The sequence below is a fragment of the Natrinema hispanicum genome (assembly GCF_004217335.1).
Lineage (GTDB): Archaea > Halobacteriota > Halobacteria > Halobacteriales > Natrialbaceae > Natrinema > Natrinema hispanicum.
This window is the reverse complement of the sequence record NZ_SHMP01000003.1, coordinates 891,269-947,383: the sequence shown is the minus strand read 5'-3', so window position 1 is coordinate 947,383 and position 56,115 is coordinate 891,269. Positions and strand designations below refer to the sequence as shown.

Below are 56,115 nucleotides of genomic sequence, written 5' to 3'. Positions count from 1 at the left end.
TCCTCGGCGAGTTCCTCGCTGTCGAACAGCACGCTGCTGTAAGCCAGGTCGACCGCCAGCTCCGAGAAGTCTTTCATGTGAATGATCGTATCGACGGCCCGCTCGAGATCGTCGATATCGGGAGCCTCGACGGTCGGTGCCTCGTAGCCCTCGCCGGTCAACGTCTCGTAAACGTCGCCGATTGACGAGTCAGGGCCGCGTAACAACGCCACGTCGTCGGCCTCGACGCGCGTGTTCGGCCCTGGATTGAGTAGCCAGTCCGTGCCACGCCGAAGCGCGATCGCGCGGACGCCCGTCTCGGACTCGAGGTCGATGTCCTTGAGCGTCCGACCTGTATACGGCGAGTTCGGGTCGACGACGCCACGGACCAGCGTCCCCGCCGCCTCCGGCAGCGCCGCCCGCATTGCCTCGGGCAGCCCCATGTCCTCGAGGACGATTTTGGCAATATCGCCAGCGGCGTCGCTGATCCCGTCGGCCGCGCCTACGATCCCCAACACGGGAGCGAGCTGTTCGGCATCGGCCGGCTTCCGTGCAGCCATCAGGAGGCTCATCCGCGCGCGTAGCTCGAGGACGTCCATGCGCTCTTCGAGTCGGAGGACCTCGGTGGCGAGTTCCTCGCTCCGGTGGAGGACCGCCGAGTACGAGAGGTCGATCAACAGCTCGGCAGTGTCTTTCATCTCCACGAGTACGTCTTTGACGCTGACGGGCTCGTACTCGACCGACGCTGACGTCGTCTCGCCCTCGAGCGGGTCCATGTCTCGAGAGTCGGCCCGCCGACGAAAAAAACGTTTCCCGCCACCGTCGCAGGCGCTCGGAAGACACAGCCTTCCGACACGGTTTTGCCCGGGCACAAAGAACGCACTGGCAAGACCAATGCTCGACCGGACCTATATACGCGAGAACACGGAGGAGGTGCGCGACGCCCTCGAGAACCGCGGGGCCGACGTCGATCTCGACGAGTTCCTCGAACTCGACGAACGCTGGCGCGAGCTGAAAGCACGCGGCGACGACCTGCGCCACGAGCGCAACCAGATCACGAAAAAGATCGGCAAACTCGTCGCTGACGGTAAAGACGAGGAGCGCGAGGAAGCCATCAAGCGCTCGCGGGAACTCAAAGCCGAGATCGAAGAAGTCGAGGAAGAAGGCGTCGAACTCGAGGACGAACTCCGAGAACGCATCCTCGAGATTCCACAGGTCCCCGACGAGAGCGTCCCGCTGGGACTTGACGAGCGTCACAACGTCGAGGACCGTCGCTGGGGCTTCGACGACTTGCGTGACCTGCCCGACGAGGTCACCCCACACTACGACCTCGGCGAGGATCTGGACATCATCGACGAGGAACGCGCCGCCAAGACGACCGGCTCGGGCTTTTACTTCCTCAAAGGCGAGGGCGCGCAACTGGAACACGCCCTGATCCAGTTCATGATGGACATCCACCGCGAGCAGGGCTACGTCGACGTCTTCCCGCCAGTTCCGGTCAAGAGCACCTCGATGCGCGGCACCGGCCAACTGCCGAAGTTCGCCGACGACGCCTATCGGCTGGGCGGCAGCAACGAGGAAGAATACGACGACGAGGACCTCTGGCTCTGTCCCACCGCGGAGGTGCCGGTCACCAATATGTACGCCAACGAGATCCTCCTGGACGACGATCTCCCGCTGAAACACCAGGCGTACACGCCTAACTTCCGGCGCGAGGCCGGCGAACACGGCACCGAAACCCGTGGCATCGTCCGCGTCCACCAGTTCAACAAGGTCGAACTCGTCAACTTCGTCGAACCCGAGGACAGCTACGACCGCCTCGAGGAACTGCTCGGCGAGGCTGAAGAGGTCCTCAAACGCCTCGGGCTTCCCTACCGCATTCTCGAGCTCTGTACCGGCGATCTGACATTCGCCTCCGCGAAAACCTACGACATCGAGGTCTGGGCCCCCGGCGACGACATGGACGACGGCCCCGAACAGGGCGGGCGCTGGCTCGAGGTCTCCTCGGCGTCGAACTTCGAGGACTTCCAGGCACGACGGGCCGGCCTGCGCTACCGACCCGAGCGCCACGAATCGGCCGAGTATCTGCACACCCTGAACGCCTCGGGGCTGGCGATTCCGCGGGTGATGGTGGCGATCCTCGAGTACTACCAGAACGAGGACGGCACGGTGACCATCCCCGAGCCCCTGCAGCCGTATATGGGTGGCAAAGAAGTCATCGAGGGCCACGAGAAGGTCGGCGAGTCGGCACTCGGTGCGGGCGAGCGCGAGTAACCGCTCGATCCCCCTCGTCAGCGAGCGGTAGCCTCTTGTGGAAGCGATATTTTCTCGCCGCTGCCAAAACGCACAGGGATTGACAGGGCTAGCACTCGCAGCGGGTCTGAAGACGAGTTTAACAGAGACATTCTCGCCTGCAGAATGCTGTCGCTCGAGGCCCAGCGTCGAAAGAAAACGGCAATAACAGCAGAGTGACGGGCTGGTGCCCGTCGGAGTAGCCGGATTAGATGTAGTCGATGCTTGGCGGCAGTTCGAGCTTCATACCCTTGCGCTCGCGGATCTCCATGATCTTCTCGCGCTGGAGGGAGTCGGACATGAACTCGAAGCCGGCGTTTTCGGTGTTCCAGGAGGCACGACCCTCGGTCGCAGAGCGGATGTCGCTCGCGAAGCCGATCATCTCGTCGACAGGTGCGATACCCTCGACGACCATGAGGTCACCTTCCTGGTACATGTCGTCGACGCGGCCACGGCGGCCCTGAATCTCGCCGGAAGCAGCGCCCATGTGGTCGTTCGGCACGTCGATACGAACGTCCTGCATCGGCTCCATCATCTTGATCTGGCCGTCGATCAGCGACTTGTGGACAGCCTCGCGGGTTGCGGGGATGACCTGTGCGGGACCACGGTGGATGGTGTCCTCGTGGAGCTTGGCGTCGTGCAGACGGATGAGCGTTCCCTGAACCGGCTCGTTGGCGAGCGGGCCGTTGTCGAGGGCTTCCTCGAGTCCCTCGATGAACAGCTCCATCGTCTCGTTCAGGTGCTGGATACCTTTCGTCTGGTCGAGCAGGATGTTCGTGCCGTGGATGTGCTCGACGACTTGGGAGTCCTCTTTGTCCATGCCGGCTTCCTGGAGCGATTCACGGCGCTCGAGTTCGGGCATGTTCATCGACGCCTCTCCCATCCGGATCGTCTCGACGATCTCCTCGCTGAGCGGCTCGGCGGAGATGTAGAAGCGGTTGTGACGGTTTGGCGAGATGCCTTCGACCTCATCGCTTGCACGGTCGATGGCCTCGCGGTAGACGACGATCGGCTCACCGGTGTTGACCGGGATGCCCTGGTTCTTCTCGATACGCTGGGTGATGACCTCGAGGTGGAGTTCACCCTGCCCGGAGATCAGGTGCTCGCCAGTGTCCTCGTTGATCGTAATCTGGATCGTTGGGTCCTCTTTCGAGACCTGTCGGAGCGTCTCGATGAGTTTGGGGAGGTCGTCCATCGTCTGGGCCTCCACGCTCTTCGTGATGACCGGCTCCGAGATGTGTTCGATCGACTCGAAGGGCGTCATCTCGACGCTCGAGACGGTCGAACCGGCGATCGCGTCACGCAGGCCGGTGACGGCCGCGATGTTCCCTGCAGGAACGTGATCGACTTCCTCGCGTTCGCCACCCATGTAGATGCCAACGCTCTGGACGCGGTTCTTGCCCGCGGTGCCCGAGACGTACAGCTCCTGACCCTTCTCGAGGGAGCCCGAGAAGACACGACCGGAAGCGACTTCGCCAGCGTGTGGGTCCATCGCGATGTCGGTGACCATGAAGACGACGTCGCCGTTCTCGTCGACGAGACGCATCTCCTCGGCAAGGTCGGATTCGTCGTCACCACGCCAGATGCGTGGGATACGGCGGGGCTGAGCGTCGACAGGGTTCGGGAAGTGCTCACAGACCATGTCGAGGACGACGTCCGACAGGGGCGTCCGCTCGTGGAGTTCCTGGCGCTTGTCGGCGCGCTCGAGTTCCATGATCTCGCCGAAGTCCATGCCGGTACGCTGCATCGAGGGCATCGAGACACCCCACTTGTACAGCGCGGACCCGAAGCCGACGGTACCGTCTTCGACGGAGACGGTCCAGTCGTCGATGTCGTCCATGTCCTCGGTCATCCCACGGATGAGTTCGTTGACGTCCTGGATGACGGCGAGGAGTCGTTTCTGCATCTCTTCGGGACCTTCCTGCAGCTCGGAGATGAGGCGGTCGACCTTGTTGATGAACAGGGTCGGCTTGACACCCTCACGAAGCGCCTGACGGAGCACCGTCTCGGTCTGGGGCATCGCCCCTTCGACGGCGTCGACAACGACGAGCGCACCGTCGACGGCACGCATCGCACGCGTCACGTCGCCACCGAAGTCAACGTGGCCCGGCGTGTCGATAAGGTTGATGAGGTGGTTCGTGCCCTCATACTCGTGGGTCATCGACACGTTTGCTGCGTCGATGGTGATCCCACGTTCCTGTTCGTCTTCTTCCGTGTCCATCGCGAGTTGTTCGCCGGCAGTCTCGTCGGAGATCATGCCGGCACCAGCGAGGAGGTTGTCAGAAAGCGTCGTTTTGCCGTGGTCGACGTGAGCGGCGATGGCGATGTTCCGGATGTTCTCCGGTTCGTCCATCAGCCGTTCACACTCTTGGACGATCTTTTTGCGTCGGCCCATATACACCCTGTTACCGCCAGCGGGGTCAAAAGGGTAGTGTTTCGTCGCCGCCGAAATCCGTCGTATTTCACGGTTCGAGCGCCGGAATGTCCAATTTGCGTGAGTGAATGCCACGCAGTTTGAGGGTGAACGGCGGTCGGGCGTACTGGAGTGGACACTGCATCCGTCGCGGCCCAGGTCATTCCCGTTCGAAACGTGACGGGAGCCGTCACTGTAATAGCGCTGGATCCCTTGGTACGTACAAGCATGGATATACGTGTCCAGGGGGCTGGCCCGACCGCGCCGTTTCTCAGTGCCCAAGATCTCTTCGAGACCGAACACGATCTCTCGCTGCCGGTTTACGTTCACCTCCGGGACGATCCCGACGAACGGACCTGGGCTGCCCACTACGACGACCGCCACGTGCTCAACATCTCACAACAGGCTGCCTCGTCGGCGATGGCCCGCGAACTCGCCCTCCACGAGTTCGCCCACATGGTCCGCCACGAACAACAACATCCGTCTCACACCCAGTCAACCGAGGAAGTCCTCTATCTTGCACTGGCCGGCAAACGCGTCGAGCGGCGCAAGCTCTCACACTGTTACCAGATCGCAAACCACATGAAAGATATCTACGCCGACGACATCACGCTCTCGGTCGGCCCCGGCGAGAAACTGCTCTCCTTTCTCGAGTCGAGTCTCGCCGCAGCAGTCGTCGACCGACCCGAGACGCCACCACGGCCCGGTCTCGAGCGACTCTCACCGAGCGCCGATCCCGAGATTACAGCGGTCAACGCAGCCTTCGCACTCGCACTTGCGGAACGACACGACCTCGTCGATGACGAACACCGACTCTACGATCTCGCGCACGTGGCCGCAATGGACGCACCAGAAGTCGATTTCCAGGAGTTCAAACGGCGCTTTCGGGAACTCGCACAAGAGCCAGACACGAGTACCTACCGACAGGTGCTCGTCGACGCGACGCGATCGTACACCAGCAGCGAGCGTCTTGCCGCGGACTGATACGGGCTGCTGTCAGTCAGTGCCGGTGGGACCGCAGGATGGCCACATATACATGGTAACTAGTGACAGGAAACGGATGGGGTCGTGTATCGACTGGATGGGGCAGCACCGATGGCGCTGATAGCTCGGGGTGGCACTGAAAATTCCCGGAGTAACCGCGATGAGAACACTTCGAGAGACAGCACAATGAGAACACCGTCGAAAACGAACTCGACGGATCGCGTTAGCGTGCGGCTGCCGCGACGCGCTCTTTTTCTTCTTTCTGGCTCACCGCGTAGGTCTGGACGTCGTAGTTGGCCGCGCCGATAAGCTGGCTGGCGATGGCCTCTTCGACGGGCGTCGCCGTCTTGAACGAGTCGTTGTAGACACCCTCGGAGAGGAACTTCAGGGCCTGGTCGACACGACGCTGGGGAGCGACGTCAACGGCCTTCGGGACCGAGATCCCACCGTATTTCAGGCGGACGGTCTCCTCTCGCGGGGCCGCGTTCTCGACGGCCGTCACGAGCACCTGAATCGGGTTGTCCTCGGTGCGCTCGTGAATGAGCTCGAACGCATCACGGACGTAGTTGAGCGTCTGCTGTTTCTTGCCCGTGTTCTCTTCAGTCTGCATCAAGCGGTTGATGAAGCGCTCGACGATCGAGATTTCGGATTTCTTGAACTGCTTGCTGGCGTGGCGACCCGCGGTGTGAGCGACGGGCGAAACCGTGATGTAGCGCTCGGTCGAGGGGTCGGCGTACTCGATTTCGCCGATTTCCCACTCGCCGAAGAGCTTCGCCGAGACGTCTGCGCCGCCGGCCGGCGCGTCTGGGTCCGGTTGATCTTCTGCCGCCATGATTATCGCACCGGTTTCTCCGCGTTTCCGCGAACGAGTTCCTTCAGCGCGACGCCGTTGACCTTGTCAACCTTGTAGTTGACGCCCGAGAGGTCACCCATCGCACGACCCTTTGCCCCACCGATACCGGCGATGGTGACTTCGTCGTGTTCGTCGATGAACGAAATTGCGCCGTCACCGGGACAGAACGCGGTGACCTGCTTGCCGTTTTTGATCAGCTGGACTCGGACGCACTTTCGGATCGCCGAGTTCGGCTGTTTTGCCTCGATGCCGACCTTTTCGAGTACGATACCGCGAGCCTGGGGCGCTCCCTCGAGGGGATCGGACTTCTCGCGAAGTCCACGGGCGCGGCGCGCGTAGTCAGAGTCGGACCACCGCTGGTTCTGGCGGTCCTTCTTGAGCTTGCGCGCGGCATATTTGCCGTTTGCCATAGTACCCGTCGCTATCCGTTGAAGCCACTTAAGCGACCCGTTTCGAATCAGCGAGACGGCTCGAGATCGCTTTAGATACATCGCTCGCCGAATCTGCGGCCGTTTCGACGACTCGAGTTACGGGCGGAGCACGGGTTAGCGACGCTCGGCAGGCGAGAGGTTTCCGAACGCCGAGTGCTCGATCGACGGTTCGCTCCGTGTCATGAGCATCTCCGGGAGCCAACCGACCGAGAAGTGAAAGAGCGGCTCGACCAGAAGTACCGCGCTGGATACGAACGGGAACGGCCGATCGCCGAGTTGCTTTGTTTTGCGTATCGACATAAAAATCAGGTTTGTGGTTAATAGATATAAGTGCTGACTCAATACCCACTATCTAATGACATATAGCGCCATTGCCGACGTCAGCAACGTGTTACTCGAGCTCCTGAAGGCAAACGCTGGCGAGCGGAGCCCCATCGGTTCGAATCGGATCGAGGTGGCGTCCCCCGACGACATCGACTCGCTCTCGAGTGTCGATATCACGCTCTATCCGTATCGGATCGAAACGGACACCGCGATGGGATCGGGCAGCCGAACCATCTCTGGGACAGCACGACAGGACCGGCCGCTGGCGCTTTCAGTACGCTATCTCGTGACCGCATACGCCGTCGACGACGGTGGTGAAAACGACGATACGGGACAGACGAATCCCTTCAAACGGCAACAGCGTCTCGGCGCAGCCCTCCAGCTGTTTCACGACAACAGTCGGATCGAGCCTGCCGACGCTCCCGCCCCGCTCGGCCAGGAGCAACCGCTTTCGATTTCGATCGTCGACGAACCAGTCGAGGAGGTACTGTCGCTGTGGTCACAGCTTTCCGACGTGAGCCACCAGCCGTCGGCGACGATCGAGGTCAGTCCAGTGGTGATCCAGTCACTGAACGAATCGGAATTTACCCGCGTTGAAGAACACGAGACGACGGTTGGCCGACGGTCGGAGACGTCCGATCGACACGCAGAATGAGTGGAATCCGTGGACCGACGGACCCGGGCGCGTGCCTACAGCAACTGCACGTCGTCGATCTCGAAGTGGCGCTCTGCGAGGGTGCGGGCGGCCTCGATCGTCCGCCCGTTGGTTCCGATCGCGACCCCGCGGTCGGCTTCGGCGACTTCAACGTAGGCGACGGTGTCGTTGTTCTCGCTGATCGTGACGTTGTAGACGGCTGCCGGCGCAAGCGCGTTCGCGACGAACGTCTCGGGATCGGCCGCGTCTTCGACGAGTCGCACCTGCGCGTCGACACGATCCTCGAACCGCTGGATCGTCCGGCCGTCAGGGCCGATCGCTTCGCCCATGCCGCCGCGTTCGACGACGATCAGGAGACTGTCGCCGCCGTCGGTGACGAGACAGTCGCGGCCGGCGACACCGGTGACGTCCTCGAAGGCGGCGAGATACTGCCGGGCGTCGTCGGCGAGCGTAACCCCCATCGATCAGTCGGCCTGACTGCTCCCGGAGGTAGTCGACCCCATCCGGAGGTCGACGTCGCCAGTTCCGAGTTTGATCGGCTTCCCGACGATGACGTTCTCCGTCACGCCGTCTAACTCGTCGATCTCGCCGTGGATCGCAGCGTTGAGCAGGTGGTTGACCGTCACCTCGAACGCCGCACGAGCGAGCACCGAGTCCTTCGAGCCCGAGATGCCGTGGCGACCGATCGACTCGATCTCACCGCGGTTGGTCATCATGTCCGCGACGAGCATCAGGTGGCGGACGTTGACGTCGTCAAGCCCCTGCTCTGCCAGCGTGTTGTTCGTCTCCTCGATGATCGCTTCGCGGGCCGCCTCGATACCGAGGTTGCGCCTGATCTCGTGGATGTTGTTACACGTCGTCCGCGAGGCGTCGACGCCTTCGATCTCCAGGACGTCGCCAAAGGCCGACCCCTCAGTGTAGAGGACGAACTCTTCGCTGCCGTCGTCCATTTCCTCACGGCGGATAACGACCCGAGAGATGTCCTCGATGCCCTTGAACGTGATATCGCGCAGCTCCTCGACGAGCTGGAGGAGATCCCGATACGAGGGTTCCTCCGGGCCAAACTCGATCTGGGTTCCTTGCTGGATCGTCTTGACACCCAGCGAATCCTCGATGATTTCGGCGACTTCCTCGGGCGTAATCAGCCGCTCTTTCAGCGTGTCCTCGTTGAGCGAGATCTGGACGCGCATGTCCGCGACGTTCGTCGAGACGTCACCCAGCGCGAGGATCTTGGTGGCTTCGATCTTCCAGACGACCTCGTGGGCGCGCTCGCGCTCGGTAGCGTAGTCGCCCTCGAGGTAGACGGTCATCATCGGCGTGTCCGGCGTTTTCCGGGCGTCGACAAGCTCGATGAGGCGGGGCAGCCCCTGGGTCACGTCGATCTCTGCGACCCCCGCGTAGTGGAACGTGTTCATCGTCAGCTGGGTCCCCGGTTCGCCGATCGACTGGGCGCTGACGGTGCCGACGGGATCGAGCGGATCGACACGGGTATCGAGGTAGCGGGTCTCGACGGCCTTTGCGAGTTCGTCGGCGTCCTCGACCGTCGCGTCCTCGCGGGCCTCGAGCGTCTCGTAGACCTCGTTTTTGAGTCGCCGTGGCAGATCGGTGTCCTCGACGACCGCGATGGTGTCGTCGTCGACGTCGTAGTCGACTTCAGTCATCGGAGGTCACCTCCGTGCCCTCGGCAAGGCGATCGTCTGCGTGTTCCGAGAGGTTGGTCGGCCGCGGCCGCGAGCCGAGGAACTCCTGTTTGTCGGCTTCGGACTCGAACTCGGAGTCGAGCACGCGGCTGGCGATCTGGTCGACGTCGATGTTGTTCTCCTCGCCGGAGGAGACCTTGACGGGCGAAGTGCCGTCCTCACCGAACTCGAACTGGACGATCGTATCCGAAGTGTCCCGGACGGTGCCGTCGTATTGGGTCTCGAGTTCGGAGAGGGCGTTGATAAGGCGGCGCTGCAGGTAGCCGGACTTGGAGGTTCGGACTGCAGTGTCGACCAGCCCCTCGCGGCCACCCATCGCGTGGAAGAAGAACTCCCGCGGGGTCAGGCCGCTCGTATAGGAGTTCTCGACGAAGCCGTGGGCTTCCGCCGAGAGGTCGTTGGGCTCGTAGTGGCTGAGGGTCCGGTCCTCGTAGCCACGGTTGATTCGCTCGCCACGAACTGCCTGCTGGCCGACCGCACCGGCCATCTGGGTCAGGTTGAGCATCGACCCACGTGCACCGGAGTTGGCCATGACAACCGCTGGGTTGTCGTCTTCGAAGTGGTCGTCGGCGATGTTCCCGGCATTGTCACGCGCACGGGAGAGCGTCTGCATGATCTTCATCTCGAGGGTCTCGTCGATCGTCCGACCGGGGAGACTCTCGAGTTCGTTGCGCTCGTAAGCCTCGATCAGCTCTTCGACGCGGTCGTTGGCGTCCTCGAGGGTCTCGTCGATGCGTTCCTGGGCTTCCTCGGGGATGGTCTCGTCGTCGATCCCGATCGAGAACCCGAAGTGCATGATCGCCCGCATCGCCAGCGTCGAGACTTCGTTGACGAAGATCCGGGCACGCGTGTTGCCGTAGATCTTCGTGATCGTGTCGACGATCTCGCCGCCGAACTCGCCGACCTCGTCCTCGGCGATGGTCCCCTGGAGCAACTGGCCGTCTTCGATGACGACCTCGTCGCCGACAGTGCCGGTAAACTCGAGGTTCAGGTCGTCGGGCAGCAGTTCGGAGAAGACGTCGTAGCCGGTCCAGAACGGCTTGCCGTCGTCGTCGACGCCGCTGGGTTCCGGCAGTTCGTCGATCCGGGTCGCTCGCAGCAAGTCAAGCGCCTGCGTCTCGTTGAACCGCGGGTTGTCGTGGGTCAGCAGGTACATCCCACTGATGTGGTCCTGAATCGCCCCGATGATGTTCTCACCGAAGCGCGGCGAGAGCATCTGTTCTTGCACCCGCATGAGCACGCGTGCCTCGGCGCGAGCCTCCTCGTTTTGCAGCGCGTGCATGTTCATCTCGTCGCCGTCGAAGTCTGCGTTGTACGGTGGACAGACGACGGTGTTGAGCCGGAACGTCTTGTACGGCATGACCACGACCTCGTGGGCCATGATCGACATCCGGTGGAGCGACGGCTGGCGGTTGAAGATGACGATGTCGCCGTCGATCATGTGCCGGTTGACTTCCCACCCAGCCTTGACCTTCTCAGCGAGTTGCTCGCAGTTCTTCTCGGTCACCTTCAGCCGACGGCCGTCCGGCCGACGGACGTAGTTCGCGCCGGGGTGGGCCTCGGGGCCGTTCGAGACGAACCGACGGGCGTCCTCGAGATTGCGTTCGGTGACGTTCATCGTCTGGGTCATCTCTTTGGCGACCCGATCCGGCACACCGACCTCGTTGAGCGAGAGGGTCGGGTCCGGCGAGATCACAGTACGTGCAGAGAAGTTCACACGCTTCCCGGACAGCGAGCCACGGAAGCGACCCTCCTTGCCTTTCAGGCGCTGGGAGAGGGTCTTGAGCGGCCGGCCAGAGCGGTGCCGTGCCGGCGGCGTGCCCGAAATCTCGTTGTCCATGAACGTCGTGACGTGGTACTGCAGGAGTTCCCAGAGGTCCTCGATGATCAGCTGGGGCGCACCGGCTTCGCGGTTCTCCATGAACCGCTGGTTGATCCGGATAATGTCGACCAGCTTGTGGGTCAGGTCGTCCTCGGAGCGCTGCCCGTTGTCGAGCGTGATCGACGGCCGTGCAGTGACCGGCGGGACGGGGAGGACGGTGAGGATCATCCACTCCGGACGGGAGCGCTCGGGGTTGATCCCGAGTACCTCGATGTCCTCGTCCGGAATCGCCTCGAACCAGTCCCGGATGTCGCTGGGCATCAGCTTGTTCGTGTCCTCCTCGGTGAGGTCGATGTCCAGGGCCTTCTCGATGGCCTTGCGCTGACTCTCTCGCGGACGGAACGAGCCCGAGAGGATCTCGTTGACCCGGGTGAGGTCGATCTCGGTTTTCTCGGCGAGTTCGTCCGGCGTCGTTCGCTCGACGTCTGCCTCCTCGTCGCCCTGCATCGCGCCGGCGATGCGCTGGGAGTACTCGCTTGTAAGAACCTGCTGGACCTCGTAGTAGGTGGTCGGCTTCTCGTGGTCGATATCGTACTGGATCTCGCCACAGAACGGACAGCGATCCTTCTTGCGTGCCTGCCGGATCGCGGCCTTCGTCACGTCGTTGAGGTCGCGACTCAGTTTCCGAGATTCCTCGAGTTGGTCGCGGAACTCGTCGCGCTCGTCTTCGGTCAACAGCAGCCGGGAACACTCCCGACAGGTTCCCCGCAGGAGTCGCCGAATGAGCTTCGTAAAGCCGACGTGGATGACCGGCGCGGCCAGTTCGATATGGCCGAAGTGGCCGTTACAGGAACCCGAGTGCTTGCCGCAGGTCTTACACTCGAGGCCGGGGTCGATAACGCCCAGCCGCGGGTCCATCAGCCCCATGTCGATGGGGAACCCGTCGTCGTCGTAGGTGTCGGCCGTGATGATCTTCGTCGCGCTCATCTCCCGATACTCCTCGGGCTCCATGAGCCCGAAGGAGAGTTGCCCGATGTCTTTGGGTGTCGTATCTTGCATGGTTTAGACGGCGTCCTCCAGTTCGAGTCGCGGTGCGATACCCAGCGCTTTCATCTCGTCTAAGAGGAGCTTGAACGCGTAGCTCATCTCGATCTCGTGGATATCGGTCTCCTCGTCGCAGTTCGGACAGTAGACACGCCGTTGTTCGACGTTTTCGACCGCGCTCATGCCACAGTTTGCACAAATGTGGATGAACTCACGGTCGGACTCGTCTAAGAGTCGTTCCTTCAGCGTCATGGCCGCCCCGTGGCCGATGAACACGTCGCGTTCCATCTCCCCGATTCGGAGGCCACCCTCGCGGGCACGACCCTCCGTCGGCTGGCGGGTCAGCACCTGCACCGGCCCGCGCGAGCGGGCGTGCAGCTTGTTCGAGACCATGTGGTAGAGCTTCTGGTAGAAAATGACGCCGACGAAGATCTCGGCCTCGATCTTCTCGCCAGTGACCCCGGAGTACATGGTCTCCTTGCCGGCCGAATCGAAGCCGGCGTCCTCGAGTCCCTCACGAAGCTCGTCTTTGTCTTCGCCGAGGAACGGCGTCCCGTCGACGCGACGGCCCTCCATCGCGCCGAGTTTGCCGCCGATCATCTCGAGGATGTGGCCGACGGTCATCCGCGACGGCAGCGCGTGGGGGTTGACGACGAGGTCAGGGACGACGCCTTCCTCGGTAAACGGCATGTCCTCCTGGGGTGCAAGGTGGCCGACGACCCCCTTCTGGCCGTGTCGCGACGCGAACTTGTCCCCGAGTTCGGGGATCCGCTCGTCACGAACCGAGACCTTCGAGAGTTTCGAGCCGTCCTCGCCTTCCATGAGGGTGACGGTGTCGACGATGCCCGATTCACCCGAACGCATGGTGACGGAGGTCTCACGGCGTTTCTGGGGCGAGAGCCCGCCCATGTCGTCGGGTTCCTCGAGGAATCGCGGCGGCGAGGTCTTCCCGAGAAGGACAGAGTTCTCGTCGACTTTCGTCTCGGGGTTGACGAGGCCGTCCTCGTCGAGATGGGCGTAGGCTTCCTCGCCACGGGCACCGCGGACGTCCTGGCTCGGAATTTCGAAGCGGTCTTCCTGGCCACCAGGGTAGCGGCGTTCCTCGCCCTCATACGTGCGGAAGAAGTGCGAGCGTGCGAGCGCACGCTCGACGCTGGCTTTGTTCATGACCAGCGCGTCCTCGATGTTGAACCCTTCGTAGCTCATCACGGCGACGACGAAGTTCTGTGCGGCCGGCCGCTCGTCGTAGCCGATCTGTTCGGTCGTCTGGGTCTTGACCATCGAGAGCTGCGGGTAGTGCAGCAAGTGCTGGCGCGTGTCCGGCCGGATCCGGTAGTTCGCGCTCGGCAGGCCAAGCGACTGCTTGATCATCCCTGCTCCCATCGTAATACGCGGCGAGGCGTTGTGTTCGGGGTAGGGGATCATCCCCGCACCGATCGAGAAGATCAGCGACGGGTCGATCTCGAGGTGGGTGTGTTTCTCGGTGAGATCGTCCTCGTCCACGGCCACGAGGATGTCCTCTTCTTCCTCGGCGTCGATGAACTCGATGTAGCCGTGATCGACGAGGTCCTCGAACTCGAGGTCACCGTCTTTGAGCGCCTCGATCTCCTGTTCGGAGATGCGGGGTTCACCGTCCTCGACGACCAGAAGCGGCCGGCGTGCGCGGCCGGCGTCGGCGTTGACGATCACTTCGCGAGTGCGCTCTTTGACCGAGACGTTGACCATCTCGGAGACGTCGCCGATGCGTCGCGCTTCGCGGATCTGTTCGGCTAATTCGTGTGGATCTGGGTGGGTCCCCACCAGCGACCCGTTGACGTAGACTTTCGCCTCTCGTTGTTGGCTGCTCATGATTTAATCGTCCCCTGCTGCAGTCGTCCGTTCGATACCCTCGAGGCCGGGAATACCCTCGACCCCCATCGATGCCAGTTCGCGTTTGAGCTCCTGTTCGTCCTCGACGTTCTGAGAGAGTTCCATCGACTGGGCGAAGTTCTTCACCAGCCCACAGTTGGGACCCTCCGGCGTTTCGGAGGGGCCGATGCGACCCCACTGGGTCGCGTGTAAGTCCCGCGCCTCGAAGTGGGGCTGCGAGCGCGACAGCGGGCTGCGCAGCCGTCGAAGGTGCGAGAGCACGCCCATGAAGTCAGTCCGATCGACGAGCTGGGAGACACCGGAGCGGCCGCCGACCCAGTTCCCCGTCGCGATCGGGTGCTCGAGTCGCTCGGTCAGCACGTCCGAGCGAACGACCGTGTTGACCGAGAGCTGGCGGTTCCGCATGTTGGCGCGCTCGAGCTGGTATTTCACGTCCCGTGCCAGCTTGTTCAGTGCGGTCCGGAACAGGTCTTTCATCAGGTCGCCGGAGACCTTCAGGCGCTTGTTCGCGTAGTGGTCTTTGTCGTCGGATTCGCGCCGTCCGAGTGCGAGTTCGAAACAGGCCTCGGCCATCCGACAGAGGTAGTGGGCCTTGTTGATGCGGACGTCTTCTTCCTCGACGCCATCCTCGTGGAGATGGGGGAGGAGATATCGGTCGATGACGTAGTTCGCACGCTTGAGCTGGTAGTTTTTGCCCTGCCCGGAGGCAACGCGCTTGCCCAGTGCCTCGATGGCTTCCTCCTCGGTCTGGACCTCCGCTTCCTCCAGATTCTCGAGCATGTACTTGACGACCTCGGGGTCGTTCGAGACCTTGTGGACGATCTCCTCGTCCGATTCCAGTCCAAGCGCACGCACGAGCGTCACGAAGTTGATCGAACCCGACACCGACGGGAACGAGACCTCGAGCAGGCCATCGCGCGTCCGCTCACACAGCACCAGGGCGCGGTAGCCACGGCGCTGGGAGAACGTCTTGGCGACCTGAATCTCGTCACCGTATTTGGTGTCGTACTCGGCAAGGATCTTGTTCGGAGCGAGGTCCTCGCTGGTCATGAGCACTCGCTCGGAGCCGTTGACGATGAAGTAGCCGCCGGGGTCGGCGGGGTCTTCACCGATCTCGATGAGTTCTTCGTCGGAGAAGCCGGCGATGTTACACTTCTCGGAGCCGACCATGATCGGCATCCGACCGATCTTCGTTTCCGTCGAGTCGACGACCCGCTGGTCGCCCTCCTCGCCTTTGACGATGGACATTTCCATGAACACCGGCGCGGAGTAGGTGATGTTGCGGAGCCGAGCCTCCTGGGGATAGAGCAGTTCTTCGGACCCGTCGGCTTCGCGAACCCGCGGCGTGACGACGCGGACGTCGCCCAGTTCGACGTGGACCGGCTCCTCGCCTTCCTTGTCGCCGATGTCCGTGTCGATCGTCGCCTTCTCGTCGACGACTTCCTGCATGCCTCGGTTGAGGAAGGCGTTAAACGAGCGATAGTGGTGTTCGGCGATCCGTTCCTTCGAGAAGTATTCGCGCGAGATCTCTCGACGTTCGTCGCGATCTAGTTCCATTGCCATTTATTCTACCACAAGTCGGTATACCACTGCCTGATCGGTTGTTCGTGAGTCTCGGACGATTTTGATCACGTCGCCGACCTCGGCCTCGTCCGGAAGGGCAGGGTCGTTGCGCTTGATCTTCGGTAAGTCTGTACGATCGATGTTGTATTCGGAGAGCACCTCCTCGAGTGTGTCCTCCTCGAGGACGGTGTGCTCCGGAACCAGTTCGTGTTGGCTTACGTCTACCATGTGTGGGTGTGCGTGTGCGTGTCGGCTATCTGGAGAGAAGCGGCTGTCACGAGATACTACAGGCAGGTAGCGGTGGGAGGCATTTAACCGTTACTAACTCGAGGCACAAGCAGGGCTACCCGGCCAGACGAACCAGACCGGAATCGTCGATCACACTCGAATGTATCCGGTTCTCAGTTATATTCCTTATGGGTCGTGTGAGTTTATGACATGAATGTGTGTCGGAGTGGCCGAAATCATGGCGCGGCGGGCCGTACCATACGGCATCCGATTGAAAAGCCTTAATACTATCACCGGGAAAGAAAGCATTGCAAGCCCGGGTGGTGTAGTGGCCCATCATACGACCCTGTCACGGTCGTGACGCGGGTTCAAATCCCGCCTCGGGCGCTTCTTCGATTTCTATTCCGTGAGCGACCAGCTTTGCTGTGTCGCAACCATCCGAAATCGAAGAACGGCGAATCTGGATTCGAATCCTGCCAGTCGCGCACAGCGAACGGAGTGAGCGAGCACGTCTGGCTCTGGTTCAAATCCCGCCTCGGGCGCTTTCTCAAAATTCAAACTCCTGAGCAACTGGGTTTGTTGTCTGCCAAACAGTCATACTCGAGCAGTATCCGGAGTGACAATCGTTCGAGGAGGGTGCGAAGCGAGTTCGCTTCTGACCAGACTGCATTGCCCATCGCAGTTGTGTTCAGTTACCAGTAATTTCTGGTGGACATTGTGGCGTGTATACTCTCAGCATAATTGAACAATGGTCAGCGGTCGAACTCGAGGCGAGGCCTGACGTTATGTTAGCAAAGCAGAAGAACGAGTCGAGAACACAACCCTTAATACTATCACCGGGAAAGAAAGCATTGCAAGCCCGGGTGGTGTAGTGGCCTATCATACAACCCTGTCACGGTTGTGACGCGGGTTCAAATCCCGCCTCGGGCGCTTTCTCGAAATTCAACATCGCGAGTAGTCAGCTTGCTGTGTTGCGAGTATCCTGACGTCGAGAAATCCTGCCTCGAGCGTTTCTTCAATTCAGTTAGTGGATAGTCTAACCCGTACCAGTTCATTTTGACTCGCTTCTGAGGTTCAGTTGTCACTCTCGCACTCGAACGAACGATACGTGACAGAGGAGAGCTGCCGGCCTGAGCGAACAGCCGTGCTATCGAGTTCGAGGTCGCCGTGACTGCGCCCCAAGTGTCTCGTCCCACTCGATCCAGTCTTGTTCCCAGCCGCGACGTGATTCGGCGCGTCGCTGCGCTCGTTCGCGGTCCTCTCGGGCCATCCGGTTTCGTTCGACTGCCCCCGACTGCTCACCCTCGACGAGCAGCGGCTCGAGAGTGATCGGATCGAGTTGCTCGAGCTCACCAGCGGCCGAGATGACCGCAAGTCGCTGTCGCTGCGTGCCACGCGGGAAGACCAGCCGCCCGCCCTCGGCGAGTTGCTCGCGGAGCGCACGTGGCGGGTCGACGACGGCCGCCTCGAGGAGAATCCGGTCGAACGGCGCGTACTCGGGGAGACCGTTCGCGCCGTCGCGGCAGTCGACGAGAACGCCATCGTAGCCGGCCGCCGCAAGGTTTCGGCGCGCTTCGACGACCAGCGGACGGGAGATGTCGACGGCGTGGACGTTTGTCTCGCCGACGATTTCGGCTGCGACGGCGGCCGTGTAGCCGACGCCGACGCCGACGATCAGCACCGTCTCGTCATCCTCGAGTGCCAGTGCCTGCAGCAAGCGAGCGGCCGTGCTGGGCGAGAGAACACGGGTCCCAAGCGCTTCGTGCTCGCGGTCCGCGTAGGCCGTCCGTTCATCGTCGAGAAACGCGTGGCGAGAAACGTCACGCATCGCGACGGAGACGGTTTCGTCCGTGAGAACGTTCTTTGGCGCGGCCTCGAGGCCGTCGACCATGTCCTCTCGCAGTACCGCGAGGTCCATAGACTAGCTATCGGATCGGCAGTAATCAATGGCGCGCTTGTGCGGCCTCGGGGATCGCATACATCTCAACGAACCGAACATACTATGATCGATTCGCTCGCGTGAGCTACCCAGCCAGTTCATCGCATCGACGTGTGGTATAACAGGCTTGGTACCCGCTCGTGGAGGATCTCGTCACTGTCGAAGACGAAACGGGACAAAAAGCTGCTCGAGAACCGCCTTGTCCAAACGTGAATAGAGCGTTCAGGGGCTCGTGAGCCCTCACGGCTCACGTCGGTCTGGTCTTACCAGGCCGACCAGGCGCTGCTCTGCTCGTCGTAGGCGTAGACACGCTTGATGTCCTTCGCGAAGGCGGTATCGCCCTCCACCTCGAAGCGGTCGCGCTGGTAGCCCGACGCGTCATCGCGAACGACGAAGGCGTCGATCTCGAACTCGTCGTCGCCGAAGCTCTCGACGTCGCCGACCTCGAACGCGTAGTCGCCGGGGACGTGGACCGTGATACTTCGGCTGTCGTCTCGCGAGCCGTCCTGTGGGTGGACGGTGACGTTGACCGCCACGTTGTCGACCTCGCGGGTCCAGACGGTCTCGATCTCGTCGACGGGTGCCTCCTCGACACGCTTCTGGCCGTCGAGTTCGACGCTCGTCACGCGAACGGTCGAGAGCACTTCCTCGGTCTCGAGGATGAACTCGTCGCCGACTTCGACGGTCTCGTCTTCGGGAGCGGTGACGTTCGCCGTGAACGACTCGCCGCCCTGGGAGACGACCACGTCGAGGGTGACCTCGCGTTCGGTGTCTGGCTGGATCTTGTGGACGTGACCACACTCGCTGCAACGAACGGTCAGGGTACCGCCGCCCGTCGTAAGTACCTCGTGGACCGTCTCGAGGTCCGGCGAGCAGGAAGGACAGGGGGTCGGAACCCGATCCGGTATATCGCTCATAGGCCATTCTAGATGCTACGCACCTAAAAGGCGATTGAACCCGTCGTCGCCGCCGTGTCACTAGTTGCCCCGATACGAACTCGCGAACGGATCGCGGTTCGCCAGGAACTCTGACAGCAAACCGTCTCAAGCGTCGTCCGCAACCGGCAGATCGACAGGCTCGCCGTCGGCGAGGACAGTCGGCTCGCGGATGATGCCGTCGAGGTGGATCGGCGCGTCCGTCTCACCGCCGATGCCCGCATCGTCGCCGATCGCGATATGAACCGTACCGCCGGCTTTCTCGTCTAACAGGACCGAGCCGACGAGTTCTGTGACAGCAACGTTGGTCCCGATGCCCAGTTCCGCGAGGTTGTAGGCGGCGTCGCCGACCTCGTCTGCCGCGTTCGCGACCGTCTCGCGGATCTCGTCGTCCGAAATGTGGGTGACGAGGCCGTCCTCGACCTCGAAGGTGAGCTGGTGGCCGTCCTCGAGCAACCCGTGGGGACGCATCGTCCCGTCGACGACGAACGTGCCATCCGCGGTCGTGGGACTGATGAACACCTCGCCAGCCGGCAGGTTCGACATGTCGCCGGGCTCGTGGACGATCCCGGTGTCGGCGAGCCACTCGCGGTCACCGACACCGAAGGTGATGTCGGTGCCGGCGTCGGTCGTGACACGGATCTCGTCGGCCCCGGCGACCTGCTCGCGGACCGCCTCGCAGTGGGCCGCGATCGAGTCGTAATCGGCGTCCAGCCCGGCCGTGAAGACATCCTCCGTGATGCCGGGAAGCGTCGCAACCCGCGCCCCGGCCTCGTTAGCGTTGGTTCGAGCGCGGGTGTGGCTCAGGCTCTTTGTCGTCGGCGCGAGCACGACATCGGCACCGGCCATCGCCGCCGCCACCGGTTCAGGTGGCTCGCTGCCGTGGGTCTCGCCAGGCGGATAGCGGACGATCGCGGCATCGTCGGTGACCTCGCTTGCGACGTCGTAGAGCGCTTCCCCGATCGGAACCCGTTCGTCGTCAGTGATGATCACACACGACTCTCCCGCCTCGAGTCCCAGACACTGGTGGACGGCCGTCTCCGCCGCGGCGTGAAGTGCTGTCATAGAGGAGTGTGTGGCGAGCGGGCCGATATGTCTTGCCCTCAGACGGTCTGCTCTACCACGTCCCGGTGGGACCACAGAGCGGTCGCGGTCCCACCAGAACTGACTGACGGGAGGCCGTCTCGATCGCGCTCGCGGCGTCTCGAGCAGTGTGAACGGCTCCCGAGATCGCCCTCGAGAGGGATTGAGAACTTCGATTCGAGTAAGAATCGACCGCGAGTCCTCGAAACGATTATCCCGCTCGGTGGTCCACTCCCGGGTATATGCTACAGGTCGCCATCAACGGCTACGGTACGATCGGCAAACGCGTCGCGGACGCCGTCCGCCAGCAACCCGACATGGAGGTACTCGGCGTCGCGAAGACGCGTCCGAACTTCGAGGCCGAAACAGCGATCGACAAGGGATTCTCGCTCTACGCGGCCGTCGAGGAGCGCGAACACCTGTTCGATGAGGCTGGGCTCGAGATCGCAGGGCCAGTCGAGGATCTCGTCGACGAGGCCGACGTCGTCGTCGACGCCACGCCGTCGGGGATCGGGGCCCAGAACAAGGAACTGTACGAAGAATACGACACCCCGGCGCTCTATCAGGGTGGCGAGGACGCCGACCTCGTCGACGTGAGTTTCAACGCACGCTCGAACTTCGCCGACGCCGCCGACGCCGATCACGTCCGCGTCGTCTCCTGTAACACGACCGGGCTCTCGCGGGTCATCTCGCCGCTGCGAGAGGCTTACGGCGTCGAAAAGGTCCGCGCGACGCTGGTCCGGCGTGGCGGCGACCCCGGCCAGACCGACCGCGGCCCGATCAACGATATCCTGCCGAACCCGGTTACGATCCCCTCCCACCACGGTCCCGACGTCGAGACCATCTTCCCCGACCTCGATATCGACACGCTCGGGATGAAGGTACCCGCGACGCAGATGCACATGCACAGCCTGAACGTCACGCTCGAGGAGGAAGTCGACGCCGACGACGTCCGCGAGCTGTTCGCCGACGAGTCGCGGCTGTTCCTGATCCCCGAACGGATGAACATCGACGGCAGCGGCAAACTCAAGGAATACGCACTCGACGCCGGTCGGCCCCGCGGCGACCTCTGGGAGAACTGCATCTGGGAAGAGTCGATTTCGACGGTCGGGAACGACCTGTATCTCTTCCAGGGAATCCACCAGGAAAGCGACGTCGTCCCCGAGAACGTCGACGCGATCCGTGCCGTCACCGGCAGCGCCGACGCCGAAGAGAGCATCGAGCGGACCAACGAGACGCTCGGCGTCGGACTATAGACGCCGTTTGCTCTCGAATCAACGGACAGAGTTATAGTAACGACAGAAAGTTTTTGCCATCCGATACCCTAGGCTCCCCCATGCGCCGAGACGACCGCGACGAACCCTTCGACGACCTGTTTCGCGAGATCGAACGAATGATGAACGAAATGATGAACAGCACGAACGCCAACATGGATTTCGACTCCGCACGAGACCCTGACAGCGGCTTCGGCATGGACACCCACGTCGACATCCACGAGACCGACGAGGAAATCCGCGTCGTCGCCGACCTGCCAGGCGTCGAAAAGGACAACATCGACCTCGAGTGTGACGGCAAGACCCTGACCATCTCCGCCGAAAGCGAACACCGCCAGTACGACGAACGCGTCTCCCTGCCGACCCGCGTCAACGAACACACCGCCGCCGCAACCTACAACAACGGCGTCCTCGAGGTCGTCTTCGATCGCGCGGAGAGTTCCTCGGATATCAGCCTCGAGTAACTGAGCCGTCGCGGTCGCAGTCTTGATTTCGATTTCACGCTCGATCAGCAACGCTGCGAATCGCAGCCGCCAACCGGTCGTAAAACCCCGCGTCGTACTTCGTTTCCTCGTCGATCGTCGGCCGGGCGTTCGTCTCGTTGACGACCAGCCGATCGCCTGTCTCGAGCAGATCGACGCCCAGAAACGGAATCGCGAGTTCGGCGGCGACCGATTCGACGAGTTCGCGCCAGGACTCGGGGAGATCGACCCCCGTTGCCTCCGCGCCGCGGTGGACGTTGTGTTTCCACTGGCCCTCACGCACTGCCTCGTCGGGTAGCCGGCGCTCGACCGCGCCGACGCACTCGCCCTCGAGGACCATCACGCGGTAGTCGGTCGCGTCGGGCAGATATTCCTGCACCAGAAACGACTGGTCGCCGGTTGCCCGATAGTCGTGGACCAGCGAGAGGTAGTCACAGATTCCCAGAAACGAATCGAGATCGTGTGCCTTCGCGACGCCGACGCCCCGTGTCGTCGAGTTCGGCTTGACCACGACCGGCGGCTCGAAGCGCTCGAAGACCTCGATCAGTTCGGTCTCCGAGACGTCGTTCGAGACGTAGACGGAGTCAGGAACCGGGAGCCCGCCTCGCTCGAGTCGGGCCAACACCTCGGCTTTGTTCCGCGAGGTCAACACGGTCTCGTGGTCGTTGAGCCACGGGATCTCGAGCAACGCGTCAGCAACTCCCCCTTCCATGAGTCGGCCGGGATAGACGAAGCCGACGTCGTAGTCGTCGGGCTCCCACGGCGGATCGCCGAGCGCGACCGTACGCTCGCGCACGGGCACGTGGTGAACTTGTATGCCTCGTTCGGCCAGCGGCTCACGCATCCGCCGGAACGTCTCCTGGTCGTTGGCGACTGCGAGGTCGATCATAGGCATATTCGGGAGTAGATCGGCAAAAAGGTGCTCGAGACGAGACTCTCGAACTCGAGCTGCCGGTGGCCGGGAGTGCGGCTCGAGTACCACGAGAGACGCACGACTCGGGGGAGGGCAGGCAGTTCACCGATACTGACCGCGAGCGAACGAAAGCGTGGCGCTACGCGCCGCGGAAAGACGAACGGCCGACGGCCGTGAGTCAGTGAGCGAGCGGGCCGACGACCGATGCGAACGAGCGACGCTCAGGAGCGAGAGAACGGAGGGAGGAGTGCTTTTGGTCCAGCTTTTACCGAGTGACAGCGCGTCGTGCAGCAGCAACGCTGCTGTCGACGCGAAACGAACGCAGTGTAAAAGGTGGTTTCTAGGCGATCAGCTTCTCTTCGCCCTTCTCGACGACGACACGGCACGGCGGCGAGATCTTGTTGTAGGCACGTCGGAGCGCGTCCTTGGCGAAGTCAGCGTCGTCGACGTCACACCAGATCGTGAAGATGCGCTCGCCGGCGTCGATGCGGGCTGCGGTGCCGACGATCTTCCCGAATGCCTGGCGCATCCCGTCGGAAACACGGTCTGCACCCGCACCCGTCGCCTGCTTGTTCTCCCGAATGACGTGGTGGGGGAACTTGCGCAGGATCATCGTGTAGTTGCCCTCGCCAGCGTTCTTGAGCATATGACGGTTCGCGGAGAGGCGCGACGCCTCGAGGCTTCCGTGGCGGATCTGGACCTCTTCTTCGGTGATGAGGCTGATCTGGACGGGGTAGTCTTCGGCGTCCGCCGAGGTGTCGCCCATCTTGTGCTGTGCGATCTTCGAGCCCGGGATGCCAGTGATGTATTCGCGGCGCGTATAGGCCGGCTTACTGATCTCCCGGTACATGGAGGCAGGCTTGTCTGACATGGTTGTGGTTACTTGTGAAAACGGAAGCCCACCGCGCGGATAAAGGCTTCGAAGCGCCGCGTCGGCCGTTCCGGGACTGTCCGCACAGTAGGTCCGCTGTCGCGTCCCTTCTGATACTGCTGGACAGAACTACGTGAAGCCGGTCGCACGTATGCGGCCGTCACCTGGGGACGGCCGCAAATTCGCGACCGGCTTCGTATTGACTTCTGTCCAGTAGTATGAATGCCGGCGACCCCGCGAACCATGTCGCTGGGCAGGTCAGCAGCCAGCGAGAGAACGAAGCGATGAAACTACCGACCACCGGATGCATCTCACCCTGCAAGCGGTGTATGAACCGGTTTGGCCGGTCGTCTCAGTTGTTCCGACGGGTCGAGTCGGTCGCGACGTAGGTGGCGTCGGTCTGCTCGACGAGTCCCTGACTCGCAAGCGAGTTGAGGACGCTCAGGATCGCCAGTTTCGGCAGCCCCAGCGACTGGTGGAGGTCGGTCGCGGTCGCGCCCTCGGATGCCTCGAGATAGAAGTAGACGAGTTTCGCCTGCGCGGAATCGAGTTCGGACGGGATGCCGGTCGGGTGAGCGGTGTCGTGGGTCAGTTCCATCATCGTACCAACACAAACCACGAACTGGTGTATAAATCTATGGGGTAGAAAGTATATAGTGGCTAGTCCATATTATGGTGGTTATATTTGTCAAAGGACAATGGTCACAAGTGTCATGCTCAGTACCACAACGGGAGGCGGCTCGATCCGACTCGAGCGAATCCAGATCGTGCGAGCACCACGCTGCAGACAGCGGCTGTGCTGTCGGTTCGACGGCGTGTTTAAGGGTTCGCCGCCGCAAGGGGACTGTATGAGAAGCTTCCGGATCGGGTCCTTGTTCGGCATTCCGATCAAGCTAGATCTGACGTTCCTGCTGGTGCTCCCGCTGTTCGCGTACCTCATCGGGTCACAGATCGAAGAGGTCGCGGGATTGCTCAACGACGGGCTCACCGCAGGAATCAATATCGGAGCGATTAGCGTTGGCTTGATGCCATGGATCCTCGGGCTGACTGCGGCGGTCGGCCTATTCATCGGCGTCATCCTCCACGAACTCGGACACTCGTTGACCGCCCAGCGGTTCGGATTTCCGATCGACTCGATCACGCTCTGGCTATTCGGCGGCATCGCTGCTTTCTCGGAGATGCCCGAGAACTGGCGTCAGGAACTGACCATCGCGATCGCTGGCCCGATCGTCAGCGTCCTGCTCGGCGTCGGCTCCTACGCACTCTTCTCCGTGATCCCTGCCAGTCTCAGCGGTGCGCGATTCGTCTTCGGGTATCTGGCTATCCTCAACGTCGCACTCGCGATCTTCAACATGTTGCCCGCGTTCCCGATGGATGGCGGCCGAGTACTACGAGCACTACTGGCCCGCAACCAGCCATACGCACGGGCGACCCAGCAAGCCGCCAGTATCGGCAAACTGTTTGCCATCGTGATGGGACTGTTCGGCCTCCTCTCGTTCAACATCATCCTCATCGGCGTCGCCTTCTTCGTGTTCATCGCCGCCTCGAGTGAGGCCCAGCAGGTGACGATGAAAGCCGCCTTCCAGGACATCACCGTCAGCGACATCATGACGCCAGTGAGTGACCTCCACACAGTCGATCCCGAGACGACTGTCGCAGAATTACTCCAGCGGATGTTCACCGAGCGCCATACGGGGTACCCGGTCGTCGAGAACGAATCGCTCGAGGGCGAACGGCTCGTCGGCCTCGTGACGCTGGGTGACGCCCGCGAGGTTGCGCCAGTCGAGCGCGATGCATACTCTGTCAGGGACGTGATGACGACGGATTTAGAGACGATCACGCCCGATTCGGACGCGATGACGGCCATCGAGCGGATGCAAAAACACGATATCGGCCGCCTGCTCGTCGTCGAAGACGACGATCTCGTTGGGCTGATCTCGCGAACCGACGTGATGACCGCGCTCGATATTGCCCAGCAAAGCGGTGCGTCCGCCTTCTCTGGTCGGCCACGAACGGCAAACTGAGACCGTCGGGCGAACCGATTCGCCACCGATCGTGAGGGGCGGAAACATACCTGTTGCAGTGGGGAATGCTGCGAACAAACGGTTTAACCGTAACCGGAGCCGACCCTGTATCGATGCCACCGGCCATCGAGACTGTCGATCTCGTTAAAGAGTACGGAGAGCTACGCGCCCTCCAGGAACTGTCGCTGACTGTCGAGGAAGGCGAGTTCTTCGGCCTGCTCGGTCCGAACGGTGCAGGGAAAACGACCTTTATCAATACGCTGGTCGGACTGGTTCGCAAGACCGGCGGCGAGGCACGCGTTTTCGGCTACGACGTCGAAGACGATTACCAGCAAGCCCGCGACGCGATCGGGGTTGCCCCACAGGAGTTCAACGTCGACCGGTTTTTCCCGATCCGCGAAGTCTTGGAGCACAAAGCCGGCTATCACGGCGTTCCCGCGGACGAGGCCGCCGAACGAGCCGACGAAGTGCTCAAACGCGTCGGGATCTACGACAAGCGAAACGAGCGTTTCGACTGGCTCTCCGGCGGGATGAAACGACGCCTGTTGCTCGCACGAGCCCTCGTTACCGACCCCGATCTGCTGATCCTAGACGAGCCGACCGCCGGCGTCGACGTCCAGCTTCGCCACGACCTCTGGGAGCTCGTGACCGAACTCAACGAAGAGGGGACGACGATCCTGCTGACCACCCACTACATCGAGGAGGCCGAACGCCTCTGTGACCGCGTCGCGATCATGAACGAAGGGCGGAAAGTGACCGTCGCGACCCCGGACGAACTGAAAGGACGTGGAACCGACACGATCGCCGTCGGCCTCGAGTCGACGCCAGCCAGCGCACCCGAACTCGGCCCCTACGCACACGAGACGACGCTCTCCGGGGATCGACTCGAGGTCCGTGTCGACGACGGCGGCTCGATCGCCCCGCGCTTGCTCAACGACCTCGAAGCGCGAGGCTACGAGATCGCCGACCTCGAGATCACCCGGACCTCGCTCGAGGAGATCTTCGTCGACCTGACCGAGCGCGAGGACCGCTCCGTGACCCGCTCGACGGCCGAGAGCGCAAGCGACAGTGACGAGTCCGAAACGAGCGAAACGGACACCCCGCCGAAGCGAGAACAGGAGGGAGTTGCCTGATGTCCGCAGTCGGCTTCCGCGTGCCCTTCCGACGCGAGGTGTTCGAACGACCTCGAGAACGCAGCGTTCTCGAGCTGTCACGGTCGCTGGAACGAGTATATAAGAAACACAGAACATTCAACATTTCTTCAAAGGTGATCAAGCATGAGCGTTGCCAGTAGACAGCTACAGTCGCTAATCAGACGCGAAGTACTCCGATTCGTTAGACGTCCGTACAACACGTTCCTCCCCCCATTGATAACAAACGTGCTCTATTTCTCCGTCTTTGGGGTGATCCTCGGAAGTAGAATCGGGACGATCAGTGATGTGACCTATATCCAGTTCGTGTTGCCCGGTCTGGTCGTACTGGGTGCCATATCGAATGCCTTCGAGAACGCGTCGTTCAGCATTTTCCACGGGAGGTGGAACGAGTACATCCACGAAGTCATAACATCTCCCCTGTCACACAGTTATACGGTTGCCGGATACGTGCTAGCAAGCGCACTTCGCGGCTTCATCATTGGTGGTCTGATAATCGGAGTTGGCTTTCTCTTTACGTCAATTCCGTTCGCTCACCCACTCTACCTGGTTAGTTTCGGCGTCGTAACGACGACCCTCTTTGCCGGGCTTGGAGTTATCGGTGGGCTGTTCGCAGAAGACTTTGACCACCTGACGGTCATGAATCAATTCCTGCTCCGACCGCTGGTGTTCTTTGGAGGAGTGTTCTATTCATTAGACCAACTCGACGGGCTGGCCTACACCGCCTCACTGCTCAACCCAATGGTCTACATGGTCAACGGAGTCCGATACGGAATGCTGGGAATGAGTGAGATCAACCCGAATACATCTCTCGTCGTGCTTACAGCTGCGACTGTAGTCGTTCTCTTTATCAACTTATTATTATTCAAGCGAGGGTTTGGAATTACTGATTAGCAAAATCGTCTACGCTGCGAGCATGATACGTAGACAACACCCGCTCTGAATTTCCCACTATTCGCAGCAATCTCCGTCGAGCACCCACCTCTACCTGCTCGCCACGCTGGTCTGCTTCGGCGCGGTGTTTTACTGCCTCGAGACGCTGCCAGGGAGCTGGCAGCAGGGTTCATTGAACCCCCTGGTGTTGATCGTCGACAGCGTCCGAGATGGCGTCCTCGACGACTCGGATTTGGTTTGGATCGCACCAGCGAGCTATGAGGGGTCGCCCCGTTGTTGTCGCTCGCCGCGCTCACCGTCGTCGTGGGGATCGAGATCTATCTGTTCAAGACTGGTCACAAATTGAAAGGTTGACAGTTGAGACGGAATGGAACGTAACCGTTTTGACGACCATTGCGCCTGTGTCTCATATGGGCACGGATCAAGACGTCCTCGAAGACTTGCTCGCCGGCAACCAGCGCCACGTCGCCGGCCTCGCCGACGACCACTTCGCCGACGTACAGGACGGGCAACAGCCTGCCGTCGTCTCGATTTGCTGTTCGGACTCACGTGTCCCACAGGTCGATATGTGGGACGCCGACGAGCCCGGGACAGTCTTTACACCCAGCAACATCGGCAATCAGGTCTGGGACGAAGTCGACGGCGACCAGATCGTCAACGGCGGGCTGCTGTACCCGATCGCACACGCCGGCACCGAGGTCGCAGCCGTTGTCGGCCACACCGGCTGTGGGGCCGTCACCGCCGCCTACAACGTTGCGACCGGTGGCGACATGCCCGGCCCGCAGGGGGTCGACAAATGGGTCGACCTGCTCGTGCCGGTCGTCGAGGAGGCCATCGAGAGCGGGCAGGTCGACACCGACGCTGACGACGAGACGGTCATCAACCAACTCGTCGAGTACAACGTCGACACACAGGTCCAGTTCCTTCGCGAGGCCGCGGACGTCCCCGACGACGTCGCCGTCTACGGTTTCGTCTACGACTTCCAGGGAATCTACGGCGACGACGGCGGCCGCACGTATCTCGTCAACTACGACGGCGAGACCGAGACGGACGTGATCGCCGAGCAGATCCCCGACGAGTACGCCGACGCGGTTCGTCGGCTGCTCGCGTAAGCAGGCATCACAGCGGGCGGCGACACCACCCTTCGGCGTTCTCCTGAACCGAGCGTCGGTACCGTTTTGCTGATCGCGTCGAAACGACATCACATGCGACAGTATCTCGAGTCCGATCTCGGCTTCTACTACGCCGTCGGTATCTTCGTCATCGCAGTATTCGTGTTGGGGATGGCGGCGGTTGCCATTATCGACCCCGACGGCGTGGGCACTGTCGAACTCGTTGGGCTCGCGGGCGGGTTTTTCGTGTTTATGCTGGTGTATTTTATCTCGGTCTCAGTCCAGCGACTCGAAGACGGCGAGAACGTCTGAGACGGGTTCCCTGGCATACCAGAACGGTCGATCGCGGGCCTATCGGCACTGACCGACAGCAGTCCGTATCAACGGTCGAAAATCGTCGAAACCCGGCCGAGAGGGCCTGCAGAAACTAATTTCGAAATATGATCCGATTCGGAGGGTTTATCAGTCCCCGGACGTTCTCTTTAGAAGCAATGGCGAAAGGAACCGTTGATTTCTTCAACGACACTGGCGGCTACGGATTCATCGAGACTGAGGACGCGGACGACGACGTTTTCTTCCACATGGAAGACATCGGCGGCCCGGACCTGGAAGAAGGACAGGAGCTCGAGTTCGACATCGAGCAGGCCCCCAAGGGCCCGCGCGCGACGAACGTCGAGCGCCTGTAAGGCGGAATTCGTACGGTATCGACTCTTGACTGCAGTATTTTACACCCCTGAGCGATAGCGCCGTCGTCGGTGACGGCACACCACGAGAGCTTCTAGTGGTTAGTGTATCGACACGATAATAGGTACGTCCAGCGACAGGTCATCTATGACGATCCTGACGACGATGGGCCCCACTGAGTACGCCGTTTTGCTGTTCAACCTCGTCTTCTTGTGTGGCATCATTGGCGGCCTGTGGTATCTCTTTGCAAGGCTGCGACGTCTGCTGTAGCGAGAGCGCAGCCAGCGGCCGACCCGGACGATTTTGTGGCTCCGGCACCGACTCGAGGTATGACCGAGCCAGTCCTGCGACGGAGCGACGAGATCGAATACGACCCGGTCGACGCAGCCGACGGCCTCGAAAAAGGCGTCCTGCTCAACGACGACCACGGCGCGCCGAACTTCGCGATCCGGCGGTTCGTCCTCGAGGCCGGCGGCGAGGTCCCGAAACACACCAACGAAGTCGAACACGAACAGTACGTCCTTGCGGGCGCGTACACGGTAGGTATCGGCGACGAAACCTACGAGGTCGAAGCCGGCGACTCGTTGCTGATCCCCGCTGGGACGGTCCACTGGTACCGCAACGACGGCGACGAGCCGGGCGCGTTCATCTGTGCGGTTCCGAACGGCGATGACGAGATCCAGTTGCTCGAGTAACGCTGCTCGTCCGCAGTCGCCAGTCCTGCTGCCGACGACGGGAATCACTGCCGCCTGATTCGTATAGGCACATCCCGGACGTGTCCCGCTAGCCGGCGATCAGTACGACGAGAGTCGAGAAAGACAGCAGTCTCCGCAGCCGATGGCTGCGATCGAAATCGGAGCCGAGAGACGAACGACGCTTCGACGCGGCTATTATGGACTCGTCCAGTCGAATTCTCGAGACGGAGATGCCGGTTCGTCCTCGTCGACAGCAGCGGTGTCTCCATCGACGTCGGTCGACGCGTCGTCCGGGACGGTCGAGTCGACTACGTAGTCGTCAGCGGCCGGGAGTTCGGCGTTCGGAGCCATCGTTTCCGACTCGATCGCGTCGGGACCAGCTAGTTCGGCGTCGACCTCGAACGCCGACAGCGCGTCGGATAGTTCCCGTGCCTGCTCGGACAACGACGTGGCGGTGTGTGAGACCTCGACGAGCGAGGAGGTCTGTTCTTCGGCAGCCGCGGCGACTGTCTCCGCTTCGGCGCTGGTTTCCTCGCTGATCGCCGTGACGTCGTCGGTCATCGTCACGATCCCCTGGGTCGCGCCAGCCTGCTGTTGGGTCGCCGCCGAAATCTCCTGGACGCCCTCGTTTGTCTCCTCGGCGAACGCCGAAATCTCCTCGAGCGAGGTGACCGTCGTCTCGACTGCGCTGCGATGGTCGGCGATCCGCTCGTCGGTCTGTCGGACGACGGCTGCGACCTGGGCGGTCTGCTCGCTGACCTGCTCGAGGCGCGCTTCGATGTCGGTTGCGGCCTCCTGGGTGTCCGCGGCGAGGGATTTGACCTGTTCGGCGACCGCGGTAAACTGGGCGTCGTCCGAACTCGAGCGGGCGGCCTCGATGCTGGCGTTGAGCGCGAGCATGTTCGTCTCCTGGGTAACGTCGGCAATGAACTCGAGGAGGTCGTCGATCGCCGCGATCTCCTCCTCGAGGCGGGCGACTTCCGCGACCGCATCGCTCGCCTCGTCCTCGATGGCGTTCATACCGGCGATCGCCCGCCGAGCCGACTCGCGGGCGTCGGCACTCGTCGTCGCGGTCTGCTCGGCCAGCGTCGCGACCTGCGAGGAGGTCGCCGCGATCTGCTGGGTGGTCGTCGAGAGCTCGTCGACCTCGTCGCTGATCGTCGCGAGGTGGTCGCTCTGGCGCTCGGCACCGTCGGCGATCTGCTGGACCGAGGTCGTCACCTGTTCGGAGGCCGACCGGACCTCCACGACGCCGTCGGCCGTCGAGTTGGCGGCCTCGTCGACCGCGTCGGCAAAGGCCCGCGTCGCGGCCACCGTCGCCTCGAGATCGTCCATCATGTCGTTGAACGCCGCCGCGACCGTCGCCATCGCCTCGCTGTCGGCGTCGAGATCGAGGCGTCGCGTCAGGTCGCCGTCGGCACAGGCACGCATCGTCGTCCCGTACTCGTCAGCCGTTTGCTCGAGTTTCCGGGAGAAGCGCTCGGATTCCGAGCGTTCCCGTTCGGCCTCGGCCCGGGCGGCCTCGGTCTCCTCGAGTCGATCGCGCAGCGACTGGCGCATCTGATCGATCGATCGATGCAACTCGCCGAGTTCGTCCGAGCGGGTCGACTCGAGCGGGTCGTCGAGGTTCCCATCCTCGATGGCCGCGGCCCGTTCCGAGAGATCGCGCAGCGAGCGAGCCGTGTTCCGGCCGACCGTCGCACCGAGTACGAGCATGCCCCCGAAGGTAACCGCGAGCATCGCGAGGAGCCAGTTGGAAATCGTCGACTGGAGCGCGTAGGCATCGGCCGCTGGAACGCGGGTCGTCAACGTCCACCCGTCGTGCTCGAGTGGGGCGTAGCCGACGACGGTCTCGCTGTCCGCTGACCCGGCGTCGATCGACGTCGTTCCCGTGCCGTTCGAAACAGTTTCACGTTCGAGTACGTCGTCTTGCAACAGCAGCGATCGTTCCTCGGCGAGGACGATCGTCCCCGTGCGGTCGACGACAACCACGTCGTCGTGGTCGTCGGCCCCGATCATGTACCGGGACAGTGACTCGAGGTCGACGAGCCCGACGACGACGTGGTCTGACTCGCCGGGGACGTCGCTGACGGCGAGCATCGCCGGCCGGCCAGCCTCGGTTTCGAACGCCTCGGAGAAGACGACCTGCGAGTCGTCTTTCAGCACGGTCGAAAGCTGGGCGTCGACCGCCTCAGTAACGCGGCCGTCGTCAGTGATGACCGCGTTCGTGCCTGCGTTCGCGTGGATGGCACCCGTCTCGGCATCGACGTAGTACGCGCCTTCGAACGCAGTGCGATCGTTCATCCGGTGTAACGAGTCGCTGATCGCCACTCGGTCATCGCTGCGAAACGCCGACGAGCGGGGCAGCGAGCTTAGATAGCGCTCGGTCGATCGAAACCAGATGTCGATTCGGTCGGCATCCGTTTCGGCGCTGGTGACGAGTTGTGACTCGACATCCGACTCGAGTTCGTCACCAGTCTGTGCATAGATAGTGCCACCGAACGCACCCACGATGAGGAGGATAACTGCGAGTGCAGCGAGAAAGCGAAGCGCATAACGGCGGCGAACGACCGGGATGTGCTCCCACGGATTCAAACCCATATGATGATGGGACTCGACGCACCCGGTATGTAACTCGCTAAGAGTTATATGTAGTGCTATAGATCACTCGTGGGTCATATACAGTAGCCGTAGTCGGCGTTCGAGAGTGGAAAGCGATTTCCGCCGGCCGACAACCGAGACGGAACCGGGCTCGCCATTCGGCGGGGCCGACAGCATAGCTCCGGACCGGTCGAGTCAGTCCGAACCGCTGAAATACCGCCACGCCCTACTCGTGGCCGTGTCGAAGCAGGTCCAGCAGGTCGATACGATCTTCTGTCACGAAACCGGCGACGACTACCTGATCGTCGTCGAACGTGACGGCAAACGGCTGTTCAGAGCGAAACTCGGACTTTCGGAAACCTCTGCCGGTCCCCGCCCCGCGAAGTTCCGGCTCAAAGACGGCTCGAGCGAAGAGCCCCGTCAGCCCGACGAGTTCATCGAACTCGCCCGTCGAGCCAAACGCATCCGCATCTCCGAGCAAACCTCACCCGAGGGACGGCGTGAACTCACCGAGATGCTCGCGGGCTACCAGCTCGAGGACAAAGCCAAGACCGTCCGGACCTGTCGCTACTGTGCCTCCGCGGGCCAGTACTCGCCGATCACGACCGAGACAGCCATCAAAGACGACAACGACTGGATCTGTCGGGACTGTGCCCGCCAGGAACTCGAGCGCCAGCTCTCCTTTTCGGGCAGCGGCGCGGTCACCGGCGCGGCCAAAGAGCGTCTCGAGGACCTCATGCTCGAGGTGCAGGACTTAGAACGGATCGTCAACCTGCTCAAGGGACGGCTCGATCCCGATCTGACGAAATTCGATACCATCTCGGCGACGACCGACGAGGTCGACCCCGTCCGGGTCGATTCGCTGAACCTGCATCCCGGCTTGCAGGGCTTGCTCGAGGACCGGTTCGAGACCCTGCTGCCGGTCCAGAGCCTCGCGGTCGAAAACGGGCTGTTCGACGGCGACGACCAGATGGTCGTCTCGGCGACGGCGACCGGGAAGACGCTGGTTGGGGAGATGGCCGGCATCAACCGCGTCTTAAACGGCAAGGGAACGATGCTCTTTCTCGTGCCGCTGGTGGCCCTGGCCAATCAGAAGTACGAGGACTTCCAGGACGAATACGGCCACCTTGTCGATGTCTCTATCCGCGTGGGCGCGAGCCGGATCGCCGACAACGGCAACCAGTTCGACCCCAATGCCGACGTCATCGTCGGCACCTACGAGGGGATCGACCACGCACTGCGAACGGGCAAAGACATGGGTGACATCGGGACCGTCGTCATCGACGAGGTCCACACCCTCAAAGAGGAGGAGCGAGGCCACCGGCTGGACGGCCTCATCTCGCGGCTCAAGTACACCTGCGAACAGCGAGCCGAACGCCGCGACGAGTATCAGGGTGCACAATGGATCTACCTCTCGGCGACCGTCGGCAACCCAGAACAGCTCGCGGGCGCACTCGAGTCGACACTCATCGAATTCGAGGAGCGGCCGGTGCCGATCGAACGTCACGTCACGTTCGCCGACGGTCAAGAGAAAGTCCGGGTCGAAAACAAACTTGTCAAACGCGCGTTCGACACCGAGTCCTCGAAGGGGTATCGCGGGCAGACGATCATCTTTACCAACTCGAGGCGACGCTGTCACGAGATTTCGCGGAAACTCGAGTACTCAGCCGCGCCCTATCACGCCGGCTTAGATTACAAGCGCCGCAAGGAGGTCGAACGCAAGTTCGGCGAGCAGGAACTCGCCGCAGTCGTGACGACTGCCGCACTCGCTGCAGGTGTCGACTTCCCGGCCTCGCAGGTGATCTTCGACTCGCTGGCGATGGGTATCGAGTGGCTCTCGGTGCAAGAATTCCACCAGATGCTCGGCCGCGCGGGCCGACCTGACTATCACGATGAAGGGACCGTATACGTCCTCGTCGAACCCGACTGCGCATACCACAATTCGATGGAGATGTCCGAGGACGAAGTCGCCTTCAAACTCCTCAAAGGCGAGATGGAGTCGGTGATGACCCACTACGACGAGGCCGCCGCGGTCGAGGAAACGCTGGCGAACGTCACCGTCGGCGGCAAGGCCGCGAAGGCGCTCAACGACCGCATGATCGGCGACGTACCGACGAAACACGCTATCGGCAAACTCCTGGAGTACGAGTTCATCGACGGCTTCGAACCCACGCCGCTCGGGCGTGTCGTCACGGAACACTTCTTAGAGCCCGGCGAGGCGTTTACGCTCATCGATGGCATTCGGAAGGACGCCCACCCCTACGAACTCGTCGCGGACATCGAACTGCGCGACGAGGATCGCTGATCGCGCCAGTCGCAGGCGGTACGCGCCGAGTCCAGCCACGATCGTTTTTATGCCCGCTTTGGCGGCCAGAACATACGGGAGACGAGCGCACGATCGACAGCCAGCACGGGGCTACCCCGACGCTGTCACCATGGACCCAACGGATTACTATCAGTCAGTACCGGCCGGCCGCGACCCGTCTACGGGGACACCGGTTACTCGGGACAGCAGGCCAGCTGACTCGTCGGTCACGGAACGAACGCGATTCCGAACAGCGATAGCGCAAGTACGAGCACCGAGCCCGGCACACCGCCGATTGCGACGATCAGGATCGTCAGCGGCGACACCGCCACCGTGACGCCGAAGCCGACCTGGGCGAGGTACAACACGACGAGCCCGCCCACCGCGTTGATAATGAAAGGCCTGGCAACCGCAATGAGCTGTGCCGCCCCGAGAACGAGCACCAGGACGAGAATTAAAACCAGCAACTCGAGTCCGGTCATAGGAGCGCTATCACGGCATCGGGCAAAACCGTTCTGTCGGTTCCCGATGACTGTCTCGAGGGAGAAGAGTGGCCGTCTCGAGCGTGGCGGTCCATACGACGACGGGCAGCAGGATAACGAAACGCTTTATGCAATGGGGGCGATATCGAGATGTACGGGATCGTGGGTTAGCTTGGTATACTTCGGGCCTTGGGTGCCCGTGACCCCGGTTCAAATCCGGGCGATCCCATATTTCTGCTGTGAACAAGACCGCCAGCGGTGACTCTGGGATGTTCAGACAGCGTTTTCACAGCACAACTCAGTAAGTGGCGGCTACTGTGATCGGTATGATGAGCAGTAGTACTGACTAGCGGGTGACATCGAAACCGAAGGCAGAGAACGAAACTATGAGTTCGGGGGGTGAGGTGTTCTGTGGAAACAGTCAACAGGATCCACACGGAGTACGATTAGACTGACCACAGTGAGGATCGAGTGGTGTACGGATCATCTTGCTATTCGTTGGGATCACCTCGATTCTATGTAGTCGGGATCAACCAATGAAGCCTTCCGTGGAAGCAATAGTACAGCCCTGTCGGACGACGGCGGCTATTGACGGCAATATACTCGTTTTGTCAGCAGTGCTTCCAGTCGCGGGTGCCAAGCTCCGAACACATCGTCGTGTGCTCCGTCGTGCCCGTCTGCGTACGATAGCGGCTCGCCGACCGCTCGCAGCGATCGACGTCTCGAGCCGTTCAGTTTCATCCTCGTTTACGACCATTTATACCCGATGGCAGCCCTAGGACGGTGCAATGGCGCAAGCGGGCAACTCAGAACTCGTCGACTCCTTCGAGCAGTTCTTCCGCAACTACTACGACAACGAGATCAAGCAGCTTGCCCAACGCTATCCCAACGAGCAGCGGTCGCTGCACGTCGACTGGCAGGATCTCTACCGGTTCGAGCCCGACCTCGCGGACGACTTCATCGCCCAGCCCGAACAGCTCCAGCGTTACGCCGAGGAAGCGCTGCGACTGTACGATCTCCCGATCGACGTCAGTCTCGGACAGGCACACGTCCGGATTCGCAATCTCCCCGAGACGGAGTCCCCCGAGATCCGGGAGATTCGCGCGCCGGATATGAACTCCCTCGTGCAGGTCCACGGAATCGTCCGCAAAGCCACCGACGTCCGTCCCAAAATCGAGGAAGCAGCCTTCGAGTGCCAGCTCTGTGGCACCCTCACACGTGTCCCGCAATCCAGCGGCGACTTCCAGGAACCCCACGAATGTCAGGGCTGTGAACGACAGGGCCCCTTCCGCATCAACTTCGACCAGTCCGAGTTCGTCGACTCCCAAAAACTGCGCATCCAAGAAAGCCCCGAGGGACTGCGCGGCGGCGAAACCCCCCAGTCGCTCGACGTCCACATCGAAGACGACATCACCGGCGAGGTCACCCCCGGCGACCACGTCTCCGCGACCGGCGTCCTCCGCCTCGAGCAACAGGGCGACAACCAGGACAAATCGCCCGTCTTCGACTTCTACATGGAGGGGATGTCCGTCGACATCGACGAAGAGCAGTTCGAGGACATGGACATCACCGACGAGGACAAGAAGGCAATCTACGAGATCTCCAACGACGACGATGTCTACGAGCAGATGATCGCCTCCATTGCGCCCTCCATCTATGGCTACGAACAGGAGAAACTCGCGATGATTCTCCAGTTGTTCTCGGGCGTGACCAAGCAGTTGCCCGAGGGGTCGCGGATTCGAGGCGACCTGCACATGCTGCTGATCGGTGATCCGGGGACTGGGAAATCGCAGATGCTGGGCTACATCCAGAACATCGCACCCCGCTCGGTCTACACCTCCGGCAAGGGGTCGTCTTCGGCTGGTCTCACAGCCGCCGCCGTCCGCGACGACTTCGGGGACGGCCAGCAGTGGACGCTCGAGGCCGGCGCGCTCGTCCTCGCCGATCAGGGAATCGCAGCGGTCGACGAGCTCGATAAGATGCGCTCGGAAGATCGGAGTGCCATGCACGAGGCCTTAGAACAGCAGAAGATATCCGTCTCGAAAGCCGGTATCAACGCGACGCTCAAATCCCGCTGTTCGCTGCTCGGTGCGGCAAACCCCAAGTACGGCCGCTTCGATCAGTACGAACCGATCGGCGAGCAGATCGATCTCGAGCCGGCGCTCATCTCGCGGTTCGATCTGATTTTCACGGTCACCGACCAGCCCGACGAAGAGAAAGACCGGAATCTCGCGGAACACATCTTGACGACCAATTACGCAGGGGAGTTGACCACACAACAAGAAGAGATGACTTCCCTCGAGGTCAGCGACGACGAGATCGACGAAGTGACCGAACAGGTCGATCCCGAGATCGACGCCGAACTCCTGCGCAAATATATCGCCTACGCCAAGCAGAACTGTCATCCGCGGATGACCGACGAGGCCCAAGCAACGATTCGGGACTTCTACGTCGATCTGCGGTCGAAGGGGACCGACGAGGACGCTGCCGTCCCCGTCACGGCACGGAAACTCGAGGCGCTGGTTCGACTGGCGGAGGCAAGCGCTCGTGTTCGCCTCTCGGACACGGTCGAGCAAAGTGATGCCGAACAGTCCGTCGAGATCGTTCGCTCCTGTCTCCAGGACATCGGCGTCGATCCCGAAACCGGCGAGTTCGACGCGGACATCGTCGAGGCTGGCACCTCGAAATCCCAACGCGACCGAATCAAGAACCTCAAAGGACTCATCAGCGACATCGAAGAGGAGTACGACGACGGCGCGCCGGTCGATATCGTCCTCGAACGCGCCGAAGAGGTCGGCATGGACCAGTCGAAAGCCGAACACGAGATCGACAAGCTCAAACAGAAAGGCGAGGTCTACGAGCCGAGTACGGATACGCTTCGGACGACGTAACCGGCGTCGTCCCGCGACGTTTTGAGCGAACCGCCGTCAGAGCTCGTCGATATTTGTAACGGTCGCCCGGATCGTCACTGCTGCGACGTCGGCGACCTCGGCAGCGGCGGCCTGTGTGATCGACGGCCACGACTCGCGTTCTCCGGCCGCCTTGTAGAGACAGGCCGCAGCGACGCCGCCGGGATTGCGACCGCCGATCAGGCCCGCCTCGAGTAGGGCCTCGACGTGTTCTCGCGCGCGACGCTCGACGGCGGTTCCGAGCTCGAGTTCAGAAGCGAAGCGTGGGAGATACTGTGCAGGGTCGATCGGCCCCGTCCGCAGCCCCAGCTCGCGGTTCATCGCATCGTAGGCAGCCGAGAGTTCGGCATCGTCGGCGCGTGCGACGGCAGTGATTTCGTCGGTCGTGCGAGCGATCGAACGCGTCCGACAGGTGGCATAGATCGCAGCGGCGGCAAATCCTTCGAGCGAACGCCCTTGAAAGAGCCCCTCGGACTGGGCGGATTCGAACAGCGCACAGGACTGCTCTCTGACGGACTCTGGCAGCGAGAGCAAGGCAGTGAGCCGCCTGATTTCCGCAAAGCCGTACACCTGATTTCGCTCGGCTTTCGACGAGATCCGTGCGCGGTTGTGTTCGCGGCGAAGACGAGCGATCTGTCGCCGTTTCCGGCCGGTCAGACGAGAGCTGGTGCCTGCATGCGAGCCATATCCGATCTCCGTCGAAAGTCCACGGTCGTGGCGCGACCGAGTCAGTGGTGCCCCGGTTCGTCTCGGATCGGAATCATCGTCCTCGAACGACCGCCACTCCGGGCCGCGATCGATCTCGTCTTCCGCGGAGACGAGTCCACACTCCTCACAGACGATTTCCGTGCCCTGCTTCCGTAATCTGCCGTCACATTCGGGGCAGTCCGGTGCTGTATCGGCATCTGCCATTGGTTATTTCCCCTTCTATCCAGTTGGTCCCTAATAGTATTTAAATTATTGGAGAATGGAACGAACGAGGTAAGTGAAACGACAGTCAGGGGAGAGCTACCGATCGAAAAGCCACGTTAGTACGGACTGTGACTGCGATGGAGATTCGCAGGGAGAGGGGCCCGTCGTATCCGTCCGCTCGGCCAACAATCGTTCGTACTGGTCGACGATCGCCTGTCGGCGTCGCTCGCTTGTCTCGAGTGCCCGCTCGAGTGCGGCGATGCGAGCGGAGAGCCGTATCCGTTCGATCCGAGCGGAACGCAACGCCGGGTGGTGTGTCGAATCGGCGATCGACCGATCACGCGGGGCGGTCGATTCGAGCGCGTCGTCGACGATGATCGCTTGGTGTCGATCGTCAGCGGGGGAGACGGAGTCGTCCTGTTCGGCGGACATGGCTCGATAGGACGTCCACAGGGAGCGAGAAAAAGATCAGTCAGTCGGGTGTCAGACACGTCTGACGCGGGTCGTGCACCCGACGGACGTTACTCCGAGAGGTGCTCGAGCACGCCGTCGGATCTATTACTCCGACGCGCGCTCGCTCGCGATGCTTGCGAGCACGCCCGCAGTGTCGGCCGGCACAGGTTCGGGCTCGCTGCCGGCGGCGGCCGCAGCGTCGGGGTCTTTGAGCAGGTGACCCGTCGTCAGGCAGGCGACACGCTCGTCGTCGTCGACGACTCCCTCGGCACGGAGCTTGCGCAGGCCGGCGATCGAGGCGGCAGAGGCGGGTTCAACGCCGATTCCCTCACTTGCGATGTCGCGCTGGGCCTCGGTAATCTCCTCGTCGGAGACCGCAACCGCGGTGCCACCGGTCTCGCGGATGCCGGGCAGGGCCTTGGGTGCGTTGACCGGATTGCCGATCCGGATTGCGGTTGCGCGCGTCTCCACATCTTCCCAGCGGCGGACTTCGTCGGCGTCGTTTTCGATCGCCTCGACCATCGGGGCAGCGCCTTCGGCCTGCACACCCGTCAGCTTCGGCACGTCGTCCTCGTCGAGTTCGCCGGCCTGGACGAGTTCGCGGAAGGCCTTGTACAGCGCCGAGGTGTTGCCCGCGTTGCCGACCGGCAGCACGATCCGGTCTGGAACGGCGTCGTAATCGGCGAGGAAGCCCTCGAGAATCTCGAGGCCGATCGTCTTCTGACCCTCGAGGCGGAAGGGATTCAGCGAGTTCAGCAGGTAGGCCTCGCCCTTGGCGGCGAGTTCCTGGACGATGTCGAGACAGGCGTCGAAGTTGCCGTCGACCTCGAGGATGCGTGCGCCGTGGAGACTCGCCTGGGCGATCTTTCCGGCGGCGACCTTCCCTGCGGGCAGGAGGACGAGCGTCTCCATCCCGCCGCGGGAACCGTAAGCAGCCAGCGCAGCGCTGGTGTTTCCGGTCGAGGCACAGGCCAGCCGACCGACGCCGAGTTCCTTCGCGACGCGGACGCCAACGGTCATCCCGCGGTCCTTGAACGAGCCCGTCGGGTTCATTCCTTCGTGTTTGATCCGCAGCGCCTCGACACCGATCGATTCCTCGAGACGAGGGACCTCATACAGCGGCGTCGCACCTTCCTGAATCGAGACGCCTTCTGCGAACGGCAGCGCGTCGGCATACCGCCAGACGCCATGTCCGTCGAAGTCATCGAGCGTCGGCAGCTCGGCGTAGCGAACCTCGAGCAGTCCGTCACACTCATCACAGGTGTAGCGAACGTCGTCGAAGGGAGCGAACGTCTCGCCACACTCGATGCACTCGAGCCAGACGCCATTGTCGGCGTCGGCGGGTTCGTCAGGCTGCTCGGCCGAGAGACTGAGACTCATTATCGGATGGGAGGGATGCAACAGGGAAAAAGTGAGTGGATTCGGCGATGACGTGGGTTACTCGATCGTCTCGTCGAACTCGTCGATCACGTCGTGGACCGTCGCCGTCCAGACGTCCAGTGCTTCGTGCAACATCTCTTTGACTTCTGGCAGCGCGATCGCAGTATACTGGTAAATGTAGCCACCACCGTCCAGCAACCGTCGATCCCGGCGAACGAGATCCCGTTCGTGCAGCGTCGACAGCGAGCGGTTGACCGTACTCCGGTCTCGCTCGAGTGTCGCGGCCAACTCCTCGATCGTACTCCCGGGCTGTGAACACAGTGTCAGGTAGGTGCGGGTCTCGTGATCCTCGATTCCGAACACGCAGCTCATGACTTTTTCGAACGGGGGGTTCGATTCCTCCATCAGTTCCCCGAGGCGGTGCTGGGGGGTGTCGGACATACAGGCTCGTACGGCCGCGAAGGTCAAAATACTCGTCACGGCCGGCCGGAACGTGCAGCCGCGCCGTCGTCACGCATCCTCAGCTGTTGCCCCGTAGCCCATGTTTCGGATGCAGGTCCGCATTTCGCGTTCGGTCTCGTGGCGGTGGAGCCGCGTCGGTGTATCACAGTAGTACACCGAGCCGTCGTATCGCAACGTCACCTCGTACTCGCTCTGCGCCGCTGTCGTCGTAATCACGACCCGTCGTCCGTCCTCGATCGCGTTCATGATGGCATCCGTCTCGAGGTCGCCAGCCGAGATCCGGAGCGGGTTCGACATCGCGTGAGAGTGAGTGCGCTGGTCCAAAGAAACTTCGTGTCATCGCGCCGACTGCTGGCCCCTCCGGTCGCTGCGGGCAATTCGAGGGCCGCCTGACAGGCAAAACCGAGCGCCGGGAACCGGCTGTGCATGACGAGTCCCGAACCGGGATACCGCTACACTGACCCAGGGTGTGTGATGTCATATGGCATCAGAGACAGTAACCAAACGACCCGAACGGACTAAAACGGCACTCGAGCCCTGGCAGGCAGGGACCGTCGGCGGTATCATCGGCGCGATCGTGTTCGGCGCGATGATGGTGGTTCAGACGCCTGGCGTCCTCGAGATGGCGATCCCAGCGATGTACGGGCTCGAAGGCGGGCTTGCGGGAACGATCGTCCACCTCTCCCACGGCGCGGTCATCGGCGTCGTCTTCGCGGCGCTGCTGGTCACGACGGGACGTGCCGACGCGAGTCCGACGACGGCCGGGCTCCTCGGGCTCGGCTACGGCGTCGGGGTCTGGCTGGTCCTCGCCGTCTTCGTGATGCCGATCTGGCTCTCGGCAGTCGGGTTCGAACTAGCACCTGCCGTCCCGAACATCGCCGTCGAGAGTCTCGTCGGCCACGCCGCGTACGGACTCGTCCTCGGCGTCGTGTACGCAGTCCTCGAGTAACCAAAAGCGGGATCGAACAGCTACTCGAGCAGCCAACTCAGCAGCGCCTTCTGGGCGTGAAGCCGATTTTACAGCCCACCTTTTTTCGCTCGGGTCAGCTCTGCTGACCACTCACGAAAAAATCTGGACCAAAAAGCCGCTCGCATCGCTCGCGGTCGTCTACTCGAGCAGCCAGCTCAACAGTGCCTTCTGGGCGTGAAGCCTGTTTTCAGCCTGATCGAAGACGATCGACTGCTCACCTTCGACGACGTCGTCGGTGATCTCCTCGCCGCGGTGAGCCGGCAGGCAGTGCATCACCGATGCGTCGGGGGCGTGTTCGAGTAAGTCCGCAGAGACCTGGAAGCCCTCGAAGTCGTTCATCCGGACATCGCGTTCGTCCTCCTGGCCCATCGAGATCCAGACGTCCGTGTAGATGACATCGGCGTCGGTGGCCGCCTCGATGGGATCGGTCGTGATCGTCGGATCGCCACCGAGGTCGCGGGCGCGCTCGAGCACGGCGTCGTCGACTTCGTACCCCTCGGGCGTCGCAATCGTCAGGTCAACGCCGGTCAGCGCACAGCCGAGCGCGAACGACTGGGCGACGTTATTCCCGTCGCCGATCCAGGCTGCTGAGACGTCCTCGAGACCGCCCTCGTGTTCGCGGATCGTCTGGAGGTCCGCAAGCGTCTGGCAAGGATGCGCGTCGTCGGTGAGGCCGTTGACGATCGGCACCGACGAGTATTCGGCGAGCACCTCGACGTTCTCGTGTTTGAAGACGCGAGCCATCACCGCGTCGACGTATCGTGAGAGCGCACGCGAGGTGTCTTTCAGCGGTTCGCCCCGCCCGAGCTGGATGTCGTCTTCCCCGAGGAAGATCGCGTGTCCCCCAAGCTGGGTCATCCCCGTCTCGAAGGAAACGCGGGTTCGGGTACTCGCCTTCTGGAAGAGCATTCCCAATGTCTGTCCAGACAGGTCGGCGTGGTCCTCGCCGTTCTCGACGGCGTGTTTGTATTCGTCGGCTCTGTCGAGAACTGCGAACAGTTCCGCCTCGGAGAGGTCATCGACGTCGAGGAAATGTCTCGGCTGTGTATCGTCCGTATTTGTCGTCATGATATGATAGCTCGTCTGCGAATACTTATTCGTCAGTCTTCACTGAGCGTCCGCGCGACGCGCTCTAAGATCGCGACCGACTGATCGAACTCCGACAGCGGGAGTCGTTCGTCGGGTGCGTGATCGAGGTCTGAATTGCCAGGCCCGTAGGTGACCATCGGACAGTCCCAGGCACCGGCGTAGATGTTCATGTCGCTGGTGCCGGTCTTTCGCACCAGACGCGGATCAGCGCCTTCCTTTCGGATGGCGACACGGAACGCCCGAGCGACCTCCGTTCGCGGGCTCATCATCACTGGCGGAACCTTGTCCTTCCAGGTGACGGTGCCGACCTCGAGTTCGGCTTCGGCGGCTTCGCGGACGGTCTCGACGTCGAGTGCCGGCGGGACGCGCAGTTGAACGTCCATCGTCGTCTCGACGGAGAGGCCGTCCTCGCTGACGCCACCTTCGATGTCGACCGGCTTGGTCGTCACTTGCTCGAAGATCGGTTCGTACTCGTCGCCTTCGAAGCGCTCCTCGACGGCCGACCACCAGCGAACGGCGTGTTGGATCGCGTTCGGGTCCGGCCGTGAGGTATGGCCGGACTCGCTTGTCGCGACGTACGTCCCGGCGATCAGGCCGCGATAGCCGAGCGTGATCCCGTCGGCCCCGGAGGGCTCGCCGTTGACGACGGCGTCCGGTGACTCGTCGCGGTCGTCGACGAGATAGCGCGACCCCTTCGAGTCGACTTCCTCGCCGACGACGCCGACGAAGGAAACGCCGGTTCGGACGGCAGCGGCCGCCATCGCGGCGAGCGGGCCAGTCGCGTCGACGCTGCCACGGCCCCAGAGGATCTCATCGTCGCCGGTGTCTTCGACCTCGACAGGGATGTCTCCCGGCACGGTGTCGATGTGCGAGGTCAGGAGGACGGAATCGTCTGCCGGTGCGCGGACGTTCCCGACCGCGTCGATCCAGACCTCCCGGTCGTGGGCCTCGAAGAAATCCACGAGGCGTTTGGCCGCCTCGCGTTCCTCACGGGTCGGGGAGGGAATCGAGACGAGATCGACCAGCAGGTCTCGAGCCTCCTCAAGCGAGACGTCCGTCGGGTCGCCCGTGCTCGCGTTCATGATTCGGAGTCGGGTGCGATGACCGCGCCCAGCGCGTCCACGAGTTGGTCCGCCCCGTCTTTGTCGATCACCAGCGGCGGCAGAAGACGCAGGACGGTTCGACCCGCCGGCAGCGCCAGCACCTGGTGGTTCATCGCGAGGTCACGGGCGACGCGGTTCGCCCCCCGCTTCAACTCGATGCCGACGAGCAGTCCTTCACCGCGGATCTCGCGCACCTCGTCGCCGAGCGTGGCCTCGAGTTCCGTCGTGAGGTAGTCGCCCATCGAAGCGGCGTGGGCGGGCCACTCCTCTTCGACCAGCGTCGAGATTGTCGCGTGGACCGCCGCGGTGACGACAGGGCCACCGCTGAAGGTCGAATTGTGCGAGGCCGCGCCGTCTGCGATCCAGTCTCGAACAGCGACGCCGCCGATCGGGAGGCCGTTGCCGAGGCCTTTTGCAGTCGTGAGGATATCGGGTGTGACACCTGCGTTCTGACAGGCCCACATCGACCCCGTCCGTCCCATGCCGGTCTGGACCTCGTCGAAGACGAGCGCCGCGCCGGCCTCGTCAGTGCATTCACGAGCGGTCTCGAGGTAGCCCGCAGGCGGAACGTTGATTCCGCCTTCGCCCTGGATCGGTTCCAAGATCACGGCCGCGGTCTCGTCGTCCACGGCGTCAGCGAGCTCCTCGCCGTCGCCGTAGGGGACGAACTCTACGTCGCCGGCAAGCGGCTCGAACGGCTTTTTGTACTTGTCCTTCCAGGTCGCTGCGAGCGACCCCATCGTCCGGCCGTGGAACGAGCGGGTCGCGGCGACGATCTTCGACTCGCTGGTCGCCGATCGGGCGAACTTCAGCGCGGCCTCGTTGGCCTCGGTTCCGGAGTTACAGAACCAGGCCTGATCGAGGCCGTCCGGTGTCGACGCCACGAGGGCCGCGTAGGCGTCCTCGCGTGACTGAACGGGATAGGACGAGTCGACGAACGTCAGGTCAGCGACCTGCTCGGTGACTGCGTCGACGACTGCGGGGTGGGAGTGGCCGAGCGGCGTGCAGGCGTAGCTCGCCCCGGCGTCGATGTACTCTGTCCCGTCGGACGTGTAGAGATACGGTCCCTCACCGCGCTCGATGCCGATCGGCTTGCTGCCAGAAACGAAATCGAGATCGCTCATTCTGCGGCCTCCGTTTCAGCGTCGTCTTCGTCTTCGAGCACGCCGGGCTCGAGGGTCGTCCCCTCGCCCGCAAGCGCGCTCGAGATTGGTTCGTCCGCGTTCGCGTCTGCAACGACGACCGAGGACGCGCCGCCCTCGAGTGCCTCCTCAGCGGCCATGACCTTCTTCGTCATGAAGCCCTCGGCGGCGTCCTTGACGCCAGCGAATTCCTCGGGCGTGGCGGCCGACTCGATCTTGGTCGACTCGTCGTCGGGGTCCTCGTAGACGCCCGAGACGTCGGTCAGCAAGACCAGATCGGCCTCGAGCGCGCCGGCGATCGCTGCCGCGGCGCGGTCGGCATCGGCGTTGACCGCGGTGTAGCCGCCCGACTTCTCCTTGCCGAGGATCGGAACCGAGACGACAGGGGTGTAACCACCTGCGAGGGTCGTCTCGAGCAGGTCGGCGTTGACCGACTCGATTTTGCCCGAGTGGTCGCCGCGTTTGATCTTCTTCTTGCCGTCCTCTTTGACGCGGACGGCGGACTTGCGTTTGCCAGAGAGTAGTTTGCCGTCAGTACCCGAGAGGCCGACTGCGTCGACGCCCTCGTTGTGCAGACTCTCGACCAGATCGGTGTTGAGCTTGCCGGGCATCACCATCTTGAAAACGTCCATGGTGCGCTCGTCGGTAAAGCGGCCGACGACGCCGCCGGGCGTCTCGACGTACGTTGGCTCTTCGCCAAGCTCTTCTAAGGTCTCGTCGACGGCGGTCGAGCCGCCGTGTGTGAGGACGACGTCTTCGCCGTCTTCGACGAGGCTCGCAACGTCGGCGAGTGCGCCTTCGGGATCGACGGCACGTGCGCCGCCGATTTTGACCACCGTGGTCATTTATGGCGCCCCCACGGGGTGGAGTCCCGTAAACTCGAGTCCGGCCGTCTCCTCGAAGCCCAGCGCGATGTTGGCGGCGTGGACCGCCTGGCCCGCGGAGCCTTTCATCATGTTGTCGATCGCCGAGAAGACGACGATGCGTTTGTTCGACGGATCGAGTTCGAAGCCGACCTCGGCGAGGTTGGTCCCCGCGACCGACTTCGGTTCGGGGTAGCGGTAGACGCCGGAGCCGCCGGCGGCCATGCGGACGAACGGCTCGTCCTCGTAGCAGCCGCGATACGCTTGCCAGAGGTCGCCCTTCGAGACGGGACCCGACGGGAAGACGTGGCTCGTCGCGCTCGCGCCGCGGATCATGTCCACGGCATGGCAGGTAAAGGACACCGAGGTGCCGAGGAACTGCTCGATCTCGGCTTCGTGGCGGTGGCCCGTCGGCGCGTACGGGCGGACGACGCCCGAGCGCTCGGGATGGCTCGAGGCCTCGCCGCCGCCAGCTCCCCCTTCCGAGGAACCGACTTTCACGTCGACGACGACCTGCTCGCCGCCCTCCAAGATGTCGTGTTCGAACAGCGGGTAGAGCCCGAGGATCGTCGCGGTGGCGTTACAGCCGCCACCCGCGATGAGGTCCGCACCCGCGAGGTTGTCGCGGTTGATCTCGGGAAGTGCGTACTCGGCCTTTTCCAAGTACTCGGGGGCCTCGTGGCCGTCGTACCACTCGTCGTACTGTTCTTCCGTCTCGAGGCGGAAGTCAGCCGAGAGGTCGACGACCGTATCGGCGATCTCGAAGAACTCGTCGATCTGGCCCATCGAGACGCCGTGTGGCGTCGCCGCGAAGAGGACGTCGACGGACTCGAGATCGTCGGGTTCGGTAAAGCGCAGGTCCGTGCCGCGAAGCGGCGGATGGACGGAGCCGACGCTCTTGCCGGCTTTCGACCGGCTGGTGACCTCGGCGAGTTCGACGTTCGGGTGGCCGGCGAGCAACCGCAGGAGCTCACCGCCGGTAAAGCCGGAGCCACCGATGACAGTCGCGGTAACAGTATCGGCTGCCATTAGGCGCTCACCTCGAGTTCCGGATCGGCCGCTTTGGCCTTCTCCTCGAGCCAGTCGACGACGGTGCCGGCGACGTCGGTTTCGACGGCCTCGTCGAGCGCTTTGAACTCGACGGTGTGGTTGACCTCGTGGACGGTGTAGGAATCACCGGTCTCCATGAGGTCGACACCCAACAGGCCGCCACCGACGGCGTCGCTGGCCTTCTGGACGAGGTCCAGCGCGTCGTCGTCGAGGTCGAAGACGTCCGTCTCCGCGCCCTTGGCGGCGTTGGTGATCCAGTGGTCCGACGAGCGAACCATCGCGGCGATCGGCTCGCCGTCGACCGCGAGCACGCGAATGTCACGGCCCGGTTTCTCGACGAACTCCTGGACGTAGAACACCTTGTGCTCGTAGTGGCCAAGCGTTGCCTTGTGCTCTAAGATCGCCTCGGCGGCCGATTTGGAATCGATCTTGGCCATTAGACGGCCCCACGAACCCACGACAGGTTTGAGGACGCACGGATAGCCGAAGTCCTCGATGGCCTCCATCGCGGTCTCTTTCGTAAACGCGACTTTCGTCGCTGGCGTGGGAACGCCCGCCTGCTCGAGCGCGAGGCTGTTTTTCACCTTGTCGGCGCAGATATCCGCCGTCTCGTGGCTGTTGACCACGGGAATCCCGTACGCCTCGAAGAACTGCGTAGCGTACAGGCTGCGACTCGTGGCGAGACAGCGGTCGACGACGATATCGAGATCCGCGAACGCCTCGGGAGCCTCCGAAATGTCGAAGGTCTGCTTGCGAACGTCGATCTTCGTGACCTCGTGATCACGCTCGCGAAGCTCGTTCAGCAGGAGCTTCTCGTCTTTTCGAATCCGTGAATAGAGTATGCCTACGTTCACGCGAGCCACCTCTGAATGGCTGTGAGGAACTCGCTACGAGCCCCTCGAGTCGTGTGCGCAGCGCGGGCCGGTATCGCGCCCGTCTGCAAGGTCACTCACCCCAGTCCTCTTCGAGCTCAGGGGCTCGCTCGAGGACTGGCGGCTCGGTGTCGACGACTTCCAGCTCAGCACCACAGGTCGTACAGTCAACGATCTCTCCGACTTCCAGATCGTCGTGCAGGGACAGTTCAGCCCCACACTCGACGCATTCGGTCATTGTACTCGCACGTGGGAGCCGCGATCCCTTAAAGCCTTCGAACCTAACAGCAAAATTATACTAGCTGCACCCGTCTCTAACGGACCGTAGACACCGTCAAACCGCAAGTTTACTTTGACATATCATGAAGCAAGTAATTCATCCCCGGACGGGGATCGTCGTCGGAGTGGTCGATCGCCACTCCGAGACCTCGGCTGTCGACCCCTGTCTTCAGACATAGTCGTTCACCTCCGACCGGAGCGTCTCGTAGGCCGTCTCGAGCGCTGCGGTCAACTCGGCGTGTGCGTCGTCGTCGGCCGCGAGCGTCTCACGGGCCACCTCGAGCTGGGCGTCGACCGCCTCGGGGGCGGGACCGCCCTGTGAGTCGCGGCTTGCGACGCTTTCGGCCGGGTCGAGTGCGTCCTCGACGGCGTCGGGATCGACGTGGGCCTCGAGCGACTCGTCGAGAACCTCTTGTGATGCGGCCTCGAGTGCATCGTAGTCTGCGCCGTTCTCCGCGGCGATCGCGACCAGTTCGTGTGCCGTTCGGAACGGCAACCCGTTGGCTGCCAGCAGGTCCGCGACGCCGGTCGCCGTCGAGAAGCCTGCGCCGGCTTCCGCGGCCAGCGTCTCCTCGTTCCAGTCGGCCGTCGCGACCGCACCCGCCGCAACCTCGCTGGCTTCTGTCACGGCGTCGACGGTCTCCCAGGCGTGGGTCGTTGCCCGCTGGAGGTCGCGGTTGTACGCACGCGGTAGCCCTTTGAGCGTCGTCGTCAGCCCTTGAACGCTGCCGGCTGCATCGCCCGCGACTGCGCGGACGAGTTCCAGCGTGTCTGGGTTCTTCTTCTGGGGCATGATCGACGACGTCGAGGAGTAGTCGTCCGACAGCTCGACGAAACCACGGTTCGCGAAGATAATGACGTCCTCGGCCAGTCCCGACAGCGTCGTCGCATGCGTCGACAGCGCCTGGACCGTCTCGAGCAGGAAGTCCCGGCTCGAGGAGGCGTCCATCGAGTTCTCGACGACTCCGTCGAAGCCAAGCAGATCGGCCGTGCGCTCGCGATCGATGTCGAACGTCGTGCCCGCGAAGGCTGCGCCGCCAAGCGGCGACTCGTTGATCCGTGCGTAGGCATCACACAGGCGTTCGGTGTCGCGGCGAACGGCCCCCTCGTAGGCCAGCGCCCAGTGGGCCACGGTGGTCGGCTGGGCAGGCTGGAGATGCGTGTAGCCGGGCATGATCGTCTCTTGGTGTTCGTCGGCCACGTCGACGAGCGACTCGCGCAGCGCGAGCGTCGTCTCGATCGCCGCGAGAACGTCCTCGCGTAAGCGATAGCGGATGCAGGCCGCGACCTCGTCGTTGCGCGAGCGTGCGGTATGCATCTTCCCGCCGTCGGCACCGATGCGCTCGATGACGGCCGTCTCGATGGCTTCGTGAACGTCCTCACCGTCGGGCAGCGAGTCGTGGCCGTCGACTTCGATCGCGTCGAGGGCGGTCAGGATCTCGCCTGCGACATCGTCGTCGATGATCCCTTGCTCGGCGAGCATGACCGTGTGCGCGCGGTCGACCGCGAGATCAGCCTCGAAAATGCGTTCGTCCGCTGCAAGCGAGGAGAGGAAGCTCCGGGCAGGGCCGCCGCTGAAGCGGTCCCGACGGACGACCCCCTCGTCGTCGGTGCCCCCATCAGTGCGGACGGGGCAGGACTCGCCACCGTCGGCTCGGCGATCCGACGAGGACTGCGGTCCAGTGGACCACTCGTCGCCGTGAGCGCTCTCCTCGGTCATGGTTACTCGTCGTCCTCGTCGTCAGCGTTCGCAGCGATCGCCTCGTTGGCGAGACGACGCTGGAAGCCGTGGTACTTCGCGACGCCGGTGGCGTCTTCCTGCGTGATCTTGCCGACCGTCTCGGTGTCGAACGACGCGTGTTCCGCGGAGTAGGCCGCGAAGTCGCTCTCGCGAGCGACCGGACGGGCCTGGCCACCCTCGAAGCGGATGGTCACCGTACCCGTGACGCGCTTCTGGGTCTCGCCGATGAAGCCCTCGAGTGCGCTCACGAGCGGCGCGTCGATCAGGCCCTCGTAGGCCTTCTGGGACCACTGCTGGTCGATCTGGGTTTTGAACTGGCGCTCTTCCTGCGTGAGGACGAAGCCTTCGAGGGCCTCGTGGGCGGCGAGTAGCGTCGTCGCGCCGGGGTGTTCGTAGTTCTCGCGGACCTTCAGCCCGAGAATACGGTCTTCCATCATGTCGGTGCGGCCGACACCGTAGCTGCCAGCGAGGTCGTTGAGATACTCGATGAGTTCGACCGGCTCGTACTCCTCGCCGTCGACGGCGACGGGGTAGCCGTTCTCGAATGTAATGTCGATTTCCTCGGTCTCGCTGCCGGGCTCGTCGGTCCACGCGTAGATGTCACGCGGGGGGACGTAGCTCGGATCCTCTAAGTCGTCGCCCTCGACCGAACGGCTCCAGATGTTGGTGTCGATCGACCAGTCACCGCCGCTGCCACCCTCGACGGGGAGGTCCTTCTCGGCGGCGTACTCCTGTTCCCACTCACGGGTGAGACCGAGTTCGCGCACGGGGGCGATGACCTCGAGATCGGAGTCACGCCAGACTGCCTCGAAGCGAAGTTGGTCGTTGCCCTTGCCCGTACAGCCGTGGGCGATGCCGGTACATCCCTCTTCCTCTGCGACCTCGAGGATCGCCTCTGCGATCACCGGGCGAGCCAGCGCCGTTCCCAGCGGGTAGCCCTGGTAGGTCGCGTTCGCGCGAACGCTGTCAAGACAGAGATCGGCGAACTCCTCTCGGGCGTCGACGACGTAGTGTTCGAGGCCGAGCGCTTCGGCGGTTTCCTCGGCCTCGTCGAACTCGGAGGCCGGCTGGCCGACGTCGACGGTGACGCCGATCACGTCGTCATATCCGTATTCTTCCTCGAGCAGCGGGACACAGACAGTCGTGTCCAGGCCGCCCGAAAACGCAAGTGCCACGCGGGTCATATCGTACTCGAGTGAACTCACAGGACGGACTTAAGCTCATTGGTTTCAATCACGCAAAATATCGATAGAGCGACTGCTAACCGAAAATACTGCAGTTTCGGGAACGTTGAAACGAACCGGATCGGGGAAGGAGTATAGTACGGGCTCAAAGGCCCGGTCGGAATCGCCGCGGTCGTCGCCGAGCGACGGTCCCGTCGGTACCGGAAAGGGCGAGCGTGGTGCCGACGGTCTGGCTCATTGTCTGAATACTGCGAACCCACGGTATTAAAACCTGCTACATCGCGCTCACAGGACGGGAACTTACTCGTCGTCGGGCAGTGACAAGACGTTCTCCCGACCGATGCGGAAGACCTCGATTTCGTCGTCCTCGCGTAAGTCACCGACGACCTGACTCGTCTTGGCCTCGGTCCAGTCCAGTTCCGAGACGACGTCCTGCTGTTTGATCCGCCCGCCGCGTTGCTCGAGCAGCTGCAACACCCGTTCTTCGTTGCTCAACAGTTCCGGCGGCGTCTCAGTCATGCTTGAGTCGGCAGCACTCGAGCCGTCTGCTCGCCACGCGACATCGGTCCCGCCGTCGGTTCCACCACTACGGGGTCGATTGCGACTACGGAACCAGCCTGCAATGGCAACGGTTGCCAACAGGGCCAGCGCGAGGAAGACGATCACCCACGGCATCGGGGGGCCACCGTCGGCCGGCGTCTGCCCCGTCGCTGAGTCGCCGTTTTTGATCAGCACGACTCGTGGCTGATCGTCGGGGAACGTTTTCTCGCCCTCCCACTTTACCGAGCGATCGGATCGCTCGTCCGGCGATGGGTCCACCTGCGGCTCGCCGTCGCTCTCATAAATCGTGTACGCCTCCGGCCAGCGAAACTGCAACGTCGTCTCATTGCTGAGCGTAAACCCGGACAGGGCAGCACCCGCCTCGATCCGGTTCAACTCGACGTGGGCAAAATCCGACCACTGAAAGGTGACCCTCGCGTGCCCGATCTCTTCGGGCTGAGGGTCCGTGTCCGTCTCGACCGAGAGGTTCGAGATGTTCATCTCCCGGTCGGTCGCGTTTTCGCCCTTCGTGAGCGTCTCGTTCCATCCGCGTCGCTCCTCGGTGACGTACCACGTCCTGTTGTTCGAGATGTTTTCCGCTAGGGACTCCCACTCCGCCATCGATCCGTTTTCATCGGGATAGAACTGGTAGTCCGTCGTCACCTGCGCGGAGCCGTTCCCAGCGATAAAAACGTCGATATGGATCCGATCAGCGTCCTCGAGTTGCACGGAGTCGTTCATGGCCGCGCCACCATTGTCCGCTTGGACCTGTCGCATTACTGTCTGCGTCCCAGCATCCGCTGTCACAGGCACCACCGGGGCGTACGCACCCGAACATGCAACCACCACGAGCAGGCAGACCAGGGCTCGCAGCCCCCTCACCTCCATTACGGACATATGTTATGGCCATCTAAATAGGTCTTTCCGACACAGTAACGGTATATTTTTCATACATTCGCCATGATATGAGGGTGTATGTCTGACATTCGCGGCGAACTCGAGGTCGAGACGCTACTAAAACTCGTCCTCGGACTGATCGCCGTCTTGCTCGTCCTCGAGGTCCTCGAGGCAGTGATCAGCGGGCTCGCCTGGCTGCTCGGCCCCTTCTTCGTGATCGTCCAGCTCGCGATCGCCGTCCTGATCGTGCTCTGGTTGCTCGACCGAATCTAAACTGGCCATCGGCAGCGGCGTCGAGTCCCGAGACCACCAGACTGATAGCTCCCTCGTCCCAATATCGACCGAAGTGTACAGCGTCAACGTCCCGGTCCCCGGTCGCGTCCGGCAGCTCGCGGATCGCCTCTATCCCGAGCTGGTCGGCTTCGAGACCGTCCGCGAGGACCACTCGTGTCTGCTCAAGCGACTCGGCGAGGCCGATCACGTCGCACAGCTGCAACACCGTGCCCACCGCGCGCTCGAGGGCGCACCGGCCGTCGAGGCCGAAATCACGGGGATCGACTACTTCGAGGACCCACCACTGGGATCAGCTCCCGTCGTCTATCTCGCCGTCGAGAGCCCCGGACTCGAGGGCATTCACGCTGACCTCACCGAGGCCTTCGACGTCGTCGAGGGCCTCGAAGGCACAGACTACGTTCCCCACGTGACGCTGGCTCGCGGCGGCGACATCGAGACCGCGAAACGGCTGGCCGACCGCGAGATCGAGCCCGTCCGGTGGACGGTCAGCGAACTCGAGTTCTGGGACGGGACGTACAAGTTACCGGTGAGTCGCGTCTCCTTGCCGTCGTAGGGGTCGTCACACGCGCTGTGGGCCAAAACGCGTGCCGCAGTGCGTCTGAGGTCCCCGCAAATATCGCTGCTACCGCCGTCAGCGACCACGGCGGCCCGTCACCGGCCGCGACCGTTCTAAACGGGAGAGGTTCCGGAATTCGACACAGAGAGGCGTCAAGAGTCGGGGTAGCGTCAGCCGGCTCGGTGCGGATTAAGTCCATCTGGCCACTGGTTCCGATGTGGTCGCAACGCTACTCGTCGCAGCGGTCGTCGGACTCGCCCTTGGAGCCTTCCTCCAGAAGGGGCGATTCTGCTTCGTCAACGCCTTCCGGGACTTCTTCGCGTACAAGGACTCGCGGGTCACAAAGGGCGTCCTCGCAGCGACGTTTCTGACAATGATCTTCTGGGGTATCGCGTACCAATTCGGATATTATCAAGGGTTCTGGACGCCCAACTGGGGGCTGACAGGGCTCGTCGGCGGCTTCATCTTCGGGGTCGGAATGACCTACGCCGGTGGCTGTGCCAGCGGCACACTCTACCGCACCGGTGAGGGCTATCTGCAGTTCTGGCTCACGTTGCTGTTCATGGGCGTCGGCTACGCCGGCTTCACTGTCGCCTTCCCGACGCTCGAGCGCACGTACTTCGAGCCGCTGACGTTCGGTGAAGGCGCGAGCCTGTTTACCGTCACGTCAGTCCCGGCCAGCCTGGTCGGCCTCGCAGTCGCACTCACTGGACTGCTCGTCTACGCGACGCTGACCGGTCGTGCGTCGACCGCCGCCGACTTCGGCGAACGCGCCGACGTGGCCCAGCTCACCCCGGCTGCGTTCCTCGCGCCGGTCGCGGGCCTTCGCGGGTTCGCACGCGGAACGAACGCGTATTTCCGCGGGCTCGTTCGCGCGTGGCGACACCCAATCGCCGCGAGCAAGCAACCGTGGGACCCACGCACCGCGGCGCTCGGAATCACCGCCGCCGCCGTGCTCTGGTTCACCCAGGTCTCGATCGTCGGCGTCACCGGCCCCGAGGCCCGCTGGACGGGTTATCTCCTCTCGCAGGTCGGCGTCGACGCCGGTTCGTTCGAGTACTGGGGTTCGATCCTCTTTCAGGGCCAGGGCGTCGGCGTGACCGTCGACATGGTGATGATCGCGTTCGTCATCGTCGGCGCGTTCCTCGCCGCCCTCTGGAGCGGCGACTTCGCCCTCCGGGTCCCGAAGCGCCGACGGCTTCCCAACGCCGTCGTTGGCGGCCTCATGATGGGCGCGGGCTCGCGGCTCGCCCCTGGCTGCAACATCGGGAACATCTACTCCGGCATCGCGGAGCTGTCGATCCACTCGTTCATCGCAGCCGTCGGCATCGTCGCCGGCGTCTACGTGATGACCCACTGGATCTACCGCGAAGTCGGCTGTGCGATCTGAATCGTTCGCTAACTGACCTCCAACATTACGATATCCAATGCCATCCATCGACGACGTCACGAACACGCCAGACGAATTGACCGACGACGACGCCGAAGCACTGCTCGAGGAGGCCGACCTCGTCCAGGACATGACCGGCGAGGTCTGTCCCTACCCGCAGGTCGAGGCCAAGAAAGGCCTGCAGGAACTCGAGGCGGGCGAGTTGCTCGTCCAAGAGACCGATCACGTCCCCTGTACGGAAAACGTGCCCCGCGCCGTCGGCGACGACGCCGAGGCACAGGTCTGGCGCAGCGGCGACGCAACCTACCGCATCTACCTCCGAAAGCGAGCATGATCGAGGAAGTATCCACCGAGACGGTTCGCGAACGCCTCGAGCGCGGCGACGAATTCGACCTGATCGACATCCGCGAGGACGAAGACTACGCCG

Annotated in this window: 54 protein-coding genes and 3 tRNA genes (2 of these 57 only partly in view); 23 read left to right on the top strand and 34 right to left on the bottom strand. The window is 62.7% G+C overall.

The features are described 5' to 3' along the window. Positions 1–755: the 5' portion of a potassium channel family protein gene (locus BDK88_RS05500; RefSeq protein ID WP_130499508.1), read on the bottom strand. The gene continues 454 nt to the left of window position 1, outside the view; the window shows 755 of its 1,209 coding nt (coding positions 1–755); the start codon lies at positions 753–755; its stop codon lies off the left edge, out of view. A gap of 118 nt (positions 756–873) precedes the next feature. Between BDK88_RS05500 and serS the strand changes: the two genes are divergently transcribed. Next, complete coding sequence (gene serS, locus BDK88_RS05495; protein WP_130499507.1) at positions 874–2,253, top strand: serine--tRNA ligase; 1,380 nt, start codon at positions 874–876, stop codon at positions 2,251–2,253. 226 nt (positions 2,254–2,479) lie between these two features. Here serS and BDK88_RS05490 read toward each other — a convergent pair whose 3' ends face one another. Continuing rightward, positions 2,480–4,666: an elongation factor EF-2 gene (locus BDK88_RS05490; RefSeq protein WP_130499506.1), complete on the bottom strand. Its 2,187-nt coding sequence runs from the start codon at positions 4,664–4,666 to the stop codon at positions 2,480–2,482. 246 nt (positions 4,667–4,912) lie between these two features. On the opposite strand from BDK88_RS05490, the gene BDK88_RS05485 reads away from it, so the two are divergent. Further along, complete coding sequence (locus BDK88_RS05485; protein ID WP_130499505.1) at positions 4,913–5,668, top strand: DUF5781 family protein; 756 nt, start codon at positions 4,913–4,915, stop codon at positions 5,666–5,668. 223 nt (positions 5,669–5,891) lie between these two features. Here the strand turns inward: BDK88_RS05485 and BDK88_RS05480 are convergent, their stop codons facing one another. The 3 genes from BDK88_RS05480 to BDK88_RS05470 form a co-directional block, all read right to left on the bottom strand. Continuing rightward, positions 5,892–6,500 (bottom strand): 30S ribosomal protein S7, encoded by a 609-nt coding sequence (locus BDK88_RS05480; protein WP_008008721.1) that lies wholly within the window; start codon positions 6,498–6,500, stop codon positions 5,892–5,894. Positions 6,501–6,502: 2 nt separating this feature from the next. Then, positions 6,503–6,931 (bottom strand): 30S ribosomal protein S12, encoded by a 429-nt coding sequence (locus tag BDK88_RS05475; RefSeq protein WP_004267302.1) that lies wholly within the window; start codon positions 6,929–6,931, stop codon positions 6,503–6,505. A 135-nt stretch (positions 6,932–7,066) separates the two neighbouring features. Continuing rightward, positions 7,067–7,252 (bottom strand): hypothetical protein, encoded by a 186-nt coding sequence (locus BDK88_RS05470; RefSeq protein WP_130499504.1) that lies wholly within the window; start codon positions 7,250–7,252, stop codon positions 7,067–7,069. 55 nt (positions 7,253–7,307) lie between these two features. Between BDK88_RS05470 and BDK88_RS05465 the strand changes: the two genes are divergently transcribed. After that, on the top strand, positions 7,308–7,931 hold the full coding sequence (locus BDK88_RS05465; RefSeq protein WP_130499503.1) for a DUF4255 domain-containing protein: 624 nt from the start codon (positions 7,308–7,310) through the stop codon (positions 7,929–7,931). Between the two features lie 35 nt (positions 7,932–7,966). Here BDK88_RS05465 and BDK88_RS05460 read toward each other — a convergent pair whose 3' ends face one another. Genes BDK88_RS05460 through BDK88_RS05435 form a run of 6 tightly spaced genes read right to left on the bottom strand, consistent with a single transcriptional unit; the run spans position 7,967 to position 16,157 of the window. Next, positions 7,967–8,392, bottom strand: coding sequence for a NusA-like transcription termination signal-binding factor (locus BDK88_RS05460; RefSeq protein ID WP_130499502.1), 426 nt, complete (start codon positions 8,390–8,392; stop codon positions 7,967–7,969). Between the two features lie 3 nt (positions 8,393–8,395). After that, positions 8,396–9,592, bottom strand: a complete 1,197-nt coding sequence (rpoA2, locus tag BDK88_RS05455; RefSeq protein ID WP_130499501.1) for a DNA-directed RNA polymerase subunit A'' — start codon at positions 9,590–9,592, stop codon at positions 8,396–8,398. Then, positions 9,585–12,512 carry a DNA-directed RNA polymerase subunit A' gene (locus tag BDK88_RS05450; RefSeq protein WP_130499500.1) on the bottom strand — a complete coding sequence of 976 codons (2,928 nt, stop codon included), beginning with the start codon at positions 12,510–12,512 and terminating at the stop codon, positions 9,585–9,587. Before BDK88_RS05450 ends, rpoA2 begins: the two co-directional genes overlap by 8 nt. 3 nt (positions 12,513–12,515) lie before the next feature. Beyond that, a complete protein-coding gene (gene rpoB, locus BDK88_RS05445) occupies positions 12,516–14,345 on the bottom strand; it encodes a DNA-directed RNA polymerase subunit B (RefSeq protein WP_092933226.1) in 1,830 nt (609 codons plus the stop codon). 3 nt (positions 14,346–14,348) lie between these two features. Further along, positions 14,349–15,929, bottom strand: coding sequence for a DNA-directed RNA polymerase subunit B'' (locus BDK88_RS05440; protein ID WP_092933228.1), 1,581 nt, complete (start codon positions 15,927–15,929; stop codon positions 14,349–14,351). After that, the gene (locus BDK88_RS05435; protein WP_008008677.1) at positions 15,930–16,157 is read right to left on the bottom strand and encodes a DNA-directed RNA polymerase subunit H; all 228 of its coding nucleotides are present in this window, start codon (positions 16,155–16,157) and stop codon (positions 15,930–15,932) included. A gap of 314 nt (positions 16,158–16,471) precedes the next feature. Here BDK88_RS05435 and BDK88_RS05430 point away from each other — a divergent pair. Continuing rightward, positions 16,472–16,544, top strand: a tRNA-Asp gene (locus BDK88_RS05430). 470 nt (positions 16,545–17,014) lie between these two features. Next, positions 17,015–17,087 (top strand) — tRNA-Asp (locus tag BDK88_RS05425). Positions 17,088–17,304: 217 nt separating this feature from the next. Here BDK88_RS05425 and BDK88_RS05420 read toward each other — a convergent pair. The 3 genes from BDK88_RS05420 to BDK88_RS05410 all read right to left on the bottom strand — a co-directional run bounded on the left by BDK88_RS05420 (position 17,305) and on the right by BDK88_RS05410 (position 20,096). Continuing rightward, the gene (locus BDK88_RS05420; protein WP_130499499.1) at positions 17,305–18,075 is read right to left on the bottom strand and encodes a protein-L-isoaspartate O-methyltransferase family protein; all 771 of its coding nucleotides are present in this window, start codon (positions 18,073–18,075) and stop codon (positions 17,305–17,307) included. A gap of 284 nt (positions 18,076–18,359) precedes the next feature. Next, positions 18,360–19,013, bottom strand: a complete 654-nt coding sequence (locus tag BDK88_RS05415; RefSeq protein ID WP_130499498.1) for an HVO_0476 family zinc finger protein — start codon at positions 19,011–19,013, stop codon at positions 18,360–18,362. A 126-nt stretch (positions 19,014–19,139) separates the two neighbouring features. Beyond that, complete coding sequence (locus BDK88_RS05410; protein WP_130499497.1) at positions 19,140–20,096, bottom strand: aminopeptidase; 957 nt, start codon at positions 20,094–20,096, stop codon at positions 19,140–19,142. Between the two features lie 260 nt (positions 20,097–20,356). On the opposite strand from BDK88_RS05410, the gene BDK88_RS05405 reads away from it, so the two are divergent. Next, entirely contained in the window at positions 20,357–21,370 is a 1,014-nt protein-coding gene (locus BDK88_RS05405) for a type II glyceraldehyde-3-phosphate dehydrogenase (protein WP_130499496.1), read from the top strand. An 80-nt stretch (positions 21,371–21,450) separates the two neighbouring features. After that, a complete protein-coding gene (locus BDK88_RS05400; protein WP_008008669.1) occupies positions 21,451–21,852 on the top strand; it encodes an Hsp20/alpha crystallin family protein in 402 nt (133 codons plus the stop codon). A 34-nt stretch (positions 21,853–21,886) separates the two neighbouring features. Here BDK88_RS05400 and BDK88_RS05395 read toward each other — a convergent pair whose 3' ends face one another. The 3 genes from BDK88_RS05395 to BDK88_RS05385 all read right to left on the bottom strand — a co-directional run bounded on the left by BDK88_RS05395 (position 21,887) and on the right by BDK88_RS05385 (position 24,252). After that, a complete protein-coding gene (locus tag BDK88_RS05395; RefSeq protein WP_130499495.1) occupies positions 21,887–22,759 on the bottom strand; it encodes an ATP-grasp domain-containing protein in 873 nt (290 codons plus the stop codon). A 364-nt stretch (positions 22,760–23,123) separates the two neighbouring features. After that, entirely contained in the window at positions 23,124–23,654 is a 531-nt protein-coding gene (locus tag BDK88_RS05390) for a 50S ribosomal protein L16 (RefSeq protein WP_008008667.1), read from the bottom strand. A gap of 352 nt (positions 23,655–24,006) precedes the next feature. Then, positions 24,007–24,252 (bottom strand): helix-turn-helix domain-containing protein, encoded by a 246-nt coding sequence (locus BDK88_RS05385; protein WP_130499810.1) that lies wholly within the window; start codon positions 24,250–24,252, stop codon positions 24,007–24,009. Positions 24,253–24,502: 250 nt separating this feature from the next. Here BDK88_RS05385 and BDK88_RS05380 point away from each other — a divergent pair, with 250 nt between their 5' ends. The 7 genes from BDK88_RS05380 (at position 24,503) to BDK88_RS05350 (ending at position 30,214) form a co-directional block, all read left to right on the top strand. Next, positions 24,503–25,678, top strand: coding sequence for a CBS domain-containing protein (locus BDK88_RS05380; protein WP_130499494.1), 1,176 nt, complete (start codon positions 24,503–24,505; stop codon positions 25,676–25,678). A gap of 113 nt (positions 25,679–25,791) precedes the next feature. Beyond that, positions 25,792–26,811, top strand: coding sequence for an ABC transporter ATP-binding protein (locus tag BDK88_RS05375; protein ID WP_130499493.1), 1,020 nt, complete (start codon positions 25,792–25,794; stop codon positions 26,809–26,811). 144 nt (positions 26,812–26,955) lie between these two features. Beyond that, entirely contained in the window at positions 26,956–27,723 is a 768-nt protein-coding gene (locus tag BDK88_RS05370; RefSeq protein ID WP_130499492.1) for an ABC transporter permease, read from the top strand. Between the two features lie 410 nt (positions 27,724–28,133). Further along, complete coding sequence (locus BDK88_RS05365) at positions 28,134–28,835, top strand: carbonic anhydrase (protein WP_130499491.1); 702 nt, start codon at positions 28,134–28,136, stop codon at positions 28,833–28,835. Positions 28,836–28,928: 93 nt separating this feature from the next. Further along, on the top strand, positions 28,929–29,147 hold the full coding sequence (locus BDK88_RS05360; RefSeq protein WP_130499490.1) for a hypothetical protein: 219 nt from the start codon (positions 28,929–28,931) through the stop codon (positions 29,145–29,147). A 179-nt stretch (positions 29,148–29,326) separates the two neighbouring features. Then, the gene (locus BDK88_RS05355) at positions 29,327–29,521 is read left to right on the top strand and encodes a cold-shock protein (RefSeq protein ID WP_005554588.1); all 195 of its coding nucleotides are present in this window, start codon (positions 29,327–29,329) and stop codon (positions 29,519–29,521) included. A 327-nt stretch (positions 29,522–29,848) separates the two neighbouring features. Next, entirely contained in the window at positions 29,849–30,214 is a 366-nt protein-coding gene (locus BDK88_RS05350; protein ID WP_130499489.1) for a cupin domain-containing protein, read from the top strand. 195 nt (positions 30,215–30,409) lie between these two features. Here the strand turns inward: BDK88_RS05350 and BDK88_RS05345 are convergent, their stop codons facing one another. Continuing rightward, positions 30,410–32,815, bottom strand: coding sequence for a methyl-accepting chemotaxis protein (locus BDK88_RS05345; protein ID WP_130499488.1), 2,406 nt, complete (start codon positions 32,813–32,815; stop codon positions 30,410–30,412). Between the two features lie 238 nt (positions 32,816–33,053). Between BDK88_RS05345 and BDK88_RS05340 the strand changes: the two genes are divergently transcribed. Continuing rightward, positions 33,054–35,120, top strand: coding sequence for a DEAD/DEAH box helicase (locus BDK88_RS05340; RefSeq protein WP_130499487.1), 2,067 nt, complete (start codon positions 33,054–33,056; stop codon positions 35,118–35,120). 227 nt (positions 35,121–35,347) lie between these two features. Here BDK88_RS05340 and BDK88_RS05335 read toward each other — a convergent pair whose 3' ends face one another. Further along, on the bottom strand, positions 35,348–35,602 hold the full coding sequence (locus BDK88_RS05335) for a pro-sigmaK processing inhibitor BofA family protein (protein WP_130499486.1): 255 nt from the start codon (positions 35,600–35,602) through the stop codon (positions 35,348–35,350). A 156-nt stretch (positions 35,603–35,758) separates the two neighbouring features. On the opposite strand from BDK88_RS05335, the gene BDK88_RS05330 reads away from it, so the two are divergent. Together BDK88_RS05330 and BDK88_RS05325 are read left to right on the top strand one after the other, a co-directional pair. Beyond that, positions 35,759–35,831 (top strand) — tRNA-Pro (locus BDK88_RS05330). 559 nt (positions 35,832–36,390) lie between these two features. Continuing rightward, positions 36,391–38,493 (top strand): minichromosome maintenance protein MCM, encoded by a 2,103-nt coding sequence (locus BDK88_RS05325; protein WP_130499485.1) that lies wholly within the window; start codon positions 36,391–36,393, stop codon positions 38,491–38,493. Between the two features lie 36 nt (positions 38,494–38,529). Here the strand turns inward: BDK88_RS05325 and BDK88_RS05320 are convergent, their stop codons facing one another. The 5 genes from BDK88_RS05320 to BDK88_RS05300 form a co-directional block, all read right to left on the bottom strand. Next, positions 38,530–39,423 carry a transcription initiation factor IIB gene (locus BDK88_RS05320; protein WP_130499484.1) on the bottom strand — a complete coding sequence of 298 codons (894 nt, stop codon included), beginning with the start codon at positions 39,421–39,423 and terminating at the stop codon, positions 38,530–38,532. Between the two features lie 96 nt (positions 39,424–39,519). Further along, positions 39,520–39,855 (bottom strand): hypothetical protein, encoded by a 336-nt coding sequence (locus BDK88_RS05315; protein ID WP_130499483.1) that lies wholly within the window; start codon positions 39,853–39,855, stop codon positions 39,520–39,522. Between the two features lie 126 nt (positions 39,856–39,981). Further along, positions 39,982–41,256, bottom strand: coding sequence for a threonine synthase (gene thrC / locus BDK88_RS05310; RefSeq protein ID WP_130499482.1), 1,275 nt, complete (start codon positions 41,254–41,256; stop codon positions 39,982–39,984). Positions 41,257–41,313: 57 nt separating this feature from the next. Continuing rightward, positions 41,314–41,697: a helix-turn-helix domain-containing protein gene (locus BDK88_RS05305; RefSeq protein WP_130499481.1), complete on the bottom strand. Its 384-nt coding sequence runs from the start codon at positions 41,695–41,697 to the stop codon at positions 41,314–41,316. 69 nt (positions 41,698–41,766) lie between these two features. Next, entirely contained in the window at positions 41,767–42,015 is a 249-nt protein-coding gene (locus tag BDK88_RS05300) for a hypothetical protein (RefSeq protein ID WP_130499480.1), read from the bottom strand. Between the two features lie 184 nt (positions 42,016–42,199). Between BDK88_RS05300 and BDK88_RS05295 the strand changes: the two genes are divergently transcribed. Then, positions 42,200–42,667 (top strand): histidine kinase, encoded by a 468-nt coding sequence (locus BDK88_RS05295; protein ID WP_130499479.1) that lies wholly within the window; start codon positions 42,200–42,202, stop codon positions 42,665–42,667. Positions 42,668–42,826: 159 nt separating this feature from the next. Here the strand turns inward: BDK88_RS05295 and argF are convergent, their stop codons facing one another. The 10 genes from argF to BDK88_RS05245 all read right to left on the bottom strand — a co-directional run bounded on the left by argF (position 42,827) and on the right by BDK88_RS05245 (position 53,439). After that, positions 42,827–43,756 (bottom strand): ornithine carbamoyltransferase, encoded by a 930-nt coding sequence (argF, locus tag BDK88_RS05290; RefSeq protein WP_130499478.1) that lies wholly within the window; start codon positions 43,754–43,756, stop codon positions 42,827–42,829. A 32-nt stretch (positions 43,757–43,788) separates the two neighbouring features. After that, on the bottom strand, positions 43,789–44,859 hold the full coding sequence (locus tag BDK88_RS05285) for a [LysW]-lysine hydrolase (protein WP_130499477.1): 1,071 nt from the start codon (positions 44,857–44,859) through the stop codon (positions 43,789–43,791). Beyond that, entirely contained in the window at positions 44,856–46,004 is a 1,149-nt protein-coding gene (locus BDK88_RS05280) for an aspartate aminotransferase family protein (RefSeq protein ID WP_130499476.1), read from the bottom strand. The genes BDK88_RS05285 and BDK88_RS05280 overlap by 4 nt, the downstream gene beginning before the upstream one ends. Continuing rightward, positions 46,001–46,867 carry an acetylglutamate/acetylaminoadipate kinase gene (locus BDK88_RS05275; RefSeq protein ID WP_130499475.1) on the bottom strand — a complete coding sequence of 289 codons (867 nt, stop codon included), beginning with the start codon at positions 46,865–46,867 and terminating at the stop codon, positions 46,001–46,003. Before BDK88_RS05275 ends, BDK88_RS05280 begins: the two co-directional genes overlap by 4 nt. Further along, a complete protein-coding gene (argC, locus tag BDK88_RS05270) occupies positions 46,868–47,914 on the bottom strand; it encodes an N-acetyl-gamma-glutamyl-phosphate reductase (protein ID WP_130499474.1) in 1,047 nt (348 codons plus the stop codon). Then, positions 47,914–48,789: a lysine biosynthesis protein LysX gene (lysX, locus tag BDK88_RS05265; protein ID WP_130499473.1), complete on the bottom strand. Its 876-nt coding sequence runs from the start codon at positions 48,787–48,789 to the stop codon at positions 47,914–47,916. The genes argC and lysX overlap by 1 nt, the downstream gene beginning before the upstream one ends. 91 nt (positions 48,790–48,880) lie before the next feature. Next, positions 48,881–49,045: a lysine biosynthesis protein LysW gene (gene lysW / locus BDK88_RS05260; protein WP_008013846.1), complete on the bottom strand. Its 165-nt coding sequence runs from the start codon at positions 49,043–49,045 to the stop codon at positions 48,881–48,883. Positions 49,046–49,255: 210 nt separating this feature from the next. Then, entirely contained in the window at positions 49,256–50,806 is a 1,551-nt protein-coding gene (gene argH / locus BDK88_RS05255) for an argininosuccinate lyase (protein WP_130499472.1), read from the bottom strand. 2 nt (positions 50,807–50,808) lie between these two features. Beyond that, complete coding sequence (locus tag BDK88_RS05250; RefSeq protein WP_130499471.1) at positions 50,809–52,011, bottom strand: argininosuccinate synthase; 1,203 nt, start codon at positions 52,009–52,011, stop codon at positions 50,809–50,811. Between the two features lie 300 nt (positions 52,012–52,311). Further along, entirely contained in the window at positions 52,312–53,439 is a 1,128-nt protein-coding gene (locus BDK88_RS05245) for a helix-turn-helix transcriptional regulator (protein WP_130499470.1), read from the bottom strand. 87 nt (positions 53,440–53,526) lie between these two features. Between BDK88_RS05245 and BDK88_RS05240 the strand changes: the two genes are divergently transcribed. The 5 genes from BDK88_RS05240 to BDK88_RS05220 all read left to right on the top strand — a co-directional run. Next, positions 53,527–53,721: a DUF7554 family protein gene (locus BDK88_RS05240; RefSeq protein WP_130499469.1), complete on the top strand. Its 195-nt coding sequence runs from the start codon at positions 53,527–53,529 to the stop codon at positions 53,719–53,721. Positions 53,722–53,794: 73 nt separating this feature from the next. Continuing rightward, a complete protein-coding gene (locus BDK88_RS05235; RefSeq protein WP_130499468.1) occupies positions 53,795–54,295 on the top strand; it encodes a 2'-5' RNA ligase family protein in 501 nt (166 codons plus the stop codon). Positions 54,296–54,515: 220 nt separating this feature from the next. Beyond that, entirely contained in the window at positions 54,516–55,688 is a 1,173-nt protein-coding gene (locus tag BDK88_RS05230; RefSeq protein WP_130499467.1) for a YeeE/YedE family protein, read from the top strand. 37 nt (positions 55,689–55,725) lie between these two features. Further along, a complete protein-coding gene (locus tag BDK88_RS05225) occupies positions 55,726–56,022 on the top strand; it encodes a sulfurtransferase TusA family protein (protein ID WP_092933302.1) in 297 nt (98 codons plus the stop codon). Continuing rightward, positions 56,019–56,115, top strand: partial view of a rhodanese-like domain-containing protein gene (locus BDK88_RS05220; protein ID WP_130499466.1) — the beginning only. The gene runs 221 nt beyond the window's last position; the window shows 97 of its 318 coding nt (coding positions 1–97); the start codon lies at positions 56,019–56,021; its stop codon lies off the right edge, out of view. Before BDK88_RS05225 ends, BDK88_RS05220 begins: the two co-directional genes overlap by 4 nt.

Coding starts and splice junctions, on each gene's coding strand:
- BDK88_RS05325 (WP_130499485.1), top strand. CDS start 36,391: ATGGCGCAAGCGGGCAACTCAGAACTCGTCGACTCCTTCGAGCAGTTC.
- BDK88_RS05380 (WP_130499494.1), top strand. CDS start 24,503: ATGAGAAGCTTCCGGATCGGGTCCTTGTTCGGCATTCCGATCAAGCTA.
- BDK88_RS05490 (WP_130499506.1), bottom strand. CDS start 4,666: ATGGGCCGACGCAAAAAGATCGTCCAAGAGTGTGAACGGCTGATGGAC.
- BDK88_RS05440 (WP_092933228.1), bottom strand. CDS start 15,929: ATGGCAATGGAACTAGATCGCGACGAACGTCGAGAGATCTCGCGCGAA.
- BDK88_RS05465 (WP_130499503.1), top strand. CDS start 7,308: ATGACATATAGCGCCATTGCCGACGTCAGCAACGTGTTACTCGAGCTC.
- BDK88_RS05360 (WP_130499490.1), top strand. CDS start 28,929: ATGCGACAGTATCTCGAGTCCGATCTCGGCTTCTACTACGCCGTCGGT.
- BDK88_RS05385 (WP_130499810.1), bottom strand. CDS start 24,252: ATGGAACTGACCCACGACACCGCTCACCCGACCGGCATCCCGTCCGAA.
- BDK88_RS05295 (WP_130499479.1), top strand. CDS start 42,200: ATGGCATCAGAGACAGTAACCAAACGACCCGAACGGACTAAAACGGCA.
- BDK88_RS05300 (WP_130499480.1), bottom strand. CDS start 42,015: ATGTCGAACCCGCTCCGGATCTCGGCTGGCGACCTCGAGACGGATGCC.
- BDK88_RS05355 (WP_005554588.1), top strand. CDS start 29,327: ATGGCGAAAGGAACCGTTGATTTCTTCAACGACACTGGCGGCTACGGA.
- BDK88_RS05415 (WP_130499498.1), bottom strand. CDS start 19,013: ATGAGCGATATACCGGATCGGGTTCCGACCCCCTGTCCTTCCTGCTCG.
- BDK88_RS05285 (WP_130499477.1), bottom strand. CDS start 44,859: ATGAACGCGAGCACGGGCGACCCGACGGACGTCTCGCTTGAGGAGGCT.
- BDK88_RS05450 (WP_130499500.1), bottom strand. CDS start 12,512: ATGCAAGATACGACACCCAAAGACATCGGGCAACTCTCCTTCGGGCTC.
- BDK88_RS05470 (WP_130499504.1), bottom strand. CDS start 7,252: ATGTCGATACGCAAAACAAAGCAACTCGGCGATCGGCCGTTCCCGTTC.
- thrC (WP_130499482.1), bottom strand. CDS start 41,256: ATGAGTCTCAGTCTCTCGGCCGAGCAGCCTGACGAACCCGCCGACGCC.
- BDK88_RS05395 (WP_130499495.1), bottom strand. CDS start 22,759: ATGATCGACCTCGCAGTCGCCAACGACCAGGAGACGTTCCGGCGGATG.
- BDK88_RS05475 (WP_004267302.1), bottom strand. CDS start 6,931: ATGGCAAACGGCAAATATGCCGCGCGCAAGCTCAAGAAGGACCGCCAG.
- BDK88_RS05460 (WP_130499502.1), bottom strand. CDS start 8,392: ATGGGGGTTACGCTCGCCGACGACGCCCGGCAGTATCTCGCCGCCTTC.
- argF (WP_130499478.1), bottom strand. CDS start 43,756: ATGACGACAAATACGGACGATACACAGCCGAGACATTTCCTCGACGTC.
- BDK88_RS05245 (WP_130499470.1), bottom strand. CDS start 53,439: ATGGAGGTGAGGGGGCTGCGAGCCCTGGTCTGCCTGCTCGTGGTGGTT.
- BDK88_RS05275 (WP_130499475.1), bottom strand. CDS start 46,867: ATGACCACGGTGGTCAAAATCGGCGGCGCACGTGCCGTCGATCCCGAA.
- BDK88_RS05305 (WP_130499481.1), bottom strand. CDS start 41,697: ATGTCCGACACCCCCCAGCACCGCCTCGGGGAACTGATGGAGGAATCG.
- BDK88_RS05435 (WP_008008677.1), bottom strand. CDS start 16,157: ATGGTAGACGTAAGCCAACACGAACTGGTTCCGGAGCACACCGTCCTC.
- BDK88_RS05375 (WP_130499493.1), top strand. CDS start 25,792: ATGCCACCGGCCATCGAGACTGTCGATCTCGTTAAAGAGTACGGAGAG.
- BDK88_RS05400 (WP_008008669.1), top strand. CDS start 21,451: ATGCGCCGAGACGACCGCGACGAACCCTTCGACGACCTGTTTCGCGAG.
- BDK88_RS05320 (WP_130499484.1), bottom strand. CDS start 39,423: ATGGCAGATGCCGATACAGCACCGGACTGCCCCGAATGTGACGGCAGA.
- BDK88_RS05480 (WP_008008721.1), bottom strand. CDS start 6,500: ATGGCGGCAGAAGATCAACCGGACCCAGACGCGCCGGCCGGCGGCGCA.
- BDK88_RS05370 (WP_130499492.1), top strand. CDS start 26,956: ATGAGCGTTGCCAGTAGACAGCTACAGTCGCTAATCAGACGCGAAGTA.
- BDK88_RS05250 (WP_130499471.1), bottom strand. CDS start 52,011: ATGACCCGCGTGGCACTTGCGTTTTCGGGCGGCCTGGACACGACTGTC.
- BDK88_RS05365 (WP_130499491.1), top strand. CDS start 28,134: ATGGGCACGGATCAAGACGTCCTCGAAGACTTGCTCGCCGGCAACCAG.
- argH (WP_130499472.1), bottom strand. CDS start 50,806: ATGACCGAGGAGAGCGCTCACGGCGACGAGTGGTCCACTGGACCGCAG.
- serS (WP_130499507.1), top strand. CDS start 874: ATGCTCGACCGGACCTATATACGCGAGAACACGGAGGAGGTGCGCGAC.
- BDK88_RS05405 (WP_130499496.1), top strand. CDS start 20,357: ATGCTACAGGTCGCCATCAACGGCTACGGTACGATCGGCAAACGCGTC.
- BDK88_RS05485 (WP_130499505.1), top strand. CDS start 4,913: ATGGATATACGTGTCCAGGGGGCTGGCCCGACCGCGCCGTTTCTCAGT.
- BDK88_RS05390 (WP_008008667.1), bottom strand. CDS start 23,654: ATGTCAGACAAGCCTGCCTCCATGTACCGGGAGATCAGTAAGCCGGCC.
- rpoA2 (WP_130499501.1), bottom strand. CDS start 9,592: ATGACTGAAGTCGACTACGACGTCGACGACGACACCATCGCGGTCGTC.
- BDK88_RS05280 (WP_130499476.1), bottom strand. CDS start 46,004: ATGAGCGATCTCGATTTCGTTTCTGGCAGCAAGCCGATCGGCATCGAG.
- rpoB (WP_092933226.1), bottom strand. CDS start 14,345: ATGAGCAGCCAACAACGAGAGGCGAAAGTCTACGTCAACGGGTCGCTG.
- lysW (WP_008013846.1), bottom strand. CDS start 49,045: ATGACCGAATGCGTCGAGTGTGGGGCTGAACTGTCCCTGCACGACGAT.
- argC (WP_130499474.1), bottom strand. CDS start 47,914: ATGGCAGCCGATACTGTTACCGCGACTGTCATCGGTGGCTCCGGCTTT.
- BDK88_RS05345 (WP_130499488.1), bottom strand. CDS start 32,815: ATGGGTTTGAATCCGTGGGAGCACATCCCGGTCGTTCGCCGCCGTTAT.
- BDK88_RS05335 (WP_130499486.1), bottom strand. CDS start 35,602: ATGACCGGACTCGAGTTGCTGGTTTTAATTCTCGTCCTGGTGCTCGTT.
- BDK88_RS05315 (WP_130499483.1), bottom strand. CDS start 39,855: ATGTCCGCCGAACAGGACGACTCCGTCTCCCCCGCTGACGATCGACAC.
- BDK88_RS05350 (WP_130499489.1), top strand. CDS start 29,849: ATGACCGAGCCAGTCCTGCGACGGAGCGACGAGATCGAATACGACCCG.
- BDK88_RS05225 (WP_092933302.1), top strand. CDS start 55,726: ATGCCATCCATCGACGACGTCACGAACACGCCAGACGAATTGACCGAC.
- BDK88_RS05240 (WP_130499469.1), top strand. CDS start 53,527: ATGTCTGACATTCGCGGCGAACTCGAGGTCGAGACGCTACTAAAACTC.
- BDK88_RS05410 (WP_130499497.1), bottom strand. CDS start 20,096: ATGACAGCACTTCACGCCGCGGCGGAGACGGCCGTCCACCAGTGTCTG.
- BDK88_RS05420 (WP_130499499.1), bottom strand. CDS start 18,075: ATGGACCTCGCGGTACTGCGAGAGGACATGGTCGACGGCCTCGAGGCC.